Below are 45,355 nucleotides of genomic sequence, written 5' to 3' on the forward strand. Positions count from 1 at the left end.
TCGGGAATATCTAGTACATGGATGGGCTTATGTTCAAGTAAACGAGAAAAATCGGCTATGAGCCGATTTTTATGTTTCAGCTCCATCACAAAAATAACATCCGCCCAGCGAATGAGATTGACATTGATGGGGCGTTTGGCATTGCGGCTAGTTCCCGCTGAACGAGTTACCCAGCGCGGGTGATTGCGCCAGATCTGTTCAGCGGTAGGGCTACGCCATTGATTTCGACTGCAGATGAATAAAAGGTTCATTTGTCATTTTGCATATCTTCAAGGCTACGTCGCGCTAGTAACGCGTTACTCACTTGAGGATAATCAATGCCTAGTTGTGTGGCACGAGCCAATTTTTCACTTCGAAGGTACAAATGCTTCCAGTTTTTTTCTGGAGTAAAACATTGGGTTTCTTGTGAATTTAAATTGTCGCGTGATTTGTTAATACGATCTTTGGCTCGACGCCAAGCTCTATTTCGGGTGTTATCCATATTTGCCTCATTAATTTATCGTGGTTCAGCAGCCGCGATAATACGGGTCAAAATATGACGTTGAAGATGATAGTGCGATTTGGTATCGCAAGCAACAATGGGGTGGGTTTTTAAGAATACTCCCCTAAACCACTGTGGGTATAGGGGAATAGATGATTAGTTGCTATCAGAAAGTTCTTTCAGATATTGGAAAATCTGGCGGAATGCTTTTGGTGGTTTATTTCCATCACGCTCTTTCTTCGCATTACGGACTAATGCTCGCAGTTGCTGGCGATCAGTTTGTGGGAATAGCGCAACGACTTCTTCAATGACTTCATCGCCATCGGCTAATAAACGGTTACGCAGATCTTCCAGCTTGTGCAAAATAACAACTTGCTGGTTATGGCGGTTTTTCAGCTTATCAAGGGCTTCAGTGATCGGTTCAACTTCACGAGAACGTAGTAGTTTACCGATAAGTTGTAATTGACGACGACGACCTTCACGTTTAATTTTTTGCGCTAATTCAATAGCCTCAAGTAATTGAGTGTCTAATGGGATGCGCTCAAGCTCGCTTTTACTTAAATCAACAAGTTCCGCCCCCAGTTTTTTGAGGATCTCGGCATCGCGTTTAATTTCGCTTTTGCTGACCCAAATAATCTCATCGTCCTCATCATCTTGGGGCGCTGGGATATCATCCAGCCAATCTTCAGGCTGTTTGGCCATAGGGATTTTCCTTTTTACTAAACGCCGCCGTGTAATTACGAGTAATTAGCATGATTTACGGCGTTGTGAGTGTTAACATTTATAGATTAACTCTATTGTAACTGGGAAAACCCCCTTATGACTACCTGACATTGATATGTCGAGGTAGAAAATCACTTTTCCCCTCTTTATTGGACAAAATGCATGAGTGTTACTGAACAAGTTGCCGAACAACGTAAACAATTAGAACAAGCCGTCGCCCACGCATTGGAATTCGCCAAAAGCCGTTGTGATGGCGCTGAAGTTGCAGTCAATAAAAGCACCGGCATTAGCGTGAGCACGCGCCAAGGTGATGTGGAGAATGTGGAATTTAACAGTGATGGGGCGCTCGGGATCACGGTTTACCATAAACAACGCAAAGGCAGTGCATCTTCAACGGATTTAAGCGACGAAGCCATTGAGCGTACAGTTCAAGCCGCGATTGATATTGCGTCTTATACTTCTGAAGACCCGTGTGCAGGCCCTGCTGACAAATCATTACTGGCATTTGATGCGCCGGATTTAAACCTATTCCAAGCTACAGAGCTTTCCCCTGAGGAAGCCATCAAGCTGGCATCAATTGCGGAAATGACCGCATTAAATGCAGATTCACGCATTGTGAATACGGAAGGTGGTAGCTTCAATGGACACTATGGTATCCGTGTCTTTGGTAACTCTCTAGGTCTATTAAAGAGCTACAGTTCTAGCCGTTATTCGATGTCGAGCTGCGTAATCGCCGAGCAAAATGGTGAAATGGAGCGCGATTATGCGTATACCATCGCACGTAGCATGCAGGCATTAAAATCCCCTGAGTGGGTAGGTCAAGAGTGTGCTCGTCGTACATTATCTCGCTTATCGCCTCGTAAATTGCCAACCATGAAAGCTCCCGTTATTTTTGCCTCAGAAGTGGCGACGGGGTTATTTGGTCATTTAGTCGGTGCTATCAGTGGCAGCAGCATTTATCGTAAATCATCATTCTTAATGGATAGCCTTGGCAAACAAATTTTACCAAGCTGGTTAACCATTAATGAGCAGCCGCATTTGATGGGTGGTTTAGCCTCATCCCCATTTGACAGTGAAGGTGTACGTACTACTGAGCGCAATATTGTGGAAAATGGCGTTCTGCAAACCTGGCTGATGACCAGTTATTCTGCGCGTAAACTGGGGCTGCAAAGCACAGGTCATGCGGGTGGGATTCATAACTGGCGCATTGAAGGACAAGGCATATCATTTGACGCTTTATTGAAGAAAATGGGGACCGGCTTAGTGGTCACTGAGCTGATGGGACAGGGTGTGAGTGGAATTACGGGGGACTATTCCCGTGGGGCATCCGGTTTTTGGGTAGAAAATGGCGAAATTCAGTATCCTGTGAGCGAAATTACCATTGCAGGTAATTTGAAGGATATGTGGATGAACATGGTGACTATCGCCGATGATATCGAAACGCGCAGCAATATTCAGTGTGGTTCTGTGCTGATCCCTGAAATGAGTATTGCAGGGCAGTAAGTTCTAGTTGAATAATAAGCGCTAAATAGCAAAAAGGCACTCAATGAGTGCCTGAATACCGCCTGAAGACTAACGACAGTTTCTTGATGGAAACTTTTTTCGGCTAGTCTTCTTTCTCTTGTTGAGCATCGCAACTAGCGATGGAACTCGCCAGCCGCTTCAGGTTGATAAACAATCTCTAACACACGAACACGGGTTTCTACGCCGTTTGGCAGCGCCCAGCTAATTTCGTCGTTAACATGTAAACCTAATAAAGCTGCACCGATTGGCGCCATCACGGACAGTTGTTCTGCACTATCTTTGAGAGAGGCAGGGTAAACCAATGTGCGTGTGCGCTCTTCGTTACTGATTAAATCTAAGAAACGAATAGTGCTGTTCATTGTGACCACATCCGCAGGGATCTCTTGTGGAGATACGATATCTGCGCGGTCTAATTCGTCGTTTAGTGCTTCAGCAACAGGCGTACCCGCATAAGCGGCTTGCTCCATCAGGGCATCTAAGCGTTCTGCATCTAAATCATTGATAATAATTGTTGGCTTTGTCATACCACACTCCAATAGGGACGTACAAAGCAAACACCCCCCACCCAGAAGGCAGGGGGTGTTTGCTAGAAAATAGATTATGTAAAATATTAGGCGCTATAGGCGTTAAAGGGAAGAGATCGGGATCACGAACTCGGTGCCTATGCGTGTAAAACCATGTATATCGCTCTGTTCGCTAAGATGTAATGACGCAATGAGTTGGACTACTCTTCGTCAAATCCACTTTCAAACAGTTTAATGATTGCGGATAACGCCAAATCTTCATCGGGTCCGCTAACCTCGATATCAATTTTACTACCTTGTTCCGAGTCTAACATCAACATCGCAATAACGCTATCCGCCTCGGCCTCAATTTGGCTGTCATTTTTTAAAATGACTCTAGAGTTAAATTGTTTAACTAAATCATAGAGAAGCATTGCTGGTCTGGCATGCATACCAAGGCGGTTTTTTAGCGTAATCGTTGCTTTGACGGTCATTGCTTGCGTTTTTCCAACGTTCTGTGGCGTGACTGGACGTTTTTCCCTCGGGAGCGGAAATAATCAGCCAGCTGTTCTGCCACATACACCGAACGGTGTTTCCCTCCCGTACAGCCGATGGCGACGGTGAGGTAGCTGCGGTTATTGGTTTCTAACATCGGTAACCATAACTCTAAGTAACTACGAGTCTGGTAAATAAAGTTATGAACCTCGGTGTGTCTGTCCAAGAAGGCCGCAACGGGACGATCTAAACCGGTCATTGGGCGCAGTTTAGGATCCCAGTGTGGGTTTGGTAAAAAGCGCACATCGAAAACGTAGTCAGCATCAATTGGAATACCGTGTTTGAAACCGAAGGACTCAAACACCATGGTCAGCTCACGCTCGCGTTTGCCCATTAAGCGTGTTCTGAGCATTTCCGCTAATTCGTGCACTGACATTTCTGAGGTATCAATGACCAAGTCAGCGCGGGAGCGTAGCGGTTCTAATAGCTCGTTTTCTTCGTCGATGGCACTTTCTAAGGATAAATTTTTACTTGAAAGTGGGTGTAATCGACGAGTATCACTGTAACGACGAATTAATGTGTTGCGATCTGCATCCAGAAATAGCAGTTGTGGCGAGAAGGTTGATGGCAGTTTATCAATCGCTTCTTCAAACACTTCTGGATTGTCGGGCATATTACGCACGTCAATGCTCACGGCCGCAGAAATATTGCGATCGGCAAGTGAATTAGCCAATTCCGGCAGTAAGACTACCGGCAGGTTATCCACACAATAGAAACCCATATCTTCCAGCGCGCGTAGGGCAACGGATTTTCCCGAACCGGAACGGCCGCTGACAATCATCAGCACCATGAGCTAACTCCCTTCTGTCTCTTAAGGATTTATATCTTAATGATCGATTTCTCACTGATCACACATTTCTAATTGATCAAACACGTCTGACTATTTTGCATTTTGCGGTGTTTTACGATGCCGAATGAAAGAAATCATAACAATATCATTAGGCTGGCATCAACACATATCAGTTATTACTTACTCAATGATGATCTGGTATAACTCTTCGTCACTTTGCGCACTACGCAGACGCTTACAGAACGCTTTATCCGCTAATTTTTTAGCGATAAGAGACAACGTATGTAAGTGAGTTTTACATTGATCCGATGGAACAAGTAATGCAAAAAGCAGATCAACAGGTTGGTTATCAATCGCATCAAAGGCAATGGGCTCTTCTAAATGCAAAAATACGCCAGCGGCGCGTGCACTTTCGCCTTCATTGAGTTTGCCATGAGGGATTGCAATTCCACCACCAATACCCGTGGTGCCAACTTTTTCTCTGGTTAGTAACGCTTCAAATACCGTATTTTCCGGTAATCCCAACTCGGCGGCCGCTAACTCACTAATAATTTCTAATGCTCTCTTCTTACTGGTGCAAACTAAATTATTACGTGTGCAACTGGCGGATAAAACATCGCTTAATTGGATTTCTATATCACTATTCATTTTATTATTCACTTAGGACTACAAAACCAGATGATGTATGCCACCATCTGGTTCAGAACATTAATCAGTCAACGACTGGCTAAATGTATTAGTGTTGTCTCAGTTTTTCTTTATGTTTGGTTAATTGGCGTGACAGCTTATCAAGGAGTAAATCAAGTGCCGCGTACATATCGTCGTCTTCCGCTGATGCGTGAATTTCTGCGCCGTTGAGTTGCAGGGTGGCTTCAGCAATTTGCTGAACTTTTTCCACTTTCAGAACAACTTGGATACTGTTAATACGATCAAACAATTGCTCTAATTTCTTGAGTTTTTTCTCAACCGTTTCGCGCAATGCCGGTGTAACTTCAATATTGTGTCCAGTAATCTGAAATTCCATACAATCTTCCTTATATTATTGGGTTAAACCAACTGTTTACGTTGATTTGATGGCGGAATAGATAATGACTCACGATACTTAGCAACAGTTCGACGAGCAACTTGTATACCTTGCTCTGCCAGCATACTCGTCAATTTACTGTCACTCAATGGTTTTGCTGGGTTTTCCGCAGCAACCAGCTTCTTCACCAGCGCACGAATCGCAGTGGAGGAGGCTTCTCCTCCGGTGTCCGTGCTGACGTGACTGGAGAAAAAATACTTCAACTCAAAAATGCCTCGTGGACTATGCAGAAATTTTTGAGTTGTCACACGGGAGATAGTCGATTCATGCATGTCCACCTGATAGGCAATGTCTGCCAAAATCATTGGTTTCATATACTCTTCGCCTAACTCAAAAAATTCTTGTTGTTGCTCAACAATACAGGTCGCCACTTTAAGTAATGTTTCATGGCGGCTCTCTAAGCTTTTAATCAGCCATTTCGCATCCTGCAAGTGACTGCGAATATATTGCGTGTCACTTTCGCTGGCTGAATCATTTGCCATTGAAGCATAATGATTATTGATGCTTAACTTAGGGATGCTATCTGTATTTAACTCAACTTGCCAGTGCCCACCGACTTTTTTCACCAGCACATCGGGAATAACATATTCCGATTCACCCGTATTGATTGACTGCCCTGGCTTGGGATTCAGCGTAAGGATCAGGTCAATTGCTGTTTTCAGCGCATCTTCTTTTAAGCGGGTAAGTTTGCTCAGTTGCCGAAAATCACGATTTGCCAGTAAATCAATATGATTGCTAATAATCAGTCTAGCTTCTTGCAGACCAATTGTCTCTTTTGGGTATAAAGAGAGCTGGATCAACAAACACTCTTTGAGATCCTGAGCTGCCACGCCTAATGGGTCAAAATGCTGGATACGTTTTAAAACGGCAACGACTTCTTCTAAGGTGATATCGGGGTCATCAATCCCTTCGTGGATCTCACTGATTGAGCTTGTGAGATAGCCTGAATCATCAATTGAATCGATAATCGAAGTCGCAATCGCGCGATCAGTATCGGTAAACGGGGTGAGATCCGCTTGCCAGATTAGATAATCTTGCAGTGTTTGGGTAGTTTCCCCTTGGTAAACAGGAAGTTCATCGAAGCTGTAGTCGTTGCTAGTGCCCGACGGGGTACCTGCTGTATAGATTTCATCCCAATCAGCATCTAGTGGAAGCTCATCGGGCATATCCGCGTTTTCAAGGGCATCTTTGGTATCGATTTCGCTGCTGTCAGTGTCGTTGCCTAGGTTATCTAAGTTCTCTTGCTCAGAGGATGACTCTTCTTGTTCAAGCAGAGGGTTGGTTTCAAGTGCGAGTTGAATTTCTTGTTGAAGCTCAAGTGTGGATAACTGCAACAGGCGGATGGCCTGTTGCAATTGAGGTGTCATTGCAAGTTGTTGACTGATTCTGAGCTGCAAACTTTGCTTCATGAATGTGCTTTATTCTCCATTACCACTTACACAACCAATGTCATGACAACCAACAAGGCAATACTACAAACGACAGTCTACAAGCGATAGTCTACAAACTACAGTCTAAAGCCTTCACCCAAATAAACACGTTTCACTTGCTCGTTTTCAAGGATCATCTCTGGTGAGCCGTGAGCAATCAAGTGCCCTTGGCTGACAATGTAAGCACGCTCGCAAACATCGAGAGTTTCGCGGACGTTATGGTCGGTGATTAACACGCCAAGCCCATAGTCACGCAAGTGTTGGATGATTTTTTTGATATCCAAAACGGAAATCGGATCAACCCCTGCAAACGGCTCATCTAACAGGATAAATTTTGGATTAGCAGCGAGGGCGCGTGCAATTTCCACTCGACGACGCTCACCACCGGACAGTGACTGACCTACGCTATCACGCAGGTGAGTAATACTGAACTCCTCCATCAGCTCTTCAGCACGCTCTTTGCGCTGTTCTGAGGTTAAGTCAGGGCGAATTTCTAACACGGCCATCAGGTTATCATACACACTGAGGCGGCGGAAAATAGATGCTTCTTGAGGAAGATAGCCAATGCCACGACGAGCGCGCTCATGCAGAGGAAGTAAGCTAATATCCTCACCATCAATTAAAATTTTACCAGCATCCCGCTGAACAATGCCGACTACCATATAAAAAGTGGTCGTTTTACCCGCACCGTTAGGGCCTAAGAGACCGACGATTTCCCCTGATTTCACTTCCAGGCTGACGTCAGTGACTACGCTGCGTTTTTTATAGGATTTCGCCAGATTCTCTGCGGTTAGTGTTGCCATAACAATTATTTACTCTTACTTGTTGATGAACCCTGCGCTGCTGGGCCTTTCTCTTGTAACTGGGCTGGTAATAAGACAGTTGTTACGCGCTTGCCTTTATCGCTGAACGCTTCCATTTTTTGTGTTGGAACGACGTAAGTGATCTTATCGCCTTTGATATTACTATCGAGCTGCTCAAGGTAGGCATCACCCGTTAATGTCACCAGCTGCTGATCAACTTCATAACGTGCTTTGGATGCGTGACCTTTAATTGGTTTGCCATCGTCTTGTAACTGGAAGAAAGTCACTGGCGTACCAAATGCTTCAATGACGATTTTATCGGAATCGCTGCTTGGGCGAGTCACAACAACTTTGTTGGCACGAATATCAATGGAACCTTGCTTGATAACAACGTCATCAGTAAATGTGGTGATATTTTTTTCTAAATCAAGAGATTGCTTAACCGAATTAATGGTCATCGGTTGTTGGGTATCTGTTTTCAGTGCCATTGCCGGTAGGCTAAGAGCCAAAATTGCACTTGCAATAGCCCCTTGAATAAAACTTTTCTTAGTTACTTGATTCATTGTGTTGCTCTTTTGGTTGTAACTCATAGTGAGTTTTAACATCTTCAATTAATTCAGCGGTTCTTGTACGAAGGTTCCCCTTCATTTTTAAGCCCGTTGAATTTAGCCCGTGTCCGATAATGGTAACTTTATCGTCAGATGAAACATCTTGTGTGACTAGATTGACCACCGCATTATCTGTGGTAATGCGCTGGATTTGAGGCTCAGGAGTCAAACTGTCAACTTGAACATCGCTATACAGGTAGAGCACACGCTCTTTGGTTAATCTTGCCTTAATGGATTTCACCGTCCAAGTCGGCGTACCCGCATCGTTATAAGTGGTTAATACCGGATTGGTAAACCACGTGATTTTCCCATCGGTATAATTATCAACTTTGCTCGCGGCGAGTTTATAGGCTAAATCACCCGCTGGATTATAGACGAAAGTTACTGAATCATCAGTTTGATAATTAGGTTTCCCGTCATTGATTTCGGTTGTTAATGGTTTGGAGTCATCGTAAACCGAAAAGTTCCAACCAATTAGCCCCAATACAATGAGGGATAAAACAGTGATTAACCACTTTTTTGCGTTGCTCATGAATGATATCTGTTCTTTAAATCGACAAGCCTTTAGCTTCTTCCAGTTTATTTTGGGATAACAGAATAAGGTCGCAGAGTTCACGTACTGCCCCTTTTCCGCCACCAATATGTGTTACATAGTCTGCTTTAGGTAATAACAAAGGGTGTGCATCAGCAACCGCAACGGATAACCCAACTTTTGCCATCACGGGCCAGTCAATGAGGTCATCACCAATGTAAGCTGTTTGCTCTTCTGTTAGTTGTAGTTTATCTAACAGTTCGCGATACGCCAAAAGCTTATCGCTTTGTCCTTGGTAAAGATATGTAATACCTAACGTTTGGGCTCTGTCTTCCAGCAATTTAGCTTTGCGTCCGGTGATAATAGCGACTTCGATACCTGAGGTTAATAGGCAGCGAATGCCATACCCATCGCGGACATTAAAGGCTTTTAATTCTTCGCCATTATTCCCCATATAAATTAAACCGTCGGACATCACGCCATCGACATCACAGATAAGCAGTTTAATTTTGGTCGCTTTTTCTATCACAGAATTTGCTACAGACCCATAGCAAGTATTCTGATAATTAGGGTTCATTCTATTTCCTTTATGTATACTTTCGACTTATACCACACCCGCTTGCAGTAGGTCGTGCATATGGAGAACACCCACTAATTGGTCGCCATCTGCCACTAATAACGACGTGACATGGCGAGATTGCATCAGGTTCAGCGCTTCAACAGCTAGCATACCTGGCGCGACTCGAATACCGCCCGGCGTCATTAAATCGGCAATTTTGGCATTATTAAGGTCGATGCCCATATCAAAAATACGGCGCAAATCCCCATCCGTGAATATCCCTTGAATATTCATATCGTCATCACAAATGACGGTCATACCCAGCTTTTTACGGGTAATTTCCACAAGGGCTTCGCGTAATGTGGCACTTTTCGGAATATGAGGGACATCGTCACCGGTACTCATTAAATCACGAACTAAGAGTAAAAGTTTGCGCCCAAGTGCGCCCCCTGGATGAGATAGTGCAAAATCATCTGCTGTAAAGCCGCGGGCGGTTAATAATGCAATGGCTAACGCATCACCCATCACTAATGTTGCCGTGGTACTTGTTGTCGGTGCCAAACCTAGCGGGCAGGCTTCTTGTGGTACTTTTATGCATAAGTGGATATCTGCATATTTGCCCATGTTACTGTCTGGATTATTGGTCATGCAGATCAGTGGGACTTTGATACGCTTTAACACTGGCAGTAGGGCTAAGATCTCTCCTGATTCACCAGAGTTCGAAATCGCTAATACAACGTCTTTATTGGAGATCATCCCTAAATCGCCATGGCTAGCTTCCCCAGGATGCACGAAAAATGAAGGCGTTCCTGTGCTGGCAAGCGTCGCCGCAATTTTCCGTCCAATATGCCCTGATTTCCCCATCCCCATAACGACCACTTTTCCCTGACAAGCAAAGATTTGCTGACAAGCAAGATCAAAGTCATGATTAATATATTGTTCTAGGTTTTTCAGACCTTCGCGTTCGATATGGAGAACTTCTTTACCTACTTTCTGAAAATCGATATTTGACATGTCTAATTCCATGTGTGTTTTCGGGTGAATCAAAAGTGTCGGTTGGATCCAAAGTTTCGGTTAGATCAAAAAAGAGAAATCGGATTGTATAACGAATACTTAGTATCAGTAAGTATTTTGTCTCTAAGCTTTTATGAATGTCATGGTTATGAGTCTTTATTAGCGATTTGAGCTCAAAAGAGCCTTTTAGGGATTAACCGCACCGATGCCCAAAAAAAATTTTTTTAATTCTCTTACCCTTATGGTTGGATATATAAATTTCTAAGAGCTATCTTCTATTAATTAGGTAAAATATTAGTTAATACTATTTGGTTTATGTTTCTGTAAAACCCTGAATTTATTTAGGCAGAATCATAGTTTGACCTATAACGAGCTATTAAACGATGCAAGCACAGACAGAGAACTTAATCGAAGTCAAAAACATGTCATTTACGCGGGGCAATAGGAAAATATTCGAAAATATTAACCTAACTGTGCCTCGTGGTAAAATTACTGCGATTATGGGGCCTTCAGGGATTGGTAAAACCACATTGCTCAGACTGATTGGTGGGCAACTGCGCCCAGAGGAAGGGGAAATCTGGTTTGATGGGGATAATATTCCTGCGCTGTCTCGTTCTAAGTTATACCAATCGCGTAAAAAAATGAGCATGTTATTCCAATCCGGTGCCTTGTTTACCGATATGGACGTTTTCAATAATGTGGCTTTCCCTTTGCGTGAGCACACGAATTTACCGGAATCATTGATTCATACGACGGTGATGATGAAATTAGAAGCGGTGGGGTTACGCGGAGCCGCAAAATTAATGCCATCAGAACTTTCAGGTGGAATGGCTCGCCGTGCGGCGCTGGCAAGAGCTATCGCTCTGGATCCTGACCTGATTATGTTTGATGAGCCGTTTGTGGGGCAAGACCCGATTACGATGGGAGTTTTGGTCAAACTGATTGATGAACTCAACCAAGCGTTAGGGGTAACCTGCGTGGTGGTTTCCCATGACGTTCCTGAAGTGCTAAGTATTGCCGATAAAGCGTATATTGTGGCGCAGCAACATGTTATTGCGAAAGGAACTGGGGAAGAGTTACGCGAGAACCAAGATCCGCGCGTCAGACAGTTTATGGATGGAATTGCTGATGGTCCTGTGCCATTCCGCTTTCCTGCCAATGACTATTCGGCTGATTTATTAGGGTAAATGAACATGATAATTAAGGCGATTGCTGCCTTCGGACGTCGATGGATTGAAACATTTGCGGCTTTTGGTCGAGCAGGCTATTTATTATTTGGTGCACTATTTGGCAAACCTGAGTTTGGCAAGCAGTGGCCGCTGTTAGTTAAACAGCTTTATTCGGTAGGGGTTCAGTCTCTGCTCATTGTGGCGGTGTCTGGTCTATTTATCGGGATGGTGCTCGGTTTACAAGGTTATTTGGTACTGACGACGTTCAGTGCAGAAGCCAGTCTTGGCATGATGGTAGCGCTTTCGCTATTACGCGAACTGGGACCGGTGGTCACCGCGCTGTTGTTTGCGGGGCGAGCTGGATCGGCATTAACCGCAGAAATTGGTTTGATGAAAGCTACTGAGCAGATTTCGAGTTTAGAAATGATGGCGGTGGATCCTCTGCGTCGTGTTGTCGCCCCAAGATTTTGGGCTGGGTTCATTAGCATGCCGTTGTTATCACTGATTTTTGTCGCCGTAGGTATTATTGGCGGAGCCATTGTTGGTGTGGATTGGAAAGGGATTGACCCCGGTTTCTTCTGGTCGTCCATGCAGTCCTCCGTCGAGTGGCGACTCGATTTAGTGAACTGTTTTATCAAGAGTTTAGTCTTTGCAATCACGGTAACGTGGATTGCACTATTTAATGGTTATGATGCGATTCCAACCTCGGAAGGAATTAGCCGTGCAACGACGAAAACTGTTGTGCATGCATCATTATCGGTTCTAGGGTTAGATTTCGTACTGACAGCACTGATGTTTGGGAACTAAGTCATGCAAAGTAAAAAAAGTGAAATATGGGTGGGTTGTTTTATGTTGCTGGCGATCGCCGCAATTGTGTTCCTCTGCTTAAAAGTGGCGGATTTACAATCGATTGGTAGTCAGTCAACTTACCGAGTTTCCGCCTCTTTTGAAAACGTGGGTGGCTTAAAAGTTGGCTCTCCAATCAAAGTCGGTGGCGTTGTCGTGGGACGGGTTGCGAATATTTCTTTAGATAAAAAGAACTATATTCCTGACGTTCAAATCGATTTACTCAGCGAATATGACAATATTCCTGATTCCAGCTCGCTATCAATTCGTACTTCAGGCCTGCTTGGTGAACAGTATATCGCCATGAATATCGGTCCTTATGATGAAGATATGGGGATTGCGATGTTAAAAGATGGCAGTCGTTTAGAAGACACCAAACCGGCAATGGTACTGGAAGATTTAATTGGTCAATTCTTGTATAAGAGTGGTGATAGCCAAGGTTCTGCAGCTGCGCCAGAGGCTCATGTTGCGGCACCGTCAGAGCCTGTTGCTCACTAAGTTGTAATTCCCTGTGAACTTAAAAGGAATGAATTATGTTTAAACGTTTAATAATGATAGCTATGTTAGTGGTTGCGCCATTTGCGATGGCGATTGACCAAACTAATCCTTATAAGCTTATGGAAGAAGCCGCAGCGAAAACTTTCGATCGCTTAAAAGCACAGCAGCCTCAAATCAAACAAAACCCAGATTACTTACGTACCATCGTGCGTGAAGAGTTACTGCCATATGTGCAAATTAAATATGCGGGCGCGTTGGTATTAGGGACTTATTATAAAGATGCTACCCCAGCGCAGCGCGATGCGTATTTTAAAGCATTTGAGTCTTATCTTGAGCAAGTTTACGGTCAAGCACTGGCAATGTATCACGGTCAAACGTACACCATCGCTCCTGAGCAGCCGATTGGCGACAAAAATATTGTCGCTATCCGTGTGACCATCAATGATACTAATGGTCGCCCTCCAGTACGTTTGGATTTCCAATGGCGTAAAAACAGTAAAACAGGTTACTGGCAGGCGTATGACATGATTGCAGAAGGCGTGAGTATGATTACCACCAAGCAAAATGAGTGGGGTGATATTCTGCGTAAGCAAGGTATTGATGGATTGACTGCTCAATTACAACGTAGTGCTCAGGTGCCGATTACGTTAGAAGAGAACAATTAAGATGAGTAGTCTGTTATCTTGGACGAAAAATAACAAAACATTGGCTTTTTCCGGTATTTTAAATCGCGATTCTCTGGTTGAATTTTGGGACAAGCGCCAAACACTATTGACCCAAGTTGAGCAAGTTGATGTTTCTGCTTTAACTCATGTGGATTCTACCGGACTGGCAATGCTAGTACGCTTAAAAGGTGAGTATCAGTCCCAACAAAGCCATTTAGGTATTGTTGGTGTGAGTGATAATTTGAATACCTTGATGGAATTGTACGGGGTAAAATCCCTGCTGATGGATTAAGTCAAGTTATGTAAAAAATAGCGCTTCTGAGTGTTTTTATACACCAGAAGCGTTTTCTTTAGTTTAAGTGTTAAGCTGAATCCTTTAGGATAGATGGCTATATTTATTATCATAATTAATTACAAAATTGAGTCATTATGGATACCAACGAAATTAAACAAGTCTTAATGGAAAAGCTGTCACTGGATGAAGTGATAGTGAATGGCGATGGCAGTCATTTTCAAGTTATCGCTGTTGGCAGCCTTTTTGACGGCATGAGCCGTGTTAAACAGCAGCAAGCAGTCTATGCGCCGTTAATGGAATATATTGCGGACAATCGAATTCATGCGCTTTCAATCAAAGCTTATACCCCAGCGCAGTGGGAGCGTGATCGTAAGCTGAGCGGCCTATAAGTTTGAAAATGTAAGCGAACAGTTTGTAAAAATCTGACACACGAGAATACCAGAATGGATAAATTTTTAGTTAAAGGGCCAACCCGCTTAGAGGGTGAAGTCTCTATTTCAGGCGCTAAAAACGCCGCACTGCCAATCCTGTTCGCTGCTTTACTGGCTGAAGAGCCAGTTGAATTACAGAATGTCCCTAAACTGAAAGACATCGACACCACAATTAAGTTACTCAGCCAACTTGGCGTCAAAATCGAGCGTAATGGTTCGATTTTTGTTGATGCTAGCAATGTGACTGAATATTGTGCACCGTATGATCTAGTAAAAACCATGCGTGCCTCTATTTGGGCATTAGCGCCGCTGGTTGCACGCTTTGGTCATGGTGAAGTTTCTCTACCGGGTGGTTGTGCCATTGGCGCTCGTCCAGTGGATTTACATATTAGCGGGTTAGAGAAGTTAGGTGCCAATATTGTCCTTGAAGATGGTTATGTTAAGGCAACGGTGAATGGTCGCCTGAAAGGCGCTGACATCGTGATGGACAAAGTAAGCGTTGGTGCCACTATCAGTATCATGACAGCTGCTGCGCTTGCTGAAGGAACCACTTCCATCGAGAACGCCGCTCGTGAGCCTGAAATTGAAGATACTGCTAATTTCTTAAATGCATTAGGTGCGAAAATCACTGGTGCAGGAACTGACCGTATTGTCATTGAAGGTGTGGCTCGTTTAGGTGGTGGTGTGTATCGCGTTCTGCCAGATCGTATTGAAACAGGTACATTCTTAATTGCTGCAGCGGTTTCTCGCGGTAAAGTAGTTTGCCGTAATGCACGTCCAGACACTCTGGATGCGGTGCTAGCGAAATTACGTGAAGCTGGGGCTGATGTTCAAACGGGTGAAGATTGGATTAGTCTAGATATGCATGGTAAACGTCCAAAAGCGGTTACATTGCGTACAGCTCCACATCCTGGTTTCCCTACTGATATGCAAGCGCAATTTAGCCTATTAAACTTGGTGGCTGAAGGTACCGGTGTTATCACAGAAACCATTTTCGAAAACCGTTTTATGCATATTCCTGAGTTAATTCGTATGGGTGCGCACGCGGATATCGAGAGTAATACCGTTGTGTGCCATGGTGTTGAAAAGCTCACTGGTGCGCAAGTGATGGCAACAGATTTACGTGCGTCAGCAAGTTTAGTGATTGCAGGTTGTATCGCGGGTGGAACAACGACAGTTGACCGTATTTATCATATCGATCGTGGATATGAAAATATTGAAGCGAAATTAAATGCGTTAGGCGCTAATATTCAACGCGTTAAATCTGAAGACTAATTCCAGATTGCGTTGATATCATTGCAAAAACAAAAAAGGTTGTTCTTTATCGGAACAACCTTTTTTTTTGGGCTTATTTTGGGTGAAAGATTTGACTGGGCAGAATTGAGGGGTTAGTTTGCTTGCCCTTCAGGAAGTTCTTCAATCACGATATCGATGTTTTGCACATTACCATCACGTAAAATCTGAACGGGAATTTTTGTTCCGGGGCGAATTTCGGCGACATAATCCATGGTTTCTGCGGCAGAAACGGCAGGTTTTCCATCTAAGGATAAGATAACATCCCCTTGCTCAATGCCTGATTTTGCAGCAGGTCCATTGGCTGAAACTTGGAAAACCCTTAACCCTTGAATTTGGTTGATATTATTTGTATTTGTGCGAATTTGCGGTAATTCACGAGCCGTAATGCCGATGTAGCCTCGCACGACACGACCATCACGGATCAGTTTTTCCATGATTTTGGTTGCTAGGGCGGTTGGAATAGCAAAACTCAATCCTTCGGAACTGACTCCTTGCCCTGCGCTGAATGAAAGGGTGTTTATGCCAACCAATTCCCCTTCCGTGTTGATAAGGGCGCCACCGGAGTTACCCGAGTTAATCGAGGCATCGGTTTGTAGGAAATTTTGGCGACGTGTGGAGCTTAAACCGACACGTCCCGTCGCGCTTATAATCCCTTGGGTGACTGTTTGTCCAAGGTTATAAGGGTTTCCAATGGCTAAAACCACATCCCCAACATGGGTGATGCGCTTAGTATTAATTGGGATAACGGGAAGATTTTCAGCCTCTATCTTCAAGACTGCAAGGTCAGTTAAGGGGTCTGAGCCGACTAAAAGTGCATCGAAAATCGCACCATCTTGTAGGGCAACAAGGATTTGGTCAGGGTTATCCACCACATGTTTATTGGTCACTATGTAACCATTAGCGCTTAATATCACCCCTGATCCAAGAGATTGTAATTCCCGACCCGATTGGGAAAAACTCCCTTTAGAGCTGCTATAGACATACACCACCGCAGGCGCGGCACGGCGTACGGCCTTGTTATAGCTTACAGGCTCGCTATTGGTTTTCCCATACAGTAAATCAGCCAGTCCCTGTGGGCGCAATGAGGGGACAGCCACAATAATGATTGAGGCAGTGACCAATCCAAGCAGGACAGACACAAGCAGCTTTTTGACCATGTTAAAGGTTACCAAGTTCGCTATGATGGAAATGACAGACAGAGAGATACTTTGAGCATAACATAAAAAAACGGGTACAGCAGAGTGATACTGTACCCGTTTTATTGATTTATGTGCGGTAACTTAATGAATTAGTTTTTCATTAATAAGTAGAGCGTTTCACCGCCACGCAGCACTTTCATCGCTAATACTGGTGGTTTGCTATCGATGATTTTGCGGAATTGGTCGATACTTTCTACGCGAGTGTCATTCACGCCAAAGATCAGGTCGCCTTTCGCTAAACCAACCGCAGCAGCCGGAGACTTAGGTGCTACGCTGTCAACTTGTACCCCTTTGGTATTGCTGACAACCGCATTGGAAATGGTGGCGCCTAATAAGGATTCACTCAGTTTTTCCGCGTTGGTTGCAGAGCCTTCATCGCTTTCTAGTACTACTTTCACTTCCATTGGTTTGCCTGAACGGATCAGACCAAGGGTGATTTCTTTGCCTAACTGGCTGGTGCCAATTTTTGCTCTTAATTCAGCGAAGCTATTAATACGTTTACCATCAACAGAGACTAAAACGTCACCCGATTTGATTCCTGCTTTTGCCGCTGACGATTTTGGAATCACTTCACTGACGAAAGCGCCACGCTGAGCATCGATATTGAAGGCTTTAGCGATATCAGAGTTCATCTCTGTACCTTTAATACCTAAAATTCCGCGTTTAACTTCACCGTGTTTAATCAGCTGCTCACTCAGGCTTTTCGCCATGTTGCTCGGGATAGCAAAGCCGATGCCAATATTTCCGCCACCCGGTGCTAAAATTGCAGTGTTAATCCCAATCAGCTCACCGTTTAAGTTAACCAGTGCACCACCAGAGTTACCACGGTTGATTGAGGCATCGGTCTGGATAAAGTTTTCTAAGCCTTCCAGATTTAATCCACTACGACCTAACGCAGAGATAATCCCGGATGTGGCAGTTTGTCCTAAACCGAATGGGTTACCAACAGCGACGGCAAAATCACCAACACGCAGTTTATCGGAGTCCGCAATAGAAACCGCGGTGAGGTTTTTGATATCTTTTGCATTGCTGATTTTTAACAGTGCAATGTCAGTTTGTGGATCTTTACCAATCAGTTTAACGTCAATTTCACGACCGTCATTGAGCTGAATTTGGATTTTGTCGGCACCATCAATAACGTGATTATTGGTTAAAACATAACCTTGTGTCGCATCGATGATGACACCAGAACCTAAACCTTCAAATGGGCGCACGCTTTGTTGTTGTGAAGGTGCATTTGGACCAAAGAAGAATTTGAGTTCTTCAGGAATCTGTTGATTTTGTACACGGGTGCCTGAAACATGGATATTCACGACGGCAGGCAGCACTTTTTCCAGCATTGGCGCTAAACTCGGCATGTTTTGGCTTTGTGCGGTTGCCGGTAATGTGGCCGGTAAGGCGGCGCTGCTGATTGCTGGGATCGTGGACAGGGTTAAACCTAAACTCATTGCGACTGCTGTCAGAAAGAAATTTTTTCTTTTCATCATTCCGTAGATTCTCTCAATAGAAAATATCAGCTCATATGAATGGTACCTATAAACGGTACACTAAGGTCATATGGGCGGAGGTATTTTGGGGTCTCAAATAATATTTTACTGATGACTATGACCAAGGATTATGCGGAAAAGTTCCCTATGCGGATAGTACTTATCCACAATTTTACATCCATTTACATGATGTTTAGGTGAAACGCTAACTTCTATACAGTAGCTAAACTAACTATAAGATTTTATTCGGAATTGGAATGATACAGTGAGGGAAATAACACCACCAGTAACGGGCGCTACTGGTGGCATAATCAAAAATTACTTCTCTTTTTCATCGAGAGGGCGGAACAGCCCTGAAGCACCTTCAGAGTAATCTCTCGGTGGCATTTTAACCGGTGCTTGGTCATTATCGGCTTCAGATTCAGTTAAACGATAATGGAATGGGTTATCTTGCATATCCGGCATTAACTCGGAAGAGCTTTGCGCCATATGTTGATACAGTTGGCGATAGTCGCGTGCCATTTTATCCAATAACTCTGCGCTGCGAGCAAAATGGCTAACGAGTTCTTTACGATACTCTTCCAGCTCAGTGCTTTTTTTGTCTAATTCAGCCTGTGCTGTTTTTTGTTGACGAAGTTTTGGATTGCCATAACGCACAACCAATGCGCCGATGATAAAGCCAACAACTAATCCTATTAGTGCATACTCCCAAGTCATGCTAACTCCTTCGTTTACTTCAATCAAAATTCACAGAAAATGGTCGCCAAAATTTAGCTCGATTACCCTAACTATACCTGCTAATAGCAAATCTGTTAATGCTAAAGAGTGGAATAATAAAGCGAAATTCCTTACTCTATGCCGAATAGTTAATCGAAAGTTAAATGCTAACAGAATCTGGTTATAATAAAGGCAGTGTATATCATATAACGGTAAAAAAAACCGAAAATTTTAAGGATCACTGAGTTGATGTCACCGATGACCCCTACCATGCGTTACCAACAAGCTCTTGAGCAAGGCAATTACCAGCCGGATGACGTACAAAAACAAGCCGTAGAGCGATTAGACAAGATTTATCAGCAACTTTGTAGCGCTACGCCTTGCTTCCCAAATGAAAAACCAAACGGTCTAAAACAGCGCTTTGGGCGCTTGTTAGGGAAATCATCCACAAAAACCTGTGAGCCAGTTCAGGGGTTATATATGTGGGGGGGCGTAGGTCGCGGTAAAACGTGGTTGATGGACATGTTCTACGACAGTTTACCGGGAGAGCGCAAATTGCGTTTACACTTTCATCGCTTTATGAAGAAAGTGCAGGAAGACTTAATGGCGCTGCAAGGACAGGAAAATCCGCTCGACATTATCGCTGATGAATTTAAAAAACAGACGGATATTTTGTGTTTTGATGAGTTTTTTGTCTCGGACATTACTGATGCGATGATTCTAGGAACCTTATTAGAAGGGCTCTTTGCGCGAGGCATCACGTTAGTCGCGACATCCAACATCATCCCTGACAACCTTTATCGCAACGGTTTGCAACGCGCTCGCTTTTTGCCAGCCATAGAACAGATAAAAAAATATTGCGATGTAATGAATGTGGATGCGGGGATTGACTATCGCTTGCGTACGCTGACTCAAGCGCATCTATTTTTATCGCCAATAAACGAACAAAATCGCCATCATTTAGATGAAGTGTTTGTAAAACTGGCAGGTAAAGAAGGTCAGCAAAATCCGGTATTAGAAGTTAATCATCGGAAAATGCAGGCAATTCGCTCCGCAGAAGGAGTATTGGCAATCAGCTTTAAGGTTTTATGTGAAGAGCCTCGCAGCCAAAACGACTATATCTACCTCTCAAATTGTTATCATACGGTATTGCTCTATGACGTCCCTGTGATGGGACTGAAAGATGAAAATCCTGCCAGACGTTTTCTCGCGCTTATTGATGAGTTCTATGAACGTAAGGTAAAATTGATGATCAATGCACAGGTGCCGATGGATTCACTTTATCAAGGGCAACTTTTGGCGTTTGAATATCAGCGCTGCCTTTCTCGCTTGCAAGAAATGCAAAGTGAAGAATATTTGAAAATCCCGCATTTATCATAGAGGCCAAAGAGGAAATGAGTCTCAAGGACGTCGTTTTCTCTCTAGATTTATGTGTGCTTTTTGAACAGGCGACACTAATTATTTATTTGAACGTAAAAAAAATGCATTTGGGGTCGATTTTTGTTGCTGACTTCTCTATAATCTTGCGACCCCACGTTACGGCGTTGTTTTTTATTTCCCAAAAAATAACGCATTAATGCCAGCTAGGCTGCTCGAAGGGGTGGGTTTGCTGGACAATGAGTCGCGTGAACCTCGCTATATTTTACGAACATGAGTGTTCACACAACGTGTAACTTCAATATTGGGTAAGTTTTAATGAAAACTTTTACAGCTAAACCAGAGACCGTAAAACGCGACTGGTATGTTGTTGATGCAGATGGCAAAACTTTAGGCCGTCTTGCAACTGAAATTGCTAGCCGTCTGCGCGGTAAGCATAAAGCGGAATATACTCCGCACGTGGATACTGGTGATTACATCATCGTTCTGAATGCAGAAAAAATTGCTGTTACCGGCAAAAAACGCGAAGACAAAATCTACTATCGCCACACTGGCCATATTGGTGGAATCAAGCAAGCAACTTTCGAAGAGATGATTGCTCGTAGTCCTGAGCGTGTGCTTGAAATCGCGGTTAAAGGCATGTTGCCAAAAGGACCTCTGGGTCGTGCAATGTACCGTAAACTGAAAGTTTACGCAGGTAATGAGCACAACCACGCGGCACAACAACCGCAAGTTCTTGACATTTAATCGGGATTATAGCAATGGCTGAAAATCAATACTACGGCACTGGTCGCCGCAAAAGCTCATCTGCTCGTGTCTTTATTAAGCCGGGTAGCGGTAACATCACAATCAATCAACGTACACTGGAACAATACTTTGGTCGCGAAACTGCGCGCATGGTAGTTCGTCAGCCGTTAGAACTGGTTGAAATGTTAGAAAAACTGGACCTGTACATCACTGTTAAAGGTGGTGGTATCTCTGGTCAGGCAGGCGCAATCCGTCACGGTATTACACGTGCACTGATGGCTTATGACGAGACTCTTCGTTCTGATCTGCGTAAAGCTGGTTTTGTTACCCGTGATGCGCGTTCTGTTGAACGTAAGAAAGTGGGTCTGCGTAAAGCACGTCGTCGTCCACAGTTCTCCAAACGTTAATTTATTGCCTTCTGGGCATAAAATTGATGAAAAAGCCCGTCTTTATGGCGGGTTTTTTATTGTCTAAAATAAATCAAATATTGAGCCATTCTTATTTAATTAAAATAAAGACAGACAGAAGACATTATTTTATTATTCCACTCTATTTTTGTGTCATATCTCAAATGCAGTAAAAATATAACCCATCAACAATGGAGTTAACTTTAAGGTTTTAATTTTAAATTATTATAAATTTAAAGTTGATAGGGCTGGTTTTGATGGAATTATTCCTCTCTAATAAAATTAACCGATGATTTTCTCTAGGTTAGCCCCCTAAGCTGTACAAAATCTGTTAGACTATGTCCCAGTTTTTTATTTGATTATTTCTCGCTTTCATGAAGCGAGAGGGTTGTGCTGACTTTCAAAATGGATCTTGAAGGTTGAGTACATGGGATTTTAAAAATGAAAATAATGAATTAATCCTTATTTAAGGATCATTATTTTTATCATTTGGAGGTTTTAATGGCTGTTGCTCCTAATAAACGTTCGGTAATGACATTGTTTTCAGGCCCAACTGATATTTTTAGCCATCAAGTACGTATTGTGCTTGCTGAAAAAGGTGTTAGCGTTGAGATTGAACATGTCGAGCCTGGTCATATGCCTCAAGACCTTATTGATCTTAACCCATATCAAAGTGTTCCAACGCTGGTGGATCGTGACCTGACTTTGTATGATCCAGATATCATTATGGAATACCTCGATGAGCGTTTTCCTCATCCACCGTTAATGCCTGTTTACCCAGTGGCTCGTGGTACTAGCCGTCAGCTGATGCATCGTATTCGCAGAGACTGGTACTCATTGATGGCTAAAATCGAGAAGGGTACAGCACAAGAAGCAGATGCAGCTCGTCGCCAATTAGCGGAAGAACTGATTGCAGTTTCACCTGTACTGGCTGAAATGCCATTCTTTATGAGTGATGAGTTCAGCTTAGTTGATTGCTATTTAGCACCGCTATTATGGCGCTTACCTGTTTTAGGTATCGAATTAAAGCCTGCAATCAGCAAACATTTACAGATGTACATGCAGCGTGTATTTGAGCGCGATGCATTTTTAGCATCATTAACTGAATTAGAGCGTGAAATGCGCCTGTCAGCACGAGGCTAAGTCGGATGATGGAAATGGCACCAATGACACCACGTCGCCCTTATCTGCTGCGCGCCCACTATGAGTGGTTGCTGGATAACGATATGACTCCGCATTTGGTGGTTGATGTCACTCTTCCCATGGTGAATGTTCCAATGGAATTTGCGCGTGATGGGCAAATTGTTTTAAATGTTGCCCCGCGTGCAGTGGGTAACTTTGAAATTACCAACGAAGAAGTGCGGTTTAATGCGCGATTCGGCGGTGTACCTCGTCAGGTATATGTTCCAATGGCGGCTATCATGGCGGTATATGCGCGTGAAAATGGCGCTGGAATGATGTTTGAACCTGAAGCGGCTTATGATGAGCACTTTGATGGAGAAGACAACAGCACTGATGAAGCACTGTCTGACAACATCGTATTGGTTCATGATGAAGCCACTCAAACAGAAGAACCTTCATCCCCAGACGATGAGCCACCAAGGCCACCGAAAGGTCGTCCAGCGTTACGGGTTGTGAAATAAGCACAAATCGTGGCAGCTAAGACTGATATAGTAAATGCTAAAAAGAGGAAGAAATTCCTCTTTTTTTATACTCGAAGAAAACTCATGATCCCTTCTGCGGCTCCACGCCCTTCGGCAATCGCTGTTACCACCAAATCAGAACCGTGTACTACATCTCCCCCTGCAAAAATTTTAGAGTGCGAAGTCTGGTAAGCATAATGATGATGACGAGGTGCCACTATTCTACCGCTCATATCGCGCTGTATGGCATGTGTGCTAATCCACGGCATATCGTTAGATTCAAAACCAAACGCAATAATGACCACATCGGCAGAATGTGTAATTTCTTCCGATTCTGTGGAATTCGATAATGTGCTAGCGAAATGGATACCGACAACTTGTCCCTCGACATCGGTGTTAATCCCAATGGGTTGTAAGTGAAAATGGAACTGTACGCCTTCTTCTTGAGCGTGTAAGACTTCTCGCGGTGTTGCATGCATTTCCGAAGCGCCTCGGCGGTAGATACAACTGACTTTGCTTGCGCCTTGGCGGATAGCGCTGCGGACACAATCCATCGCGGTATCTCCTGCGCCCAACACGATTACATTCTTATTTGCTAGTGATACGTAAGGGTATTGGGGATCGTCGGCGTAACCTAATAAGTGACGTGCATTACCCACTAAATAAGGAAGCGCTTGATAAACGCCTATGGCATCTTCGTTGAGGAGATTGCCTGAAACTGGATGATGGGTGCCGGTTCCAATAAAAATCGCATCAAACTCATTGAGTAACGTTTCTAACGGGATATGTTGTCCAATCTCAGTATTAAGTTTAAAGATAATCCCCATTTCTTCAAAAATCCGTCGTCGGTGCTGCATTATCTGCTTTTCTAACTTAAATGCGGGTATACCAAAAGTGAGTAACCCACCGATTTCAGGATGTTTATCAAATACTATTGCTTGAACGCCGTGACGAGCCAACACATCGGCACAGGAAAGACCCGCAGGGCCCGCGCCGATAATCGCGACTCGTTTACCTGTATCCCTAACATGAGAGAGGTCAGGCCGCCAACCTTGCTCAAATGCACTATCGGTAATATAGCGCTCCAAATGCCCAATCGTGACGGAACCAAAGGTTTCATTCAGGACACAAGCGGCTTCACATAATCGTTCCTGTGGGCAAATTCGACCGCAAATTTCAGGCAAGCTGTTGGTGTGATGACAAAGTTCTGCCGCTTCAAGAATTCGACCTTCTCCAGCCAGCTTTAACCAATTCGGGATAGGATTGTGGAGCGGGCATTTCCACTCACAATAGGGGCTGCCGCAAGACAAGCAACGCTGGGCTTGATGCTGAGCTTCAATGCCACTCATTGGCTGGTAAATTTCCACAAACTCAATTTTGCGGATCGTCAGCGCTTTTTTACGAGGTTCAAGACGGGGCGAACCCATATTTGAAGAGGACATAGGCACCTTTCCAGCCAAATTCTTTTACGAGAATGATATAAATTAAAGTTTACTTTGATAGCATTGATATAAATAGTGATTATCGTAATAAAGTTACTAATACACGGGTGAATATCCCATTGTGACCGACGATTTAATGAGCAGGATCGATATTTCGTATGAAACCCCATCCGAAACAGCCCTGTTTGATATATGATTCAGTGAGAATTTAACTAAGGGGTGGTTATGAAAGTACTTCGCGGTCTTGCACAATACTATGTTGACCTGATGATGAAGCTAGGCTTAGTGCGTTTCTCTTTGCTTCTCGCGTCAGCGTTAGTTGTGCTCGCCATGATAATGCAAATGGCGGTAGCGATTTTTCTTCGGGGGCAAGTCGATAGCCTCGATATGGTTGGCTCCATTTTCTTTGGCTTAATTATTACGCCATTAGCAGTTTATTTTCTTTCGGTGGTGGTAGAACAATTAGAAGAGTCTCGCCAGCGTTTAACGCGCATGGTTGATAAGCTCGAAGTGATGCGAAAGCGTGATGCGGAACTGAATACTCAGCTGCAAGGCAATATTGAGCAACTTAACTTAGAAATTTTAGAGCGTGAAAAAGCCGAAAGCGCCCATCTTGAGTTGTTAGAGCAACTCAAACAAGAAATGAAATACCGTGAACAGACTCAAATTGAGTTTGAACAGCAATCTGTTTTACTGCGTTCGTTCCTCGATGCTTCTCCTGATCTTGTCTATTATCGCAATGAAAACAATGAATTTTCTGGCTGTAACCGTGCGATGGAGCTGCTCACCGGTAAGAGTGAAAAACAGCTAGTCGGTTTAACACCATTGGATATTTATGATGAAGAAATTGCTGCCAAAGTGATGGAAACGGATGAAAAAGTTTTCAGACACAATGTGGCATTAACTTATGAACAGTGGTTAGTTTACCCTGATGGGCGAAAAGCCTGTTTTGAGCTGCGAAAAGTGCCATTTTATGACCGCGTAGGGAAACGTCACGGGCTAATGGGGTTTGGACGTGATATTACCGAGCGTAAGCGTTATCAGGAGGCGTTAGAGAACGCTAGTAGAGAGAAGACCACCTTTATCTCTACTATCAGCCATGAGCTTCGTACGCCGCTTAATGGCATTGTGGGGCTTAGCCGCATTTTACTGGATACTAAGCTTACCAAAGAACAATCAAGCTATTTAAAAACCATTCACGTCAGTGCCGTCACTTTAGGCAATATTTTTAATGATGTGATTGAAATGGACAAAATTGAGCGTCGCAAAGTCCAATTGGATAACCAACCTGTGACATTGCCTGAATTTGTGAACGATTTAGAAAACTTAAGCGGGCTACTGGTTCAGCCGAAAGGCTTGAAGTTTGTTATGGATGTCGCACACGGCTTACCTAAAACCATTCTGACGGATGGCACGCGTTTACGCCAAATTCTGTGGAACTTAATCGGTAATGCGGTGAAATTTACTCAGAAAGGTGAAGTTAAATTAAGCATTTGGCGTGAAGCGGATGACAAGCTGTTTTTCCAAGTCAAAGATAGTGGCATCGGTATTCCGAAAGATGAATTAGATAAAATCTTTGCTATGTATTATCAGGTCCGTGACTCCGCAGGTGGACGTCCTGCAACGGGAACGGGGATTGGGCTTTCTGTATCCCGTAGGTTAGCACAAAGTATGGGGGGCGATATTCGTGTGGAAAGCGATATTGGACATGGTTCAACATTTACTTTGTCGATTATAGCCCCTGAAGTTGAGGCTGAAATCGAAGAGCAGCAACAGCACGACGATGATTACCCATTACCAGCGCTCCATATCTTACTAGTGGAAGATATTGAACTAAACGTGGTTGTGGCGTGTTCTGTGCTGGAGAACCTTGGCAACACAGTTGATGTTGCAATGACAGGTAAAGACGCGCTAGAGATGTTTGCACCTGGGGAATATGACTTAGTTCTACTGGATATTCAACTTCCTGACATGACGGGGTTAGATATCTCTAAACAGCTTAAACAACAGTATGATAAGGATGATTTACCACCATTAATCGCCCTTACTGCGAATGTCCTCAAAGATAAGAAAGAGTACTTCGATGCGGGAATGGACGGTGTTCTGAGCAAACCATTATCGGTTCCTGCGCTCACTCAAGTGATTGAGCAATTCTGGGGCGAGAATGCATCTTCAAATGACAAGCATGAGGAGCAAGTGGATATGGCAGAAGTTGATGAGTCAATTTTAGATTGTGAAATGTTAGAGCAATACATTGAATTAGTTGGGCCAAAACTGATTTATGACGGCTTAGAGGTGTTTGAAAAAATGCTACCGGGCTATTTAGCGATTCTCGATTCCAATATGGTGGCTAAAGATCAGAAGGGAATTGTTGAGGAAGCTCACAAAATTAAAGGTGCCGCGGGTTCAGTTGGTCTGAAAAATTTACAGAAACTCGCTCAGCAAATCCAATCCCCTGAATTACCAGCATGGTGGGACAATGTGCAAGAGTGGGTTGATGAGTTAAAACAGGATTGGAAATCAGATATAGAAACATTAAGAAACTGGGTGGATGGTCGTACAAAAAAATAACCCCAACCTAAGTTGGGGTGCGCGAATACTGCGCCAACACCAGGGAAATCATTGATTCGCTTATAATTTTTATCTTAGGCGAATCATTAAAATGCATTTGTCACGACTCAGACGTTATCAAGATACCAAAATTTATCGAACCTGTTACAAGATTCATTAAAATCTGTGATGAAGATTGATGTTTGTCTGCTTTCGCTCTGGGGAGTAATTTACTACAAAAGGACGAAGATATGAAATCAATTGCGGTAATTTTAAGTGGCTGTGGTGTTTTTGATGGAAGCGAGATCCATGAATCAGTATTAACTATGCTTGCTTTAAGTAAAAATAATGCAGAAGTTCACTTTTATGCGCCAGATGATTATCAAGCTACTGTAATTAATCATGTTAATGGTGGATTAAAAACAGAAAAACGTAACCAAATGGAAGAGTCTGCACGTATTTCTCGTGGAAAAATAGCACCTTTGTCATCAGCAGATGCCTCTAAGCTAGATGCCCTTATAATTCCTGGTGGTTTTGGTGTGGCAAAAAATTTATGTGATTTTGCGGTGAAGGGAAGCGAATGTGAAATTAATAAACAACTATTAAGTTTAGTACAGGCAATGCACCAACAGAAAAAGCCGCTAGGGCTGATGTGTATTGCTCCTGTCATGCTACCGAAGATGTTAAATACATCAGTGAAATTGACGATTGGTAATGATACTGAAACGATTGCCCAAATTGAAAAGATGGGTGGACAGCATGTTGTTTGCACGGTTGATAACATTGTGGTTGATGAATATAACAAAGTTGTTACAACCCCTGCTTATATGCTGGCTCAATCCATTGCTGAGGCAAATATAGGTATCAATAAGCTGGTTGAGAAAGTATTAGAAATGGCGTAATTAACTCAATGCAAAAGTTTGTTTCTCGCTTGTGGTATTGGTTAAAGAAGATCACACTTTCATTACTTGCCCTCTGGCTAGTGTCTGTTGTGATCTTCAAATTTATACCTGTTCCCTTTTCTGCAGTGATGGTCGAAAGACAGCTTTCTGCATGGGTAAACTTTAATTTTTCTTATGTTTCTCATTCGACTTGGGTGAGTGAAAAACAGATTTCTCCCTATCTTTATCTCGCTGTCATTGCTTCTGAAGATCAAAATTTTCCTCATCATTGGGGATTTGATCTTGATGCAATTGAGCGAGCATATAAACATAATTCGAGTAATAAACAGACAGTTAGGGGGGCTTCAACAATCTCTCAACAAACAGTGAAAAACTTATGGTTATGGGATGGACGAAGCTGGATAAGAAAAGGCCTTGAAACAGCAATGACGCCAGTTATGGAGTTGATGTGGTCAAAAACTCGGATCATTACTGTTTATCTTAATATTGCGGAGTTTGGAGAAGGGGTTTTTGGTGTTGAAGAGGCCGCAAATAAATTCTTCAATAAGCCTGCTAGTAAGCTTTCCCGGCAGGAAGCTGCACTTTTAGCCGCTGTTTTACCTAATCCTCATCGATTTCATGTGAAAAATCCATCTTCATATGTTTTAAAAAGGCAAGCGTGGATACTTAATCAGATGAGCTTATTAGGAGATAGGAATTATCTGAAAAATAACGATATAGGTGAGGAATAAAAAAAAAGCCATGAATTTGACTTCATGGCTTGATGCTTTGTAACAATAGGTTACTAATTATAATCAATTGAGATAAGTAAATGCCGTCGTTACACGACGAACGCCATCCGTTTCACTCGCAATTTTTGCTGCTGCAGCACCTTCTTGCTGAGTGAGTACACCTAATAAGAAGACTTCACCATTCTCAGTGATGACTTTAACGCTGCCTGATTTCACTTCGTCACTGGCTAAAATCTTAGATTTTACTTTGGTGGTTAACCAAGTGTCTTTTGACGCGGTACCTAAATCAACGGGCTGACCTTGTCGAACCTCGTTATACACTTTTTCTGTACCATCAACGTTACTGGCGATTTGTTTGGCTTTATCTGCCCATGACATGTCGGGAGATTGTCCAGTTAACAAGACATTACCTTTATACGCCGTTGCAATAATACGGGCTTTGCTGGTGATATCTTTATCTTTGTTAAGTTGACCACTGACTCGGGCTTCTAATGTGCCATCATCAACTTGCTGACCAACAGAACGAGGGTCTGTAGCGCTTTTGGTAGCTACTGCGGCAGTACCCACAACGGCAGCACCAATACAACCTTGTAAAAGAACCGCGCTAAACACTATGGCAAAAATCGGAAGTAATCGCATTTTGTCTCCTTAGTCGTTCTGGTGAGGAAAGAGCGTGTTATCGATAAGGTCACACAAACAATTCACTGTGAGTAAGTGTACCTCTTGAATTCTGACACTATGCTGGGATGGAATACGAATTTCAACATCTTGTGGTCCTAAAAGACCTGCTAACTCGCCGCCATCATAGCCAGTGAGTGCGACAATGGTCATATCGCGCGTTACCGCGGCTTCTACGGCTTTAATGATGTCGGCACTGTTACCATGGGTTGAGATAGCCATTAATACATCGCCGTGCTGGCCTAGCGCTCGAACTTGTTTTGCGTAGATTTCAGTTGGCTGCTTGCTTCCTGAAATCGCGGTGAGCACGGTATTATCCGTATTTAGCGCAAGAGCAGGTAAACTTGGGCGCTCAGTTTCAAAACGGTGGATCATGCTTGCTGCAAAACGCTGTGCTGTTGCTGCGGATGCGCCATTGCCACAACACAAAATTTTATTACCATTAAGCAGTGACTGTACCATCATCATTGCAGCACGAGAAATTGCATCGGGCAGGGCTTCAGCTGCGGCAATTTGAGTTTGGATGCTTTCAGTAAAGCAAACTTTTATTCTATCTAGCACTTACTTATATTCCTGTTCACTAAGATTAAATGCGTTTTGAATCCACTGAAATTGCTTGCCGGTGATTGCACAGATATCAAAGCGGCAGGGTGTTGTTTCAAAACTTTCTTGTCGTTGAGCAAGCCAATATTGTGCGGTGGACAATATTTTTCTGCGTTTGTGCCAGTTTACTGATAAAAGTGCGTCTCCGTAATCACTATTCTTGCGAAAACGAACCTCTACGAATACCCAGCCTGATGTATCTCGCATGATCAAATCGATTTCTCCCGCACGATTTCGAACATTGCGTGCAACAAAAGCGAGCCCTTGCTGCTTTAAATAGGATAGCGCTTGGTTTTCGTAATATCGACCAGTCAACCATTTTAATGATTTTTTAACGGTTTTCATGACATCCTTGTCTGAAAAATAGGCAGCAATAAAGCGACCTCGTTTAATTTATTGCGCAGACGCTACTTGCCCTTGCTTAAATTGCAGCCATGGCAATTCACGATAAATAACACAGTTATCATGCACGCTTAATGTACCGGATGCACCGTTAACACGGAACTGATCACTGTGCTGCTGCAAGTTATCGTAGTTATTCGCCAGCGACCATGCATCAATACCCATCGCATACAGGCGGAACAGCGAATAATCATTATTCACTTTGCCTTGAGCTTGTTTACGTAGGTTGTTGTTTGCGCCAGCAAGTAATGGAACTTCGCTGAATTTCACACCTTCCATTTCGAAACGATAATCCGCATTTGAGTTCCCTTGGTTACTGCGCGAACTGGCATATAAAGCAGGGCGCTGACGGGAACTGATTGCCATATCGATCATCGGTTTGACGAGGGTTAATTCATCGCGTGTTGCCACGATATAAACCGCATCAACACCGCCACTGGTTGGAGCCATTCCTTGGGTATCGATACTGATTGGGGTACCCGTCATACGGATCCCTTGACCACGGTTGATCGACTCTTTTAAGGATGCAGTAGAACCAAATGTTTGCATCAGTGCAGTGCCACCGCCTTTTGCTTGCCACTCTTCGGCAAATGCTTTTGCGATGCGATCACCAAATGGGGATGCAGGCACTAATACTAACGGCATCTGTTTACCGTCTAATTTCATTTGGTTAGCGGCATTTTTCGCTTCATCTTCAGGGGATAAAGAGAAATAACATAAATTTGCACGTGGCTGTAATTGGTTAGCGTCTAATTCATTCAGTGCCAATACATTGACGGGCGCATTCATTTGAGCAATAGCTTGCACCTCTGATTTCAGTAGAGGTCCAACAATTAAGTTATACCCTTCAGAAGTGGCCTGAGCGACTAACTGAGGGATCGCTTTGCCTTGTGTATCAAAGACTTTAACGCTTTGGGTATTGGTTGGTGCTGCATCAATGCGCACCCTGGATGAAGCCACTTCGGAATTGGTATTTTCATTAACCGTTGCAGCCACTTCTTGGTAAATCTGGTCTAGCACATCATTACCCGAGCTTTGTGGCGCAGTTGGTGCTTCAGAAGCTTGAGATGCAGGGCCTGAAGGTAAACCTTTTTGTGCATCAAGGAAGCCTTGCATGATGGCTTGACCAAAGACTTGCCCCTGTCCGCTCATCGGTAAAAATAGCGCAATACGTGGGTTAGCACCGACTTTGGAGATGGTTCCTTGAACTAATGCGCTTGGCAGATTTTTGGCGCCCGGATTATGCGGATAGCGAGTTTTCCAGTCTTCGATGCCAGTACGGAGTGCCTCTGGGTCATCTTTGTTATTTTGGTAGATATCCAGAAGGTCGACCCAGCCCAGTAGAATATTTTCGTCAGCTTCGATTCCTTGAATCTGTTCTGGCTTCATCTGTGTTAACATCTGCCACAGAGAATCAATATTCGCCTGATGTTGTACAGGATCGGTTAGCAGAGGTTCTTGGCTGATAAAAGCACGCAGGACATCCATCGACGGTTTGCCTTGAGCGGTATCGATAACGGACTGGTAATGGCTGGCATCAGAAACGCTAGGCTGCTGGGTTGTTGTCGAGGTTGTCGATGATTCGATTTGGCACCCTGTTAATGCCAACGTGGACAACATCGCAGTGCAGATTAATCTTTTTTTCAAATGCAAAAAAATTGAAGGACGCATACTGTATCCAATGGTGTATTTTTCAATTGCTTAATTTTAAACCGGCTATTCGGATGAAACAATGAATCAACCTAATCAAGCAGTGGTTATGGCATCTACGCTGTACATCGTGCCAACCCCAATTGGTAACATGGGAGATATCACGCAACGCGCGTTAGATGTGCTTAAACATGTTGACCTAATTGCTGCGGAAGACACAAGGCACTCAGGCATTCTCTTACAGAATTTTGCCATCAATGCGCGCATGTTTGCGCTACATGATCATAACGAGCAGCAAAAAGCAGATCAATTAATTAGCAAGCTTCAACAAGGGGATAGTATCGCATTAGTCTCGGATGCAGGTACACCTTTAATTAATGATCCTGGCTATCACTTAGTCAATCGCTGCCGTGAGGCTGGCATTCGCGTTGTCCCATTACCGGGCGCTTGTGCAGCCATCACTGCCTTGTCAGCGGCGGGTTTACCTTCAGACCGTTTCTGTTATGAAGGGTTCTTACCCGCGAAAACCAAGGGACGCAAAGATGTTTTGCAATCCTTAGAGCAAGAGACTCGAACACTGATTTTCTATGAATCTACTCATCGCTTGTTAGACAGTTTAGCAGACATGGTAGAAGTGTGGGGACCTGAGCGTCGTGTGGTTTTAGCCCGTGAATTGACCAAAACCTGGGAATCGATTGAAGGGCGCCCAGTTGGTGAATTACTCGAATGGGTAAAAGAAGACGAAAATCGTCATCGCGGTGAAATGGTACTCATTGTGGAAGGGTATAAGCCACAAACGGATGAATCGGCGATTACGCCAGATGTTATTCGTACGTTGGGTTTACTGCAAAAAGAATTACCACCGAAAAAAGCGGCTGCGATCACCGCAGAAATTTATGGTCTGAAGAAAAATCAGTTATACAAATTGATGCTAGACCAACAAGACGGCGAGTGATTTTTGTTCAAGTGCCGTTTTTTTTGTCTAAGTATAGGTTTTGACGCAATTTGGCTGCCATTGAGTCTGTACAAGCTAGTGTAAAGTGCCTATAATTCGCCGCGGAGTTGGTCAGACAACCGCTGCTTTATCGTAGTCCCTTCGGGAGACGGGTAGAGGGGAGGAAAGTCCGGGCTCCATAGGGCAGGGTGCCAGATAACGTCTGGGAGGCGCGAGCCTACGACAAGTGCAACAGAGAGCAAACCGCCGATGGCCTGTTTACAGGATCAGGTAAGGGTGAAAGGGTGCGGTAAGAGCGCACCGCGCGACTGGCAACAGTTCGTGGCATGGTAAACTCCACCCGGAGCAAGACCAAATAGGGGTTCATATGGTGCGGCCCGCATTGAACTCGGGTAGGTTGCTGGAGCCAGTGCGCAAGTGCTGGCCTAGATGAATGGTTGTCCACGACAGAACCCGGCTTACCGACCAACTCCAATTTTTTCGTCATACTTCAAGTTGTGACTGCGTTGGCTTCATTCGCCAACCCTAGTCACATACTTGTGTATGCTCCTAGGGATTTCCTCATTTTGCCGCCTTGGCACACCTCGAATTATTTAGAAAAAATCTCGGCTTGAATTATATAAAGAAAACGACAAGTCAAATTATTTAGAAAAATCTCTATTTACTTATCTTCCTATCAACACGCCATATCCATCGCCAACATCGCAAGGCAGTGATGCAAATCAATACGAGCTCTGGGGACTTAAATACAATAATGGTATTTAAAATGCATGTTAAAGAGATAGGCGGACATGGCAAAGAAACCCTCAGTACGATACCCTCGCCGTCCTGGTACCATTGGCGGAAAACTCCCTTGGAATGATTGGCGCAACGCCTCGACATGGCGGAAAGTCGTGCAAATCACGCTTTTGGCGATCAACATTTATATAGGCATTACCTTCTATTACTGGGTGCGCTATTACGAAACGGGCGGTGCGACGTTGTATCTTCCTCGTCCGGGAGGCATCGAAGGCTGGCTGCCTATTGCGGGGTTAATGAACTTAAAATACACCATTGAAACAGGGGGATTACCTCCCATACATGCCGCAGCAATGTTTCTCTTGGCTTCCTTTATTATCATCAGTTTATTACTGAAAAAATCCTTTTGCTCATGGCTGTGCCCGATAGGCACAATATCGGAATATATCGGGAAAATAGGTCAGAAACTGTTTCGTTTTCAAATCAAAGTACCTAAATGGCTCGATATCCCCTTAAGAGGATTAAAATACCTACTCTTAGCTTTCTTCCTCTATATCTCGCTCTCCATGCCTGCGCAAATGATCCAATACTTTATGATGTCGCCTTATGGGATCATCATCGATGTGAAAATGCTGGATTTCTTTCGTTATATTAGTAGCGCCTCACTCATCACAGTTTCTGTTCTTGTCGTCGCTAGCCTGTTTATTCGTAATGCATGGTGTCGTTATCTTTGCCCTTATGGTGCATTACTAGGGATATTTTCGCTATTCTCGCCGGTTAAAATTCGCCGAAACGTAGAAAGCTGCATTGATTGCGGAAAATGTGCCAAAAATTGCCCATCACGCATTCCTGTTGACCAATTAATCAACGTCAGAACGGTAGAATGTACGGGGTGCATGACGTGCGTTGAATCTTGCCCAGTGGCATCAACATTGGCTTTCTCACTACAAACGCCGACTAAAAAACGCCAAATCCCTTTATCGGGAATGGTGATGGCCATTTTGACCCTAGGTATTTTATTCGCCACTATTGCGGTTGCGGCTTACCTAGGCGTTTGGGATAGCCCGGTTCCTGATAACTATTGGTTTCATATCATACCGAATGCCAGAGGAATAGGTCATTGATTCAAAAGGAAGAGTAAAAAATAGAGAATAAAAATAAAAAGTAAAATGCCCCACGGCACAAAAAGTGAGTGGGGCATTGGCTGCTTTGTCATGGTTATGGCGGTAAGTACTTTAACGTCTCGCTAATATTTATTTTCTTATGTGTAGCTTATTGCTACATCAATTTACCGCTTTTTTAACCATGTTTAGCAATTGGCGGACATCCTCTGGGCGGGTATCTCCAGTGGCTTGATCAATAATAGAACTGTAAATATGTGGGATGATTTTCTTCACACCAGCGTCGAGGGCGATTTGCAAAATCTCGGCGAAATTTTCTAAATCAATACCGCCCGTTGGCTCTAAAGAAAAATCAAACTTCGCGCAAGCTTCTGCGATAGCTTTATATTCCTCAATGTACTTCAAGCCCTGCATATTAAAGAACTTCACAGAATCTGCGCCCATATCTTTGAGCATCATAATGGCGGTTTCAATCGGCACGATACCATCAGGGGCTTGAGCGCTTAATGGGCCTGTTGAAATTTTCACCATGCCCACCGTACCCGTTGGGGAAATCAACGCATTCACAAACGTTTCATTCTGACCCAGTAGTGCGCGGCTAATCGGTGCGCCCGTAAACACTTGATTCACATGCTGAGGTTGAACTTCTTTCGAAATCAGAGACACCATGGTGGACTGCTTAGGGTCGCCGGCACCTAAACCGACAGACAGCGCATTATCCACTTCCTTGGCGTACACCTTCATATCCGCAATGGCACTTTCAAGGTCAGGATAATTTTTAGATAACACTCCAACCACCACAAAACTTTCCGCCGCGGCATAAATATCTTTTGCGTTTTGATGGCTCCCTGCTAGAACGTTCAGGCACACACGATCATGGTAAAAATTTGGTGACAACTTCATGTTAAATTCCTTCTACTAACGTACGAATTTGCTGCGAAATGACGTCAAGTTGCTCGGTGCTGACGCTGCGAATATCGGCTTCAACCTTTCCTTCATTGGCTTTGTACTCACGAAAATAAATCGCAGTATTGCCTTGCTTCAGCTCATCCATGATTTGGTAGGTGGTTTTGCCAATCGCTTTTTCATCGAAACTGATCTCGGCTCTGGCGATATCACGCCCAGCGGCATCCCAAACAATACGGGCTGAAATACCGGCTATCGTATTTAAATCTTTAAGGAATTTATCCATACGGCTGATCATTTCCGCCCCAGTTTCTTTGGTAGCGGTGAGGTACTGCTCGATAGCCAGTGTTAAGCCTAAAATACCTTCTTTACCAACTTTCATCGCACGACCAATACCTTGAGATTGGCGTTTTACCCATTCAACATACTGTTTTTTACCGACAACTAAGCCACTGGTTGGTCCTTCAATTGCTTTGGCGCCACTGTAAATCACAATGTCGCCACCCGCTTGGTAATAGGCAGTTAAATCTTCTTCCGCGGCCGCATCCACGATCAAGGGAAGCTGATGGGCATGAGCGACTTTGGCGGCTTCCGCCACGGTTAACATACTCTTTTGTACAGTATGGTGGGATTTGATATATAAAATGGCAGCGGTTTGCGGGGTGATTTTTGCCGCTAACTGCGCAGCGCTACATTCATTCGCAAAACCCGCTTCAATCACTTTACCGCCACCTAACGTGACCATGGTGTCCACGGGGGCGCCAAAGTTCACGTTATGCCCTTTTGGCAAAATAATTTCGCGAGGAACGGATTTGCTGGAGGAGTGCAAATTAAGCAGCAAATCCTCATCATCTTGCACAATCACCGCCGCCACCGCTTGAGCAATACCCGCAGAGGCGCAGGAAACCACAACCGCAGCTTCAACATTGAGCAGTTGAGCGATGTACTCCCCAGTTTTGTTCACTAAGTTTTTAATTTCAAAATAATGGTTCAGCCCATACGCTACGCGCTCGACGACTTCAGGTGTTGGGGTCGAAACGCCTAAAATAGTCATACGACCGGAGGCATTAATAACGTGTTTTAACTGATATTTTTCATAGATTGATTGCATGTTCAGATTCGCCTTGTGCAGGAATAATGTGCTTTCCACCAACGATGGCAGCAACAGGAACAAAACGATGGGTACCGATGCGATGCTCGCCGTCGGCATCCGTCAGCTCGGTTGCCTCTTCTTTGAGGTCAAATAGGGTGATGTCTGCATCAAAGCCCGGTTTTAAATAACCTTTAGCAGGAAGAGACAGTAAATCCGCGGCTTTCTCAGTGACACAGCGTAAAATTTGTTCGGCGCTAAAGCCCATACACAGGAATTTCGTCATCACGAATGCAAGGCTATAGACGGGACCATTCACTCGGTTACGGTGATAGATATCTGAGCTGATAATGTCTGGATAGGTGCCAATTCGCATGGCTTGCTCTGCGACTTTGAAGCTAAAGCTTTCACCGCCGTGACCCACATCGAGGATCACGCCACGGGCGAGGGCGCGGGCAATAGATGGTTTTAGGTATCCATCATCCCCTAAAATTTTATTTGGTTTGCCATTAAAACAGTGGGTAATGATGTCCCCACGGGTGAGTAAGTCGGCGACTTCATCAATATTGGGCGGATTATTTCCAATGTGCACCATTAATGGAAGATGGTGTTTTTTCTGCATTTCTTTGGCTTTAACCAAAGGCGCAATACCATTCTCGCCCACCACACTTTTGCTCATGCGCGCTTTCATGCCCACCACAAAGCCGGGATGGCGCTCAAGTGCAGCTTGGAAACTCGCATCGTCGATATTATCCATGTTGGACAGCTCATTCTGAGCAATAATGCCAATGCGTGAAATATTCAGCAGAGAGAAGACATTGGTTTTGGACTGAGTGGTGAGCCGATAAAACCTGTCAATATCATCAGCACCTACACTGCCCGCATCAACCAGTGAAGTGACACCACCAGCAGCACCAGCGAGATCAGGCTCATCGAAGTAAATTGGCGATTCGGTAAAACAGTGGGCGTGAGAATCAATCCATCCAGCGCTGACATACAGCTTTCCTTCAAGATCAATGATTTTTTCAGCTTGCTGATTGTGGGAAAGCTCAGGTCCCGCAGCTTGAATTTTTCCGTCTTTGATTAGGATATCGATAATTGAGCCATCGATACGCTTTCCTTGTTTGATGATTAGAGAATACATGATTACCTTCTTTATAGTCATACTCGTCATACTTCAAACCGCAGCGTTGTTGGCTGCTCTTCGCCCCCAAAGTAGGGGGCTTAGATATTTATTAAGCGGCGAGTGGGAAGAAATACCCAAACAACATTGCACCTAAGATAGCGCCCCCAGCGACGGGTTTTTGCCATACATAGAAAATCAGTGAACCAATCAGTGCGCCGATACCAATCGGAATAGACGCGGCCATTGCGGCAAGGATAATCAATGGACCCAAGAAACGGCCGGAGGTGTTACCAGCCCCCATCATCACGTCTGCGCCGAATGTGGAGTTCGCTTGTGCAATGGTAAACTTACGGGCGAACACGATAATTAAGCCGATAAGCACACCAAGGAATAAACCTGTGATCAGGGAGATCCAGAAGTTAGTGACTAAAATATCCCAGCCAGCGGCTAAAAATAGGGCGGGAACCCCTAAGCCAATACCGGTTTGTAGTGCGCCACCGATATCTAAAATCCCCACTAATGACCCTTCGATAATCCGCGCAAACAGGAAGCTTGCACCGAAGGCGGCGACCGCACCGTAAACCCCCGTATCTAGCCCTGCACATAACATGGCGACGAAAGCCACTTCGTTAAATGCGCCAAACCCGTACACGACATACATATGGGTACCCGCGAAGATCCCCGCTGATAGCAGCCCAACAAAGATAGGGAAAGACCATTCTGCGTACCAAAAGTCTTGTTTATTGATTTCAGTTGTCATGATTATTTCCCGCTCAGCAGTCCGTGGACATATTCAAGCCACAGTGGTTTGTCTAAGTTGAAAGAGGTGATCATCTTCAGGTCAAATTCGCGGAAGAAGCCACTGAGAACGAACAGCAGAATAACGGTGATCATCATGGTACGAGTGATGCGGTTCCAGCCATTGTCATCCACGCCTTTACCAATCAAGATCCCTAACACTAAACCTGGGATAGCGTTACCCATGATTAATTGTGCGCAACCACCAAATAAGGTTGCCCAGAAACCGGAACGACGACCAGCATCCATCGCGGCTAGCCAGAAAATGACGGGCATCACGGTGTTAACCAGTAAGTTAGCTGCCGGAACCAGCACGTTAATAGCGGTGGTTTGCAGCGCGGCTGGTACTGCGGACGCCGTGGTATTTAAGAAGGCGACCACCAATGCCCCGATAATGGCACAGGCAATCGCCATTTTTTTCGGGTTATGCAGGGTATCTGCCACACTGCGGTTTTTAGTTAATAGAGCAGCAGCACCCCAGTTAGGGATGATGCGGTGGTCAACGTCTTGGGTGAAGGCACCCGCAGCGACTGATGATGCCCATGCGTTGAAGAAGAATCCTAAGCCGAATGAGAAGTGTGATGCGGGGTCGCCCTCACAGGCGTTTAACTCACCAAGGGTACGGAATGCTCCCATACCTTGAACGGTTGGCGCGTGGAACATACGTGCTGCCCCTGCGCCTAAACCAAAGCCGCAGAGACCGCCGATAATGAGGGACATGCCCAATATTTCTAAGAAAGATGCAGTTTCACTCATGGAATTTACTCCAGACCTGATTGCTTTTATTGTTCTGTAAATGGAATTTCGTTGACAGAAAGTAAGGTAACATCCAGCGAAACGTCGAGAACAACTCGGAAATGTTCACGTTTGCGTGGCAAAAAGAGAAAGAGAAACTTTTCTGTCCGCGAATGAGAGTGAGCACTAACAACCTCAACATCCTTGGGTTCTATCCGCAGAATGATGTCGGTGCTGTTCTTAAGTACGGTTTTTTGAATCGAATTTAAGGCGTCAGCAATCGCTTTTTGCTTTGTGTCGCCTTGCCCTGTCACCCGTACAGTCGTTTCGATAGATTTTTTCATTAAGCGTTGCCGTATTTTTTATTAAAAGCTTTAACTAAGCGCTCGCCTAACTCTTCCTTGTCCATAAATCCGAAACCTAAAACATTGCAACCTTCAGCAATGGCGGTTTCTCCCTCTTCAATCGAACGCATCCCATAACGCGCTTTGTAGCCATATTTGGTTTGAGCTGTAATGGCGCCTGCACCACCGCTACCACAGAATGAAATGCCAAGATCAGCTTGTTCTTGGTTCATCACATCCCCCAGTTTCATGTCAGCAGCGACACCGGGAACAACAATGGCTTTTCCGCCAGCAGCTTCAACGCCCGCAGCCACTTTTTGCCCTTTACCTAAACGATCGCCGATAACAATAACTATCTGTTTCATAAAATATTCTCCAAAACTGAATGCTAAAAATTGAGTACTAAAAATAAGATGCTAAAAATTAATCATTAGAACGGGCAACTTCAAAGTGAACTGAGAGCAAATAAGTCTCTTCTGGTGCAAGCCCCGGCAAGGTATCGACGACGCGTTGCGCTAATGCAATGGAATGGCTCGAAATTTCATCGAACAAACTGATATCCACTTCCGGTAAGGCTTCACCGGTTTTGGCTCGAGCGACCATGGCACGTAGATGAGATTCCAGCATTTGTTGCTGTACATCCGTGGTGTAGCAACCCTCCAGTTTGAGCCAGTCAGTAATCACTGCTAGCAGTTCTTGTGTGACCTGATGGATATCAAGGTCGTCTTCTAACATTTTGAAAACCACAACTGATTCATTCATAACTGTTTAAAATCCAAGGTAATATTTCAAATCAAATCACTTTTTTCTTCATGGCTAATACCTTAATCGCTTCTTGGATAATTTTGCAGACAGGGAATTTCCAGTTCAAAGTGGAAATATTTTGGAAGTGTAACCGGAAGGATGGTGGTTAATTTTCGATCTAACAGGAAGCTAACTGGAAAAACTAACACATTACGAGGGGGGTTTTGGTGTATCAAATAACGAGTGAGTAATTAAAATCATTTAAATTCAAATCATTAAGATCGATTTTTTATAAGTGAAAATAGCTCTCAGGTTAATAAATAAAAGTGGAAATGAATTTGTGGAAATCTATATAGAGTGGAAATCTTCACTTCCACTTACGTTGGTTTACGCATGAAATGGACAATTTGGATTAAAAATCATTTGGTGGAGTTGTGGTTAGGATCACGTAAATAGTGGCCACCTCCCTTTTTCCACTGAGAAGTGGAAATGATGGGAAGTGGGGGGGGGATGGTGGTGGGAATTATTGATAACTATAAAATTCGCGCGAGACTATCTTTAGCAATTGCTTGGAATTCATTGAAATTTTTGACATTCACTAGGCGGCGGGTGGTTTTCTCTTTGACGAAGGTGACAAACAAATCATAAATCGCCATCGCTTCTTCATAGTCAGTTTTGCTGATTGCCAATAAGAAAATCACATAGGCGTTCTCTTTGGTCTCTTTGTTCCACTCGATGCCTTGCGGGGCAAGGATAGTGGTCACGATAGTTTTATTGGCAAGTAACCCTAAGGAGTGAGGAAGGGCGATCCCTTCACCCAGCAATGTCGAGACAATGGATTCACGCTCTTGCAATGACGGGTAAAAATCTGCGGTGACATAGCCTTCTAATTGCAGTTTCTGGCAGACGGTTTTAAACAGCGTCTCTTGGCTAATTTTTTCATTGATAATCATAAAGAAACGCTCATCGAAGAAGCGCTCAATAATATAGGGACGGGTCTGATCCACCATTGCTAAGCGACCCACTTGTTCGAGCTGGTAGGGGGTTGGGAAGGGCGCAATTTTAATAACTGGTTTATTTTTCTCAGAGATCCGTACGGTGGTGATCACAAAGTCTTCTGCGACTTCATCTAACGATTCATACTCTTGCAGTGTTAACCCGCGGCTAAATTTGAGCTGTGGAAATTCACGCATAATTTTGGATTCCACCACACGAAAGGTGGAGTTACCCGCATCCGTGACCACTAACACTTCCGTTTGGCGTGCGGAGCCTGCCCCATAATTTCGTTCAAGGCTAACCCCAATATGCACTGCTAAGTAACCCAGTTCATCTTCATTAATGGGATGTGGAAGTAGCTGCTTACTGGCGCTGGTTAAGGCGCTTAATGTGACATCATAGGCAAATGGATAATACTGTTTGATGTCTGAAAGCAGCGGGTTTGGGGTAGAAATATGGTATTGAAGGCGAGTCATTAAAGCAGAAAGATGGGTATTCAGATCTTTCTTTAGCTTTTCATCACTCCGCAAATCATAGTTATACAACTCGTTGATATAATTTAAGATATATTCAGATAACTCATTGTGATGATTATGCTTTTGTGTTGATGCGTGCTGATTGCTGATACGCTGCGCGATGATTTGATCGTGCAAAAAGCTCAATTCAGCTGAGGATAAATCATTACCCAGGAAGTAAATTAACCCTTTAGAAATTTCATCACAAGCTTGAGTAATGACTTCTTCTAACTCTTCGTTATTGACGCTGGCAGTGAGTTCATGACCGCGGGTAATACGCAAAATGGTGACGGCGCAGTTAAATACAAGATAAAGATGACCTTCATTGCTGATACGAATATCAAAGCGATTCAAGCTGTTATGAACTACTTTATCGATGTAGGTTAAATCGAGATTATCCAGACTTTCCGGGGTAAATGTGGCGAGATCGGGGGTGATTTGCTCACTAAATTGCCGCCAGAGTGCTTCGGTCATACAAGCACGAATAGCCCACTCACTGCCATTTAAGCGGATCCCTTGATGAGGAATGCTCTCCAGTTGAACTTGATAGCGATGAAGATGCTCCCGAACGGCTCCCATATCTTGCTGAATGGTACTGCGGCTAACAAACCACTCTTCGGCAATATCATCGAGCTTGACGGGCAGGGATAACATCAAGAGTTTGAGCAATAGGGCATCAATACGCTCTTTGCTGGTGCGTGGAATCTGGTTATTTTTGTCATTAAGCTTAGTAAATGCAGAAAAAATTTCATCATTTTCGATTTTTAATCGATATCCACGCCCGCGCTCATACACAATATGAGCACTATGATCTTTAATTAATTCATTGATTTCATTGATGTCTGAACGAATAGTACGGGTGGAAACGGAAAACTGTTTCGCTAATTCATCTTGAGGGACAACCTCATTGAGGATCCGAGAGAAAATTTGATTGTGTCGCTGCAAAATGAATAAAGCCACAAGAACCCCTTTAAAATCAAAAAAATAAAGTTCGGAGTTAAAAACTGATGGTTTTTTAACTGTCTTATGGCTGGACTCTATCACAGTGATATCGGGATAGCGGAAATATAAATGATGAAATTTGCGAATCTATTCGCAAATTTTGCGCAATTTATGGAGTAAATTCACTTTTTCCGCCTCCTGAATAGGATTACAACGATTCGCCTAAATCAATTAATAAACCTCTAAATGCTCGGTAGCTGGTGAGCGTTAGGGAATTTTCATCTTGGATAAATAAGCCGTCGTTACAGCTCATTGATAAAGATTGCGATTCTTTCCCGCTAACCTGTAATCCACCGTGAATGGATTGCAGATAGGCATTTTTACCTCGTAATGCGAGGGTTTTCGATTCATTAGGCTCAAGATAAATCTGGCTTATCCAAATTTTTTGGCGAAGTTGTAGGCTATCATCGTCCCCATCAGGTGATGCGATAAGCTTGTTATCTTTCTCCGCTAATGCCAACTTTTGGGGCGGCATAGATTCCTGTTGTGGGCACGCATTTAGCCACAGCTGGAGCCGTGTTAATGGCGTTGTCTCACTGGTATTGTGTTCACTGTAACTCAGGTCAGGGCGAGGCGAAAAGCTGACGCATTCCCCTGCTTTTGCACTGACGGTATTACCTAAATTATCGCGGTATTCAGCTTGACCTTGCAGGATGATGTTCACAATATCAACATGAGGATAAACTCTTGGTTGAAAAGCATTATCTGGCGCAAGCACTTCCTGATTGAGCACTTTTAGGGTTTTAAAACCCATTAGGTCTGGATCAAAATAGTGACCAAACGAAAAAGTATAGCGTGCTTGTAACCAACCGTAGTCTGCTTTCCCACAATGGTTAACTGATCTTAATTTCATCATAATGGTTAACCCTCACTCAAAATATATAGCTAGTAATATATTGTTATAATAAATATCTGGACGTTGAATTGTTAGCCAGTTAATCTGTTTCCATCATTCAAATTTCCTGAAAGAGATACATCATGAGCAAAGAGAGAGCATTAACACTTGAGTCGTTAAGGGTGATGGATGCAATCGATAGGCGTGGCAGCTTTGCGGCAGCGGCGGAAGAGCTAGGTCGCGTTCCTTCGGCATTGAGCTATACCATGCAGAAGTTAGAAGAAGAACTTGATGTTATTTTGTTTGACCGTTCAGGACATCGAACCAAGTTTACCAATGTAGGGCGCATGCTGTTAGAGCGTGGGCGCGTATTGCTTGAAGCCGCAGATAAACTCACATCGGATGCGGAGGCGCTAGCTAAAGGTTGGGAAACTCATCTGACTATTGTGTGTGAAGCGCTGGTTCCGGCTGAGTCTTTATTCCCGCTGGTGGACAAACTGGCTGAGAAATCCGACACCCAGCTCTCTTTAATTACTGAGGTGCTAGCAGGGGCATGGGAGCGACTTGAATCAGGACGTGCGGATATTGTTATCGCACCAGATATGCATTTCCGTTCATCCTCTGAAATTAACTCCAAAGTGCTGTATACCTTGAACCATATTTATGTGGCAAGCCCGAACCATCCTATTCACCAAGAACCAGAACCGCTTTCTGAAACCACGCGAGTGAAATACCGAGGTATTGCGGTGGCAGATACCGCCCGTGAGCGCCCAGTGATCACCGTGCAACTGCTGGATAAACAACAAAGATTGACGGTATCGAGCATCGAAGATAAGCGCAAAGCACTAATTGCAGGGCTCGGGGTGGCGACAATGCCATACCCGCTGGTGGAGCAAGATATTAAGGAAGGGCGCCTGCAAGTGGTGGGGGCGGAGTTTAGCCATGAGTCGAATATGATTATGGCGTGGCGACGGGACAGCATGGGGGAGGCGAAGTCGTGGTGCTTGCGCGAAATCCCTAAGCTGTTTAGATCTTGATCTCGTCATACTTCAAGCTGTAGCTGTGTTGGCTTCATAAAGTTACCCTAGTCACATACTTGTGTATGCTCC

Annotated in this window: 51 protein-coding genes and 1 other RNA gene (1 of these 52 only partly in view); 20 read left to right on the forward strand and 32 right to left on the reverse strand. The window is 44.0% G+C overall.

Going from position 1 to position 45,355, the window contains the following annotated elements; all coding sequences use genetic code 11:
• The 3 genes from GKR71_RS10105 to yjgA form a co-directional block, all read right to left on the reverse strand.
• A protein-coding gene (locus GKR71_RS10105) for a low molecular weight protein tyrosine phosphatase family protein (RefSeq protein ID WP_036956099.1) crosses the window boundary here: on the reverse strand, positions 1 to 251 show its 5' portion. Its footprint begins 70 nt before the window's first position; 251 of the gene's 321 nt are visible here — the first part of the coding sequence; its start codon is at positions 249 to 251; the stop codon falls past the left edge of the window.
• Complete coding sequence (locus GKR71_RS20380) at positions 248 to 481, reverse strand: hypothetical protein (RefSeq protein WP_036956101.1); 234 nt, start codon at positions 479 to 481, stop codon at positions 248 to 250. The genes GKR71_RS10105 and GKR71_RS20380 overlap by 4 nt, the downstream gene beginning before the upstream one ends.
• 156 nt (positions 482 to 637) lie before the next feature.
• A complete protein-coding gene (gene yjgA, locus GKR71_RS10115; RefSeq protein ID WP_036956102.1) occupies positions 638 to 1,183 on the reverse strand; it encodes a ribosome biogenesis factor YjgA in 546 nt (181 codons plus the stop codon).
• Between the two features lie 183 nt (positions 1,184 to 1,366).
• Between yjgA and pmbA the strand changes: the two genes are divergently transcribed.
• The gene (gene pmbA / locus GKR71_RS10120; protein WP_154634243.1) at positions 1,367 to 2,707 is read left to right on the forward strand and encodes a metalloprotease PmbA; all 1,341 of its coding nucleotides are present in this window, start codon (positions 1,367 to 1,369) and stop codon (positions 2,705 to 2,707) included.
• A 134-nt stretch (positions 2,708 to 2,841) separates the two neighbouring features.
• Here pmbA and rnk read toward each other — a convergent pair whose 3' ends face one another.
• From rnk to kdsD, 11 genes are all read right to left on the reverse strand, one after another.
• Positions 2,842 to 3,252 (reverse strand): nucleoside diphosphate kinase regulator, encoded by a 411-nt coding sequence (rnk, locus tag GKR71_RS10125; RefSeq protein ID WP_036956104.1) that lies wholly within the window; start codon positions 3,250 to 3,252, stop codon positions 2,842 to 2,844.
• A gap of 200 nt (positions 3,253 to 3,452) precedes the next feature.
• Entirely contained in the window at positions 3,453 to 3,725 is a 273-nt protein-coding gene (gene npr / locus GKR71_RS10130) for a PTS phosphocarrier protein NPr (protein ID WP_036956105.1), read from the reverse strand.
• Positions 3,722 to 4,576 (reverse strand): RNase adapter RapZ, encoded by an 855-nt coding sequence (rapZ, locus tag GKR71_RS10135; protein ID WP_036956106.1) that lies wholly within the window; start codon positions 4,574 to 4,576, stop codon positions 3,722 to 3,724. The genes npr and rapZ overlap by 4 nt, the downstream gene beginning before the upstream one ends.
• 180 nt (positions 4,577 to 4,756) lie before the next feature.
• Positions 4,757 to 5,224, reverse strand: coding sequence for a PTS IIA-like nitrogen regulatory protein PtsN (ptsN, locus tag GKR71_RS10140; protein ID WP_132496594.1), 468 nt, complete (start codon positions 5,222 to 5,224; stop codon positions 4,757 to 4,759).
• Positions 5,225 to 5,312: 88 nt separating this feature from the next.
• Positions 5,313 to 5,600 carry a ribosome hibernation promoting factor gene (hpf, locus tag GKR71_RS10145; protein WP_036956108.1) on the reverse strand — a complete coding sequence of 96 codons (288 nt, stop codon included), beginning with the start codon at positions 5,598 to 5,600 and terminating at the stop codon, positions 5,313 to 5,315.
• A gap of 23 nt (positions 5,601 to 5,623) precedes the next feature.
• Positions 5,624 to 7,069 carry an RNA polymerase factor sigma-54 gene (gene rpoN / locus GKR71_RS10150; protein WP_036956109.1) on the reverse strand — a complete coding sequence of 482 codons (1,446 nt, stop codon included), beginning with the start codon at positions 7,067 to 7,069 and terminating at the stop codon, positions 5,624 to 5,626.
• A gap of 98 nt (positions 7,070 to 7,167) precedes the next feature.
• Positions 7,168 to 7,893, reverse strand: a complete 726-nt coding sequence (lptB, locus tag GKR71_RS10155) for an LPS export ABC transporter ATP-binding protein (protein ID WP_036956110.1) — start codon at positions 7,891 to 7,893, stop codon at positions 7,168 to 7,170.
• 5 nt (positions 7,894 to 7,898) lie between these two features.
• Entirely contained in the window at positions 7,899 to 8,456 is a 558-nt protein-coding gene (lptA, locus tag GKR71_RS10160; protein WP_036956111.1) for a lipopolysaccharide ABC transporter substrate-binding protein LptA, read from the reverse strand.
• Positions 8,440 to 9,033 (reverse strand): LPS export ABC transporter periplasmic protein LptC, encoded by a 594-nt coding sequence (lptC, locus tag GKR71_RS10165; protein WP_036956112.1) that lies wholly within the window; start codon positions 9,031 to 9,033, stop codon positions 8,440 to 8,442. Before lptC ends, lptA begins: the two co-directional genes overlap by 17 nt.
• Before the next feature lie 16 nt (positions 9,034 to 9,049).
• Entirely contained in the window at positions 9,050 to 9,610 is a 561-nt protein-coding gene (kdsC, locus tag GKR71_RS10170) for a 3-deoxy-manno-octulosonate-8-phosphatase KdsC (RefSeq protein WP_036956113.1), read from the reverse strand.
• Positions 9,611 to 9,637: 27 nt separating this feature from the next.
• Complete coding sequence (kdsD, locus tag GKR71_RS10175; protein ID WP_036956114.1) at positions 9,638 to 10,606, reverse strand: arabinose-5-phosphate isomerase KdsD; 969 nt, start codon at positions 10,604 to 10,606, stop codon at positions 9,638 to 9,640.
• 383 nt (positions 10,607 to 10,989) lie between these two features.
• Here kdsD and mlaF point away from each other — a divergent pair, with 383 nt between their 5' ends.
• From mlaF to murA, 7 genes are all read left to right on the forward strand, one after another.
• Positions 10,990 to 11,793, forward strand: a complete 804-nt coding sequence (gene mlaF / locus GKR71_RS10180; RefSeq protein WP_006659099.1) for a phospholipid ABC transporter ATP-binding protein MlaF — start codon at positions 10,990 to 10,992, stop codon at positions 11,791 to 11,793.
• A gap of 6 nt (positions 11,794 to 11,799) precedes the next feature.
• Positions 11,800 to 12,582, forward strand: a complete 783-nt coding sequence (gene mlaE, locus GKR71_RS10185) for a lipid asymmetry maintenance ABC transporter permease subunit MlaE (protein WP_036956115.1) — start codon at positions 11,800 to 11,802, stop codon at positions 12,580 to 12,582.
• Between the two features lie 3 nt (positions 12,583 to 12,585).
• Positions 12,586 to 13,119, forward strand: a complete 534-nt coding sequence (mlaD, locus tag GKR71_RS10190; protein WP_108478434.1) for an outer membrane lipid asymmetry maintenance protein MlaD — start codon at positions 12,586 to 12,588, stop codon at positions 13,117 to 13,119.
• Positions 13,120 to 13,154: 35 nt separating this feature from the next.
• Positions 13,155 to 13,784 (forward strand): phospholipid-binding protein MlaC, encoded by a 630-nt coding sequence (gene mlaC / locus GKR71_RS10195; RefSeq protein ID WP_036956117.1) that lies wholly within the window; start codon positions 13,155 to 13,157, stop codon positions 13,782 to 13,784.
• 1 nt (position 13,785) lies between these two features.
• Positions 13,786 to 14,076 (forward strand): lipid asymmetry maintenance protein MlaB, encoded by a 291-nt coding sequence (mlaB, locus tag GKR71_RS10200; protein WP_036956118.1) that lies wholly within the window; start codon positions 13,786 to 13,788, stop codon positions 14,074 to 14,076.
• Positions 14,077 to 14,213: 137 nt separating this feature from the next.
• Entirely contained in the window at positions 14,214 to 14,468 is a 255-nt protein-coding gene (gene ibaG / locus GKR71_RS10205) for a BolA family iron metabolism protein IbaG (RefSeq protein ID WP_036956119.1), read from the forward strand.
• 54 nt (positions 14,469 to 14,522) lie between these two features.
• Positions 14,523 to 15,785, forward strand: a complete 1,263-nt coding sequence (gene murA, locus GKR71_RS10210; protein ID WP_036956120.1) for a UDP-N-acetylglucosamine 1-carboxyvinyltransferase — start codon at positions 14,523 to 14,525, stop codon at positions 15,783 to 15,785.
• A gap of 113 nt (positions 15,786 to 15,898) precedes the next feature.
• Here the strand turns inward: murA and degS are convergent, their stop codons facing one another.
• The 3 genes from degS to zapG form a co-directional block, all read right to left on the reverse strand.
• Positions 15,899 to 16,963, reverse strand: coding sequence for an outer membrane-stress sensor serine endopeptidase DegS (degS, locus tag GKR71_RS10215; protein WP_036956121.1), 1,065 nt, complete (start codon positions 16,961 to 16,963; stop codon positions 15,899 to 15,901).
• A 131-nt stretch (positions 16,964 to 17,094) separates the two neighbouring features.
• On the reverse strand, positions 17,095 to 18,489 hold the full coding sequence (locus GKR71_RS10220) for a Do family serine endopeptidase (protein ID WP_036956406.1): 1,395 nt from the start codon (positions 18,487 to 18,489) through the stop codon (positions 17,095 to 17,097).
• Between the two features lie 321 nt (positions 18,490 to 18,810).
• Entirely contained in the window at positions 18,811 to 19,209 is a 399-nt protein-coding gene (gene zapG, locus GKR71_RS10225) for a Z-ring associated protein ZapG (protein ID WP_036956122.1), read from the reverse strand.
• A gap of 249 nt (positions 19,210 to 19,458) precedes the next feature.
• Here zapG and zapE point away from each other — a divergent pair, with 249 nt between their 5' ends.
• The 5 genes from zapE (at position 19,459) to sspB (ending at position 23,383) form a co-directional block, all read left to right on the forward strand.
• The gene (gene zapE, locus GKR71_RS10230; RefSeq protein WP_154609980.1) at positions 19,459 to 20,589 is read left to right on the forward strand and encodes a cell division protein ZapE; all 1,131 of its coding nucleotides are present in this window, start codon (positions 19,459 to 19,461) and stop codon (positions 20,587 to 20,589) included.
• A gap of 315 nt (positions 20,590 to 20,904) precedes the next feature.
• On the forward strand, positions 20,905 to 21,333 hold the full coding sequence (gene rplM / locus GKR71_RS10235; protein WP_006659112.1) for a 50S ribosomal protein L13: 429 nt from the start codon (positions 20,905 to 20,907) through the stop codon (positions 21,331 to 21,333).
• Positions 21,334 to 21,347: 14 nt separating this feature from the next.
• A complete protein-coding gene (rpsI, locus tag GKR71_RS10240; RefSeq protein WP_004258235.1) occupies positions 21,348 to 21,740 on the forward strand; it encodes a 30S ribosomal protein S9 in 393 nt (130 codons plus the stop codon).
• A gap of 501 nt (positions 21,741 to 22,241) precedes the next feature.
• Positions 22,242 to 22,883 (forward strand): stringent starvation protein SspA, encoded by a 642-nt coding sequence (sspA, locus tag GKR71_RS10245; RefSeq protein WP_036956125.1) that lies wholly within the window; start codon positions 22,242 to 22,244, stop codon positions 22,881 to 22,883.
• A gap of 8 nt (positions 22,884 to 22,891) precedes the next feature.
• The gene (gene sspB / locus GKR71_RS10250; RefSeq protein ID WP_036956408.1) at positions 22,892 to 23,383 is read left to right on the forward strand and encodes a ClpXP protease specificity-enhancing factor; all 492 of its coding nucleotides are present in this window, start codon (positions 22,892 to 22,894) and stop codon (positions 23,381 to 23,383) included.
• 65 nt (positions 23,384 to 23,448) lie between these two features.
• Here the strand turns inward: sspB and GKR71_RS10255 are convergent, their stop codons facing one another.
• The gene (locus GKR71_RS10255; protein ID WP_154634244.1) at positions 23,449 to 24,825 is read right to left on the reverse strand and encodes an FAD-dependent oxidoreductase; all 1,377 of its coding nucleotides are present in this window, start codon (positions 24,823 to 24,825) and stop codon (positions 23,449 to 23,451) included.
• 225 nt (positions 24,826 to 25,050) lie between these two features.
• On the opposite strand from GKR71_RS10255, the gene arcB reads away from it, so the two are divergent.
• The 3 genes from arcB to mtgA all read left to right on the forward strand — a co-directional run bounded on the left by arcB (position 25,051) and on the right by mtgA (position 29,008).
• Positions 25,051 to 27,396: an aerobic respiration two-component sensor histidine kinase ArcB gene (gene arcB, locus GKR71_RS10260; protein ID WP_036956128.1), complete on the forward strand. Its 2,346-nt coding sequence runs from the start codon at positions 25,051 to 25,053 to the stop codon at positions 27,394 to 27,396.
• Positions 27,397 to 27,626: 230 nt separating this feature from the next.
• Positions 27,627 to 28,277: an isoprenoid biosynthesis glyoxalase ElbB gene (elbB, locus tag GKR71_RS10265; protein WP_036956130.1), complete on the forward strand. Its 651-nt coding sequence runs from the start codon at positions 27,627 to 27,629 to the stop codon at positions 28,275 to 28,277.
• A gap of 8 nt (positions 28,278 to 28,285) precedes the next feature.
• Positions 28,286 to 29,008, forward strand: coding sequence for a monofunctional biosynthetic peptidoglycan transglycosylase (gene mtgA, locus GKR71_RS10270; RefSeq protein WP_036956132.1), 723 nt, complete (start codon positions 28,286 to 28,288; stop codon positions 29,006 to 29,008).
• A 63-nt stretch (positions 29,009 to 29,071) separates the two neighbouring features.
• On the opposite strand, the gene dolP is transcribed toward mtgA, so the two are convergent.
• From dolP to GKR71_RS10290, 4 genes are read right to left on the reverse strand one after another with little or no spacing between them, the layout of a single operon-like run.
• A complete protein-coding gene (dolP, locus tag GKR71_RS10275; RefSeq protein WP_036956134.1) occupies positions 29,072 to 29,647 on the reverse strand; it encodes a division/outer membrane stress-associated lipid-binding lipoprotein in 576 nt (191 codons plus the stop codon).
• Between the two features lie 9 nt (positions 29,648 to 29,656).
• Entirely contained in the window at positions 29,657 to 30,247 is a 591-nt protein-coding gene (gene diaA, locus GKR71_RS10280) for a DnaA initiator-associating protein DiaA (protein ID WP_006659121.1), read from the reverse strand.
• Positions 30,248 to 30,634, reverse strand: a complete 387-nt coding sequence (locus GKR71_RS10285; RefSeq protein ID WP_036956136.1) for a YraN family protein — start codon at positions 30,632 to 30,634, stop codon at positions 30,248 to 30,250. It abuts the gene before it with no gap.
• 48 nt (positions 30,635 to 30,682) lie between these two features.
• Positions 30,683 to 32,362, reverse strand: coding sequence for a penicillin-binding protein activator (locus GKR71_RS10290; protein ID WP_036956138.1), 1,680 nt, complete (start codon positions 32,360 to 32,362; stop codon positions 30,683 to 30,685).
• Positions 32,363 to 32,423: 61 nt separating this feature from the next.
• Between GKR71_RS10290 and rsmI the strand changes: the two genes are divergently transcribed.
• From rsmI to GKR71_RS10305, 3 genes are all read left to right on the forward strand, one after another.
• Positions 32,424 to 33,296 carry a 16S rRNA (cytidine(1402)-2'-O)-methyltransferase gene (gene rsmI, locus GKR71_RS10295; RefSeq protein WP_036956141.1) on the forward strand — a complete coding sequence of 291 codons (873 nt, stop codon included), beginning with the start codon at positions 32,424 to 32,426 and terminating at the stop codon, positions 33,294 to 33,296.
• A 103-nt stretch (positions 33,297 to 33,399) separates the two neighbouring features.
• Positions 33,400 to 33,773: RNase P RNA component class A (gene rnpB / locus GKR71_RS10300), an RNA gene on the forward strand.
• A 314-nt stretch (positions 33,774 to 34,087) separates the two neighbouring features.
• Complete coding sequence (locus tag GKR71_RS10305; RefSeq protein WP_154634245.1) at positions 34,088 to 35,158, forward strand: 4Fe-4S binding protein; 1,071 nt, start codon at positions 34,088 to 34,090, stop codon at positions 35,156 to 35,158.
• A 159-nt stretch (positions 35,159 to 35,317) separates the two neighbouring features.
• Here the strand turns inward: GKR71_RS10305 and dagF are convergent, their stop codons facing one another.
• The 10 genes from dagF to GKR71_RS10355 all read right to left on the reverse strand — a co-directional run bounded on the left by dagF (position 35,318) and on the right by GKR71_RS10355 (position 44,267).
• Positions 35,318 to 36,058, reverse strand: a complete 741-nt coding sequence (gene dagF, locus GKR71_RS10310; RefSeq protein ID WP_036956146.1) for a 2-dehydro-3-deoxy-phosphogluconate aldolase — start codon at positions 36,056 to 36,058, stop codon at positions 35,318 to 35,320.
• A gap of 1 nt (position 36,059) precedes the next feature.
• Positions 36,060 to 37,172 (reverse strand): DgaE family pyridoxal phosphate-dependent ammonia lyase, encoded by a 1,113-nt coding sequence (locus tag GKR71_RS10315; protein ID WP_154634246.1) that lies wholly within the window; start codon positions 37,170 to 37,172, stop codon positions 36,060 to 36,062.
• On the reverse strand, positions 37,156 to 38,295 hold the full coding sequence (locus GKR71_RS10320) for an amidohydrolase/deacetylase family metallohydrolase (protein ID WP_036956151.1): 1,140 nt from the start codon (positions 38,293 to 38,295) through the stop codon (positions 37,156 to 37,158). The genes GKR71_RS10315 and GKR71_RS10320 overlap by 17 nt, the downstream gene beginning before the upstream one ends.
• 91 nt (positions 38,296 to 38,386) lie before the next feature.
• Positions 38,387 to 39,037: a DUF4310 family protein gene (locus GKR71_RS10325; RefSeq protein ID WP_154634247.1), complete on the reverse strand. Its 651-nt coding sequence runs from the start codon at positions 39,035 to 39,037 to the stop codon at positions 38,387 to 38,389.
• 2 nt (positions 39,038 to 39,039) lie between these two features.
• Entirely contained in the window at positions 39,040 to 39,831 is a 792-nt protein-coding gene (locus GKR71_RS10330) for a DUF4311 domain-containing protein (RefSeq protein WP_036956155.1), read from the reverse strand.
• A gap of 26 nt (positions 39,832 to 39,857) precedes the next feature.
• Entirely contained in the window at positions 39,858 to 40,154 is a 297-nt protein-coding gene (locus GKR71_RS10335) for a DUF4312 family protein (RefSeq protein WP_006659132.1), read from the reverse strand.
• Positions 40,154 to 40,519 (reverse strand): SFCGS family glycine-rich protein, encoded by a 366-nt coding sequence (locus tag GKR71_RS10340; RefSeq protein WP_036956157.1) that lies wholly within the window; start codon positions 40,517 to 40,519, stop codon positions 40,154 to 40,156. Before GKR71_RS10340 ends, GKR71_RS10335 begins: the two co-directional genes overlap by 1 nt.
• A gap of 58 nt (positions 40,520 to 40,577) precedes the next feature.
• A complete protein-coding gene (locus GKR71_RS10345; protein ID WP_036956160.1) occupies positions 40,578 to 40,916 on the reverse strand; it encodes a transcriptional antiterminator in 339 nt (112 codons plus the stop codon).
• A gap of 515 nt (positions 40,917 to 41,431) precedes the next feature.
• Positions 41,432 to 43,369, reverse strand: a complete 1,938-nt coding sequence (locus GKR71_RS10350; RefSeq protein ID WP_230085062.1) for a PRD domain-containing protein — start codon at positions 43,367 to 43,369, stop codon at positions 41,432 to 41,434.
• 190 nt (positions 43,370 to 43,559) lie between these two features.
• Positions 43,560 to 44,267: a pirin family protein gene (locus GKR71_RS10355; protein WP_154634248.1), complete on the reverse strand. Its 708-nt coding sequence runs from the start codon at positions 44,265 to 44,267 to the stop codon at positions 43,560 to 43,562.
• Positions 44,268 to 44,389: 122 nt separating this feature from the next.
• Here GKR71_RS10355 and GKR71_RS10360 point away from each other — a divergent pair, with 122 nt between their 5' ends.
• Positions 44,390 to 45,283: a LysR family transcriptional regulator gene (locus GKR71_RS10360; RefSeq protein ID WP_036956167.1), complete on the forward strand. Its 894-nt coding sequence runs from the start codon at positions 44,390 to 44,392 to the stop codon at positions 45,281 to 45,283.
• Positions 45,284 to 45,355 lie beyond the last annotated feature (72 nt).

The sequence above is a fragment of the Providencia sp. wls1922 genome (assembly GCF_009706505.1).
GTDB classification, from domain to species: domain Bacteria; phylum Pseudomonadota; class Gammaproteobacteria; order Enterobacterales; family Enterobacteriaceae; genus Providencia; species Providencia lanzhouensis.

What these genes read in the sequence shown, in the direction of transcription:
- GKR71_RS20380 (WP_036956101.1), bottom strand. Translation starts at nt 481, where the DNA reads ATGGATAACACCCGAAATAGAGCTTGGCGTCGAGCCAAAGATCGTATT.
- yjgA (WP_036956102.1), bottom strand. Translation starts at nt 1,183, where the DNA reads ATGGCCAAACAGCCTGAAGATTGGCTGGATGATATCCCAGCGCCCCAA.
- pmbA (WP_154634243.1), top strand. Translation starts at nt 1,367, where the DNA reads ATGAGTGTTACTGAACAAGTTGCCGAACAACGTAAACAATTAGAACAA.
- rnk (WP_036956104.1), bottom strand. Translation starts at nt 3,252, where the DNA reads ATGACAAAGCCAACAATTATTATCAATGATTTAGATGCAGAACGCTTA.
- npr (WP_036956105.1), bottom strand. Translation starts at nt 3,725, where the DNA reads ATGACCGTCAAAGCAACGATTACGCTAAAAAACCGCCTTGGTATGCAT.
- rapZ (WP_036956106.1), bottom strand. Translation starts at nt 4,576, where the DNA reads ATGGTGCTGATGATTGTCAGCGGCCGTTCCGGTTCGGGAAAATCCGTT.
- ptsN (WP_132496594.1), bottom strand. Translation starts at nt 5,224, where the DNA reads ATGAATAGTGATATAGAAATCCAATTAAGCGATGTTTTATCCGCCAGT.
- hpf (WP_036956108.1), bottom strand. Translation starts at nt 5,600, where the DNA reads ATGGAATTTCAGATTACTGGACACAATATTGAAGTTACACCGGCATTG.
- rpoN (WP_036956109.1), bottom strand. Translation starts at nt 7,069, where the DNA reads ATGAAGCAAAGTTTGCAGCTCAGAATCAGTCAACAACTTGCAATGACA.
- lptB (WP_036956110.1), bottom strand. Translation starts at nt 7,893, where the DNA reads ATGGCAACACTAACCGCAGAGAATCTGGCGAAATCCTATAAAAAACGC.
- lptA (WP_036956111.1), bottom strand. Translation starts at nt 8,456, where the DNA reads ATGAATCAAGTAACTAAGAAAAGTTTTATTCAAGGGGCTATTGCAAGT.
- lptC (WP_036956112.1), bottom strand. Translation starts at nt 9,033, where the DNA reads ATGAGCAACGCAAAAAAGTGGTTAATCACTGTTTTATCCCTCATTGTA.
- kdsC (WP_036956113.1), bottom strand. Translation starts at nt 9,610, where the DNA reads ATGAACCCTAATTATCAGAATACTTGCTATGGGTCTGTAGCAAATTCT.
- kdsD (WP_036956114.1), bottom strand. Translation starts at nt 10,606, where the DNA reads ATGTCAAATATCGATTTTCAGAAAGTAGGTAAAGAAGTTCTCCATATC.
- mlaF (WP_006659099.1), top strand. Translation starts at nt 10,990, where the DNA reads ATGCAAGCACAGACAGAGAACTTAATCGAAGTCAAAAACATGTCATTT.
- mlaE (WP_036956115.1), top strand. Translation starts at nt 11,800, where the DNA reads ATGATAATTAAGGCGATTGCTGCCTTCGGACGTCGATGGATTGAAACA.
- mlaD (WP_108478434.1), top strand. Translation starts at nt 12,586, where the DNA reads ATGCAAAGTAAAAAAAGTGAAATATGGGTGGGTTGTTTTATGTTGCTG.
- mlaC (WP_036956117.1), top strand. Translation starts at nt 13,155, where the DNA reads ATGTTTAAACGTTTAATAATGATAGCTATGTTAGTGGTTGCGCCATTT.
- mlaB (WP_036956118.1), top strand. Translation starts at nt 13,786, where the DNA reads ATGAGTAGTCTGTTATCTTGGACGAAAAATAACAAAACATTGGCTTTT.
- ibaG (WP_036956119.1), top strand. Translation starts at nt 14,214, where the DNA reads ATGGATACCAACGAAATTAAACAAGTCTTAATGGAAAAGCTGTCACTG.
- murA (WP_036956120.1), top strand. Translation starts at nt 14,523, where the DNA reads ATGGATAAATTTTTAGTTAAAGGGCCAACCCGCTTAGAGGGTGAAGTC.
- degS (WP_036956121.1), bottom strand. Translation starts at nt 16,963, where the DNA reads ATGGTCAAAAAGCTGCTTGTGTCTGTCCTGCTTGGATTGGTCACTGCC.
- GKR71_RS10220 (WP_036956406.1), bottom strand. Translation starts at nt 18,489, where the DNA reads ATGAAAAGAAAAAATTTCTTTCTGACAGCAGTCGCAATGAGTTTAGGT.
- zapG (WP_036956122.1), bottom strand. Translation starts at nt 19,209, where the DNA reads ATGACTTGGGAGTATGCACTAATAGGATTAGTTGTTGGCTTTATCATC.
- zapE (WP_154609980.1), top strand. Translation starts at nt 19,459, where the DNA reads ATGTCACCGATGACCCCTACCATGCGTTACCAACAAGCTCTTGAGCAA.
- rplM (WP_006659112.1), top strand. Translation starts at nt 20,905, where the DNA reads ATGAAAACTTTTACAGCTAAACCAGAGACCGTAAAACGCGACTGGTAT.
- rpsI (WP_004258235.1), top strand. Translation starts at nt 21,348, where the DNA reads ATGGCTGAAAATCAATACTACGGCACTGGTCGCCGCAAAAGCTCATCT.
- sspA (WP_036956125.1), top strand. Translation starts at nt 22,242, where the DNA reads ATGGCTGTTGCTCCTAATAAACGTTCGGTAATGACATTGTTTTCAGGC.
- sspB (WP_036956408.1), top strand. Translation starts at nt 22,892, where the DNA reads ATGGAAATGGCACCAATGACACCACGTCGCCCTTATCTGCTGCGCGCC.
- GKR71_RS10255 (WP_154634244.1), bottom strand. Translation starts at nt 24,825, where the DNA reads ATGTCCTCTTCAAATATGGGTTCGCCCCGTCTTGAACCTCGTAAAAAA.
- arcB (WP_036956128.1), top strand. Translation starts at nt 25,051, where the DNA reads ATGAAAGTACTTCGCGGTCTTGCACAATACTATGTTGACCTGATGATG.
- elbB (WP_036956130.1), top strand. Translation starts at nt 27,627, where the DNA reads ATGAAATCAATTGCGGTAATTTTAAGTGGCTGTGGTGTTTTTGATGGA.
- mtgA (WP_036956132.1), top strand. Translation starts at nt 28,286, where the DNA reads ATGCAAAAGTTTGTTTCTCGCTTGTGGTATTGGTTAAAGAAGATCACA.
- dolP (WP_036956134.1), bottom strand. Translation starts at nt 29,647, where the DNA reads ATGCGATTACTTCCGATTTTTGCCATAGTGTTTAGCGCGGTTCTTTTA.
- GKR71_RS10285 (WP_036956136.1), bottom strand. Translation starts at nt 30,634, where the DNA reads ATGAAAACCGTTAAAAAATCATTAAAATGGTTGACTGGTCGATATTAC.
- GKR71_RS10290 (WP_036956138.1), bottom strand. Translation starts at nt 32,362, where the DNA reads ATGCGTCCTTCAATTTTTTTGCATTTGAAAAAAAGATTAATCTGCACT.
- rsmI (WP_036956141.1), top strand. Translation starts at nt 32,424, where the DNA reads ATGAATCAACCTAATCAAGCAGTGGTTATGGCATCTACGCTGTACATC.
- GKR71_RS10305 (WP_154634245.1), top strand. Translation starts at nt 34,088, where the DNA reads ATGGCAAAGAAACCCTCAGTACGATACCCTCGCCGTCCTGGTACCATT.
- dagF (WP_036956146.1), bottom strand. Translation starts at nt 36,058, where the DNA reads ATGAAGTTGTCACCAAATTTTTACCATGATCGTGTGTGCCTGAACGTT.
- GKR71_RS10315 (WP_154634246.1), bottom strand. Translation starts at nt 37,172, where the DNA reads ATGCAATCAATCTATGAAAAATATCAGTTAAAACACGTTATTAATGCC.
- GKR71_RS10320 (WP_036956151.1), bottom strand. Translation starts at nt 38,295, where the DNA reads ATGTATTCTCTAATCATCAAACAAGGAAAGCGTATCGATGGCTCAATT.
- GKR71_RS10325 (WP_154634247.1), bottom strand. Translation starts at nt 39,037, where the DNA reads ATGACAACTGAAATCAATAAACAAGACTTTTGGTACGCAGAATGGTCT.
- GKR71_RS10330 (WP_036956155.1), bottom strand. Translation starts at nt 39,831, where the DNA reads ATGAGTGAAACTGCATCTTTCTTAGAAATATTGGGCATGTCCCTCATT.
- GKR71_RS10335 (WP_006659132.1), bottom strand. Translation starts at nt 40,154, where the DNA reads ATGAAAAAATCTATCGAAACGACTGTACGGGTGACAGGGCAAGGCGAC.
- GKR71_RS10340 (WP_036956157.1), bottom strand. Translation starts at nt 40,519, where the DNA reads ATGAAACAGATAGTTATTGTTATCGGCGATCGTTTAGGTAAAGGGCAA.
- GKR71_RS10345 (WP_036956160.1), bottom strand. Translation starts at nt 40,916, where the DNA reads ATGAATGAATCAGTTGTGGTTTTCAAAATGTTAGAAGACGACCTTGAT.
- GKR71_RS10355 (WP_154634248.1), bottom strand. Translation starts at nt 44,267, where the DNA reads ATGATGAAATTAAGATCAGTTAACCATTGTGGGAAAGCAGACTACGGT.
- GKR71_RS10360 (WP_036956167.1), top strand. Translation starts at nt 44,390, where the DNA reads ATGAGCAAAGAGAGAGCATTAACACTTGAGTCGTTAAGGGTGATGGAT.